Below are 56,638 nucleotides of genomic sequence, written 5' to 3' on the forward strand. Positions count from 1 at the left end.
CCTGCTTCCGTATGTCCGCGTCGCTCCCGGACACCACCCTCTTTTGCGATCAACGGGAAGATATGACCCGGTCGTTTGAAACGTTCCGGTCCATCCGTCAGCATCCGCTGAATCGTTAGCGACCGTTCCTCGGCACTGATGCCGGTCTTTGCCTCTTCATGATCGATGCTGAGCGTGAATGCCGTCCCATGCGGGTCCGTATTATTCGCTGTCATCGGAGCAAGTTCGAGTCGCTGTGCGATCCGCGGACTGACTGGTACACAGACGAGTCCTTTTCCATGTGTAATCATGAAGTTGATGTTTTCCGGTGTCGCGTGTTCCGCGAGCATGACGAGATCGCCTTCATTCTCACGATCCTCGTCATCACAGACGATGATCGGTCGTCCGTTTTTCAAATCTTCTATTGCGTCTTCAATCAAGTCGAATCCGTTCATTACATGTCGCCTCCTAAGAATGCTGCCCAGTCCGTCTGCTTCTCATGCTGCGTGAAATGATAGAGATGTTTCGCCATCATGTCACACTCGATATTGACGACTGCACCGCTTGCCAATCGATCAAACGTCGTCAGTTGACGGGAGTGCGGAATCAATGAAATCGAGATCGTTTCCGGTGTGACGCGTTGCAACGTCAGGCTCGTGCCGTTGATTGCGATCGAGCCTTTCGGAATACAATACTTTTGCCACGCTCCGACATCAAACGTATAGACCATCGCTTCTCCATCCGGTCGCCGACTGATCAGTCGGGCTGTTCCGTCGATATGTCCACTAACGAAATGTCCACCGAAGCGACCGTCTGCCGGCATCGCCCGCTCAAGTTGCAAGGGACTTCCGACTCGGTACGTACCGAGTGCTGTTGAACGGATCGTGTCATGGACGGCATCTGCCGTGAAACCGGTTGGACTCATCGACGTGACCGTCAAACAAATCCCGTCGACGGCGATGCTATCACCGATCTTCGTTCCTTCGAGTACCCGGTGCGCCTCAATTTCAAGCGCTAACCCGTTCGGTCGCGGGATCTTTCGTTTTAAGGTTCCGACTTCTTCAATCAATCCGGTGAACATGTCGTCTCCTCCTTTCGGATGTACGTCAGATGGAGATCCGGTCCGACCGTCTCAACCTGGTCGATTTGAAAACGATCTTCGATATCGTGTTGACCATTCCACGCATCGCCTTCAAAAATCGATGGGGCTTGGTAGACTTCGATTCGGTCAACGAGATCTGCCTCAAGGAAAGCGGCTTGAATCGTTGGTCCGCCTTCAATCAAGACACTACGGATGTCTTGTTCGTATAAGCGTTTCAAAATCGCTTCCGGCGTCTCATATTCACCAACGAGGACCGTCACCTGATCGTGACTAATCCGAGGAACACTCGTCAGCCAGTAGGTTGGATTTTTACCATCGCGGAAGACTTGCGCCGTCTCCGGAATCCGCCCCCGGCGATCAACGATTACTCGAATCGGCTCGATGCCTGACGATGCGCGTAACGTCAGTGCCGGATCATCGACGAGCACCGTCTCACTTCCGACGAGGATGGCATCGTGGCGTCCACGCAGGGCACGACCGTTCGCGCGTGCTTCTTCTGACGTGATCCAGCGCTGTTCACCTGTCGCCGCGATCCCGTTCATCGTCTGAGCGATTTTGACGGTCACGGTCGGACGTTTTCGTTCGATCGTCTTCCAGAATACCGTGTAAAGGGCTTCTGCCTCATGCCGTAACAAGCCGACATCGACTTCGATTCCCGCGTCCTGTAGCCGTTTGATTCCGGAACCAGCGACAATCGCATGTTTGTCTTCCGTTGCAACGAAGACTCGTTTGATTCCTGCTTGTAGAATTGCTTCCGTGCATGGTGGCGTCTTGCCGTGATGGTTGCATGGCTCGAGCGTCACGTAGAGATCGGCACCACGGGCGGCTTCTCCTGCCATCCGTAAGGCTTCGACTTCTGCGTGCGGCCCACCGGCAAACCGGTGTGCACCGAAGCCGATGATGCGTCCTTGTTTGACGATGACACAGCCGACACTTGGATTCGGACTTGTTTGTCCGTGTAACATTTGTGCTAATTGCATGGCATAACTCATCATCTGTGACATCGCGTTCACTCCTTTCAAATGAAAAAAGACGCCCCTTGAAAAAGGGGCGTCTGTATAGAAGGGTTCACGAAATACACGGTTCGCTTCCTGCATTTTTTCATGCAGAAAGAGACCGTCTCCTGAAAACATTTTTTCAGAAAACAGCTTGAATCGCGTCGTTTCGTTCTTCTCCCATCCGGACTTTACCGTCGGCCCTGGAATCTCACCAAGTCAGCCATGATGCGTACATCATGGGTCGCGGGCTCGTCGATCGATTGATCGCATCACCGCCGGTTGGGATTTTCACCCTACCCCGAAGAACTGGATTATTGAGTTATACAACTTTAGCCTAGCATATCTTTTTCAAGAAAACAAAGCGCAAATGCTTCTGTCTTGTCTCTTTTTTGATTTCGTTCCACTTCTGTCACCCGTCCCCAATTCGTAATCGACTGCATCTCAAAAACGACCGGAGCACTTGATAGCAGTGCGTCCAGTCGTTATTTTCCACTTACAAATAACCATTCTTCCGGTCATGGAATTCTTGCGCAATCGCCCCGCGCGTCCGTTCATCAGCGAGGACGCGAAGCGCTGTCCGGGCGAGGATTTTTGCTCCTGTGATCAATGCTTCATCTCCAGCTTCTGAACGGGCCGCTTCTTTGAATGCTTCCGTATGGGCGACGAGATCATCTGGTCCAATCTTGATATACGGATGGATCGTCGGGATGACTTGACTGATGTTACCGGCGTCCGTTGAACCAAGACCCGGTCGTTCGTCCAAGTGAACGATTTCGCCGAGCGCCTCTGCTTCTTCTTGGAACAGACGGTCGAACGTCCGGTTGAAGACGAGGTTATCGACTTCATTTTGGAAGGCGATGACATCGAGCGTCGCCCCAGTCGCGAGTGCCGCGCCTTGGGCGACGGCTTTGACTTTTTCCGTGACGGCATTCAATCGTTCCCGTGTCGTTGCCCGGATGAAGAAACGTGCTTTTGCGTATTCCGGGATGATGTTCGGCGCATCGCCTCCATGCGTGATGATCCCGTGGATCCGGACATCGTCTGGTAACTGCTGACGTAAGGCATTGATTCCATTGAAGAGTTGAATGACAGCGTCGAGGGCGTTGATGCCTTCTTCCGGTGACGCCGCTGCGTGCGCCGGACGACCCGTAAAGGCAAAGTCGAGTGGATCGACCGCAAGGGAAGAACCCGTGATCCGTGTTTGTCCCGACGGATGGACCATCAAGGCTGCATCGATTCCTTCGAGTAACTGATGTTTGACGAAACTGCCTTTCGCACTGCCGTTCGGTCCACCTTCCTCGGCTGGTGTTCCAAGGACAACGACACTCCCGCCGACTTCATCGAGCACTTTACTGAGCGCGATCGCCGCTGCGACGCTCGTCGTGCCGATAATATTATGACCGCACGCGTGACCAATACTCGGCAACGCATCGTATTCAGCAAGAAAGGCAATCGTTGCGCCTGGTCGGTCGCTCGATTTCTTCGCGAAGAACGCGGTATCATGCCCCGCGACGCCGAGTTCTACTGTAAAACCTTCCGCCGTTAGACGCTCCGCATGGAGCCGCGAAGCAAAGAATTCCTCGTTCCCGATTTCCGGCGTTGCATGAATCCGGTGACTTGTCTCAAGATACGATTCCCGTTTTTGTTCGATATCCTGTTCAATCGTCTCTACCCATGTCGTGCGTACTGGTGTCGTCATACTGTCCACTCTCCTTTTGAAATTATTCGCCGATGTCGCTCAGTGGAACGAACGTCGGGATCGTACTGCCTTTGTATTCTTTTTTGATGAAGGCCGCGACATCTTTTTGTTGATACAGCGATGCGATTTTTTTCAGTTCTTTTTTGTTCTTGTCTTCCGTCCGTGTCGCGATGATGTTGATGTATGGTTTTGCTGTCTCGTTCTCATGAACGATCGAGTCCTTGATCGGGTTGAAGCCAGCGTCAACCGCGATGCCATTGTTGATGATAGACGCCGCGACGTCCGGTAAGACGCGTGGCGTTTGTCCGGCGACGATCGGAACGATTTTCAGCTTCTTCGGATTCTCGACGATCTTATCGACCGAACCGTTACCATCGAAGTCGTCCGGTAGCTTGATCAGACCTGCTTCTTGCAGTAACAAGAGGGCGCGTCCCATGTTCGTCGCTTCGTTCGGAACAGCGATTTTTCCGCCATTTGGAATATCTTTGACATCCTTGTATTTATCCGAGTAGATCCCCATCGGTGCGATGACAGTCGTCGCAATCGGCGATAGCTTCAAGTTATGTTCTTTCTTGAAAGCGTTGAAGTAGGAAATCGTCTGGAAGGCATTGGCGTCGATCTCACCCTCAGCCAGTGCCATGTTCGGCTGGACATAATCGGAGAACTTGACGAGTTCGATTTTGATGCCTTCCTTCTCTGCTTTTTTGGCGACATAATCCCAAACTTGTGTGTCTGAACCGCTGACACCGAGCTTGATCGTCTTTTCGTCTTCTCCTGATGCTGCGCACCCGGCAAATAAAATCGTCGTGAGTGTTGCTCCAATTGCTACTGCTTTTTTCATGGCTGAATCGCTCCCTTGATTAATGTCTTCTGATTTTTCGTGCGACGATGTTGCCTGTCGTCTGTAAGCCTTGGACTAAGATGACGAGAATCCCGACCGTGATGATCATGACTTTCGTATCAAACCGTTGATAGCCGTAAGTAATTGCTAAGTCACCCAAACCGCCACCACCGATGGCGCCTGCCATCGCCGATGCCCCGATCAAGCCGACCGTCGCGATCGTTAAGTTCAGGATGAGTGAACCGAGTGCTTCCGGTAGGAGGAAGCGGAAAATCGTTTGAAACGGTGTCGCGCCCATCGCTTCTGCTGCTTCAAGAACGCCTTTATCGACTTCGAGTAAAGAACTCTCGATCAGACGCGCCATGTACGGTGCAGCGTAAAAGACGAGCGGAACGATTGCGGCTTCTGTTCCGATCGATGTCTGAACGATCAAGCGCGTCAACGGGATGATCGCGACGAGTAAGATGATGAACGGAATCGAGCGGAAAATATTGACGATACTGTTGAAGAACGTGAACAACGGAACATTTTCAAGTAACGCTCCTTTTCGCGTGACGACAAGCAGGATACCGAGTGGTAAGCCGATCAAGGTCGAGAACAAGAGCGAAACGGATACCATCGTCATCGTCTGCAAAAATGCTGTCCAAATATCACTGTAGTTAACTAGCATCAGCGAGCACCTCCTCAACGGTTACCTGTGCCTGATCGATGTAGTGTAAGGCACGTTTCACTTCTGTCGTCTCACCGATCAGTTCAACGAGTAATGTGCCGAACGGCGTCTCCTGCAACTCCGTGATGCTACCGTGCAGGATATTGACATCGACGTCGAAGCGTTTTGCGACTTGCGACAAGAGTGGTTGTCCGGTGTGATGTCCAAGGAAGTGAATCTTATAGATTGGATGCGCATTTCGCGACTCGATCAACTGACGAATCGACGCTGGAATCTCGTCATGCATGACGGACCGTACAAAGTTCCGTGCCGTCTCGGTCTGCGGATTTGAAAAGACATCAAAGACCGTTCCTGACTCGATTAGCTTCCCAGCTTCGATGACGGCTACACGATCGCAAATCTCCCGGATGACGCCCATCTCGTGGGTAATCAAAAGAATCGTGATCCCGTACTCTGCATTGATCCGTTTTAATAACTGAAGAATATGATGTGTCGTCTGGGGATCAAGTGCTGACGTCGCTTCGTCACATAAAAGGACGGAAGGTTGCGTCGCGAGTGCCCGGGCGATACCAACGCGCTGTTTCTGCCCACCCGACAATTGATCTGGATAATGATCCGCCTTGTCCGCGAGATCGACGAATTCGAGCAACTCCGTCACCCGACGGCGAATCTCATCTTTCTTGACGCCTGCGAGAACGAGTGGTTTTGCAACGTTCGTAAAGACCGTGTTCGCATTCAATAGATTGAAGTGCTGAAAGATCATTCCAATCCGTTGTTTTGCTTGGCGTAATTTTTTCGGAGACAGTTGCGTTAAATCTTCCCCATCGACCGTCACCGTTCCTGACGTCGGTCGTTCTAACAGATTGACACAGCGGAGCAGTGAACTTTTCCCGGCACCGCTAAAGCCGATGACACCAAAGATTTCGCCTTTCTCGATCGTCAGGTCGACACCGTCGAGCGCTGCAATCGTCTGATCTTTCGTGACGTACGTTTTTTTGACTTGATGAAATGCAATCATTCCGTTTTCCCCCTTCATTCAACAAAAAAGGTCCCTTCTTGAGAAACAAGAAGAGACCTGGATCCGCACAGTGGCAGAATCCACTCCACTCATCTCTCAGACATCTGTCTGATGGAATTGGCACAGTGCTCATAATGAGTCTGTTGCCGAGGTTTCGTAGGGCCAGTCCCTCCACCTCTCTGGATAAGTATTGCGGTATGAAATTCGTATGTGTGTTGTTGCGTTGTTGCTTATGTCGTAAAACTAATTTTTACATTACGGGTCGAAACTTTAAAAGTCAACCAACTTTGCAAAAATAATCCATTTGGCGCATATCGATGGATTTACAAGTTATGAATTAGCTTAATGAACGGATCACGATTCGTCAAGAAAGATTTGACAAGTCATTTTTGGTCGTGCTACCATCGTTTCAATGATTATTCCGACAATTCCAATATGATATTTATCAAGAGTGAACGAGAGACCTGGCTCTATGACTTCACGGCAACCTGCAATTTGTAAGGTGCTCCGACCAGCAAAGCGCGGCTTTGGATGATACGGTGAAAAACTCGTGGGCGTCCAAGCAGTGACGTCGACGAGTTTTTTTCATGAATGGAGGAAAAATAGTAATGATGAACTATCCTGTATTGACTGGTGCTGAAGCGTTTTATTTTCAAGGTGGATCGATCGGCATTCTAATCTGTCATGGTTTTAACGCCACTCCGCAAAGTGTCCGGGACGTCGGTGAGGCATTCGCTGCTGAAGGTTTTACCGTCTATGCCCCGCGCTTACGTGGACATGGAACGAACGTCCGCGAGTTCGAACAATCGACTGCTCGATGTTGGAAGCAAAGCCTGCAAGACGGCTATGAACGTTTACAAGAAACATGCGATCAAGTCTTCGTCATCGGTCAATCGATGGGTGCGACGCTTGCGCTGTCGCTCGCCGCTGACGGGATTCCGTTTGCCGGCATCATTACGATCAATGCCGCACTCTCCGTTCCATCCTATGAATCACTTTCGTTCGAGGACGGTCCAGAGTATTTACCGGAAGGCGCACCGGACATTAAGCGAGCAGCCTTTGAAATCATCTATGATCTTGTTCCGAGCCGTTGTGCGTTCGAACTTGTTCGCCTAATGGATGAAACAAAAGGACGCCTTGGATCGATCCTTCTACCGACATTGATTCTTTACTCAGCGACCGATCACGTCGTTCCACCTTCGAGCTCGGATTATCTGCACCAGCACATCGGAACAAATGATAAACGAAGCTACTGTTTACTGAACTCGTATCACGTTGCGACACTCGATCATGATCAGGATTTGATTGTTCGTGAGACGATTCGCTTTATCGAACAATCGTGTCAGTTTTCGCAAGAAACAGGCTGAATCAAAAAAACAGCTATTCGTTTCCATATGGAAGCAAATAGCTGCTACATCAAAGGACGACCATCATCGGTACGTCTTTTTTTAATTTTCTTGGTGCTGCACCGATTGGAGCGGCTTCGGTTTTCCAGGTACCTCATGGCAATGACGGCAACGTGGCTCATACGATTCCGACGCTCCGACTAGGATGATCGGATCATCATAGTTGGCTGGTTTCCCATCAATCAAACGTTGTGTCCGGGAAGCCGGATCCCCACACGAAAGACAGATGGCTTGTAGTTTCGTCACGAATTCTGCGCGCGCCAGTAATTCAGGCATTTTCCCAAATGGCTCTGCCCGGAAATCTTGATCAAGGCCTGCACAAATGACGCGTTTTCCGTCTTGTGCGAGTGCTTCGATGACTTGTACGATCTCATCATCAAAGAATTGAACTTCATCGATCCCGACGATTTGTGTTTCTTCTGCTACTGCCGCATAAAGATCACGACTCGTCGCCATCGGAATCGCTACGACAGAGTTGCCAACGTGAGAGACAACATGCTCTTCATGGTACCGGTCGTCGATTGCCGGCTTGAATACTTGCACGGGCAGTTTGCCGTACTGCGCCCGTCTGACACGACGAATCAACTCTTCCGATTTCCCGGAAAACATACTGCCACAAATTACTTCGATCCAGCCGTACTGATTTATTACATGCATCATCGTCCGACACCGTCCTCTAAAAATAGTCACTTTAACGAGTATAGCCCGAAACGGTATCGAGAAAAAGGGTTGACTTCCGGAAATCAAAATTCATTTTTTCTTTCCCTAGAATTTTTGTCCTTTCATTCCAACTGCCCCCTATTTCCTGTACACTGAAGAAGAAGATTCTCACGAAAGAAGGTGTCCCCGATTCATCATCTCTTACATGACATCCTGCACCAATATGGTGCCCTTGGTCTCTCCGTCCTTCTCGCAGGTGGTATCGTGGGATTGCCGGTTCCTGATGAGACCCTGCTCGTTTTGTCCGGATTTTGGATGCATCAAGGCAATCTACCACTCGTCGGTACGATTCTCGCCGCTTACGCCGGCAGTTGCATCGGGATGACGATCAGCTATTTACTCGGATTAAAACTCGGTATGCCACTACTACACCGCGTTGGACCGAAAATGCGTATCTCAGAAAAACATATTCTTTCCGCTGAAGCCGGTTTTCGTCGTTACGGAAAATCGGTCTTGATCATCGGTTACTACATACCTGGTCTCCGCCAACTCTCTGCCTTTTTTGCAGGCGTCTCAAAAATGCCGTTTCGCGTTTTTGCGAGTTATGCGTATACAGGTGCCTTGATTTGGATCAGCGTGTTCTTAGGTGCCGGTTACTTCGTCGGCCGCCATCTCTCGTTCCATAAAGTCATGGACTATGTCTTGGCACATCCGGAAGTCATGCCCTATTTAATCGGGATTGCTGGCGGAATCGCCTTCTCGTTCGTCTTGAAGACGTATCTCACTTATCGTTCACAATTCAGTCTATACAAAAACAGCCTGCTTCCGTAATGGAGGCAGGCTGTTTTTTTAAGAACCAACAAGTAATTACTTGCGGCCGTATTTTTTGTTGAAGCGATCGACACGACCATCTGCCGCGTTGAACTTTTGACGACCTGTGTAGAATGGGTGCGAGTCTGAAGACACATCCACACGGATGAGTGGGTACTCGTTACCATCTTCCCAAGTGATCGTTTCGTTCGAAGAACGAGTAGAACCGCTTAAGAATTTGTACTCAGTCGTTGAATCCATAAATACTACTTTGTTGTAGTTAGGGTGAATTCCTTGTTTCATGGTTGATTTCTCTCCTTCCGCCCTGGTTCATTTGCTGAGCCAGAGTAAGTTACCTTCCTATACTAAACGATTTTTTTATGCGTCGCAATAGTTATTTTTCTGTCGTCGTTTCCTTCTTGACGGTACGTGGTTTAGCTGGCGCGCGTCGGACCGCCTTCTTCTGTTCTTTCTCAAGTACGACGAAAAATTCTTCATTATTTTTCGTATCACGAATCTTACGCAGGAACGTATCGACGAACTCGTTCGACTCATTCATCGTCCGGCGAATCGCCCAAAGCGCATCAAGCTGCTCTTTCGGAAGCAACAGTTCTTCCTTCCGTGTACCGGACTTCCGAATGTCAATCGCTGGGAAGATTCGACGCTCTGACAACTTACGATCGAGATGCAGTTCCATGTTGCCGGTTCCTTTGAATTCCTCATAGATGACGTCATCCATGCGCGATCCTGTCTCGACGAGTGCTGTCGCAAGAATCGTCAAACTACCACCGTGTTCGATGTTTCGCGCTGCACCAAAGAACCGTTTCGGCTTATGGAACGCAGCCGGATCAATTCCGCCCGAGAGCGTCCGACCACTTTGCGGTACCGTTAAGTTATAGGCCCGTGTTAGACGCGTGATCGAATCCATCAAGATGACGACATCCTTCTTGTGTTCGACGAGCCGCATCGCCCGCTCGAGGACCAGTTCAGAAATTCGGACGTGGTTGTCCGGTGTTTCGTCAAACGTCGAGCTGACGACGTCTGCTCCTGGAACCGAACGCTCAATGTCCGTTACTTCCTCAGGTCGCTCATCAATCAAGAGAATGATTAGTTCGACATCCGGATGATTCTCCTGAATCGAGTTTGCGATTTCTTTGAGGAGTGACGTCTTCCCTGCTTTTGGCGGTGCGACGATCAAACCACGTTGACCAAATCCAACCGGTGCGATCATATCCATGACACGAACGGATAGATGGCGTGGTTCTGTCTCAAGTCGCATCAATCGGTCCGGATAAATTGGTGTCAGTGCCGGGAAGAATAAACGGTTACGGGCAGTATCCGGTGCTTCACCGTTAACGGCTTCCACGCTAAGTAACCCTTGGAACCGTTCGTTTTCCTTCGGTGGACGGACTTTACCTGTGACGACATCACCATTACGTAGATTAAAGCGTCGGATTTGAGATGCTGCGATATAAATATCTTCAGAGGATTGGGAATAATTGATAGGACGAAGGAAGCCAAAGCCACCATCGTTTTGCATTTGTGGATTGCCAGGGATGACTTCGAGTACCCCTTCGAGGAAATAAAGACCAGTCGATTCAGCCTGTGCTTTTAAAATCTTGAACATCAACTCGCGTTTACGGGCTTCCCGGTATTGTGGGACATTTTTCGTCTTTGCGATTTCATAAAGTTCTTTTAATGTCAGTTGGCTCAATTGAGCCAGTGTATAGGAACGTTCTGGTTTATCTTTTTTATCAGTTGTTGGCATGTTCTTCACCTATTCTTTATAAATTCAACTGCATTCAGCATACTTCCATACATACATCAGGAGGTATGTAATTTTATTCGTGAACTAAAGGTATCATATTTTTTTGAATTCGTCGTCAACAATCCTTTGCGTTTCTTACTTTGTAATATTCAAGGATATTATTTCAGTTATGTTACAAAAACATCTGTTTTGTCTTCTAACTGAAAAAACGTTTTCAAGTGTGCGCATGCTAAGATATTCCTGCAGACAAAATTCTTACACAGTTGTAAGGTTCACTGCTTAACCAAACACTTAATGATTTCATCATATAACTTACGGACGCAACACACTACATTAAACGGAGGAATTCTTAACATGAAACGTTTTCTAGCATCGATCGCGACAGCAGCCTTAGTGGTTTCAGGTTTTACATCAGTGGGTACAGGTAAAGTTGAAGCAGCAACAGTCACGAAAGTCAAGATCACGGACAACGGTCTTCGTGTTCGGACAGCACCTTCTACGAAAGCAAGCATCGTCGGGAAAGTCAACGCTGGTCAAGTCTTTACATATAAAGGCAAGTCAGGCAGCTGGACAAAAATCTCATACGGCGGCAAAACACGTTATGTCTTCTCACAATACACAAAGACATACAAATCATCTTCAAGCGCTAAAAAAACAACGAGCACATCTTCTAAACGGACTAAAATCCTAAGCGAAGCAGCAAAACATAAAGGTACACCATATGTATGGGGCGGAACGACGACTCGTGGATTCGACTGCTCTGGTTTCACAAGCTACGTCTACAAGAAAGCGGCTGGTAAAACATTACCACGTACGTCTTCTTCACAATATTCTTCTTCTAAGAAAGTCAGCGTTTCTAAAGTACAGCCAGGAGATCTTGTCTTCTTCTCACACGGTAGCGGCATTCAACACGTTGGGATCGCAACAAGCAAGTCAAGCATGGTCAACTCAGAAACAGGTGGCGTTAAATACTCAAGCTTCAAATCAGGGTACTGGGGTTCACGCCTTGTCGGCGCAGGATCTTACCTATAATTCATCATCTCAAAGCGGTTGAGCATTGGCTCGATCGCTTTTTTTCATCGAATCGATTACAGGAGGAGGAAATCGGATGCATGTCTTAATCACAGGTGCTTCAAGAGGTCTTGGTCGTGAATTTGCTTATCTGCATGCCAAGCAAGGGGATCACGTCTTGCTCGTCGGACGCGATGCGACAGCACTCTTCGAAACGAAGTTCCATGTCGAGCGACTCGGGGGAACGGCAACCGTCTTTCCGTATGACTTAACGCAGCCGACGCATCGTCTCGCACTATTTCGGGCAACGGAACAGATTCCGGTCGACTGCGTCATCAACAACGCCGGGATCGGCGTCTTTGGTTCTTTCCTTGAGACCTCGTTCGAAGACGAGTCCCGGATGATTGCCTTGAATATCGAAGCATTAACACACGTGACGAAGGTCTATGCCTCTCGCATGAAAGCACAGGGAATCAAAGGACGTATCGTCCATCTCGCATCAACGGCTGCGTTTGAAGGGGGTCCATGGCTGAGTGTTTATTACGCAACAAAGGCCTACGTCCTTCATTTCTCGGAAGGATTGACGGAAGAACTCGCACAAGACGGTATCCAAGTTAGCGTTGTCTGTCCAGGCGCGACCCATACCGGCTTCGAATCAGCAGCAAACCTTGAACAGTCGCGTTTGTTCTTGCGACCTGGTGTCATGGATGCTCCGACGGTTGCGCGCATCGCCTACCGCGGCTATATGAAGGGGAAAACGTTCATCGTGCCTGGCTTCGGCAATGCCTGGTATATCTTTTCGACGCGTTTTCTACCGCGTCGGTACGTCACCCGACAAGCAGGAGAAGTTCAGCGTCCGCGGTAATCGTCAAATAACGATTCATTTATCACTCAACGTTCATATCCTCACTTTCCTCAGGCGGGAGGTAAGCCGCGACATCTCGCAGCTTATGCGAAATGCCGGGTCTTCCCTTACCCTGACGGAAACGTTAGCAAGTTTCCTTTTCCTGCAGGAGTTGAGGATGAACGTCTTGATTCCTAGAAACATATCACAAAAAGAGTTGGCATTCCGGAGATCATCCGTAACGCCAACTCTTTTTATGTGGATTCAGACGTCCTTTTTGAGGAGTCAGTCTGTTTTACTTAATGACAAGCTTCGGTTTCTTCTTGAACGAGTGAATACCTTCGACGAAACGCACCGTTCCGGATTTTGCACGCATGACGACAGAGTGTGTCTGACCGCCTTGTGCCGTGAACTGAACACCTTTCATCAACTCACTGTCCGTGACGCCTGTCGCAGCAAAGATACAATCGTCTCCTGAAACGAGATCATCCATCATAAGGATCTTCGATGGATCTTCAATGCCCATCTTCTTGCAACGCTCGACCTCGGCATCGTCTGCTGGTAACAAGCGTCCTTGGAGCTCACCACCGAGGCATTTCAAGGCAACGGCAGCAAGAACGCCTTCCGGTGCACCACCTGAACCGAGCAGGATATCAATCCCCGTATGCGGGAACGCCGTGTTGATCGCAGCAGCGACGTCACCGTCACCGATCAAGCGAATCCGCGCCCCTGTTGCCCGAATCCGTTGAATGATTTCTTCATGACGTTCGCGATCCAGAATCGAGACGACGACGTCTTCGATTTCTTTGTTCTTCGCCTTCGCTACGGCTGCGATGTTTTCTTCGATCGTCGCATCCAGACTGATGTGTCCTGCCGCTTCCGGGCCGACTGCGATCTTATCCATGTACATGTCCGGTGCATGAAGTAAATCTCCTGCATCCGCGACCGCGAGAACAGCAAGTGCGCCCCATGTTCCTTTTGCGACGATGTTCGTTCCTTCCAGCGGATCGACGGCGACGTCGAGTCGTGGTCCATACCCATTTCCTAGCTTTTCTCCAATGTAAAGCATCGGTGCTTCATCCATCTCGCCTTCCCCGATGACGACGGTTCCTTTCATCGGAATCGTATCGAAGACATCACGCATCGCGCTTGTTGCCGCATCATCCGCTTCATTCTTCAATCCTTTTCCCATCCAGCGTGCAGAGGCGAGTGCTGCTGCCTCCGTGACGCGTACCAGTTCCATTGATAGACTTCTCTCCATGTGTATGTCCCCTCTCCCTTGTTACAAATCGGTCAAATCGTTTCACGCCATACGAGGGCGCCAAGTTCCTTCAACTTCTGATCAAATCGTTCGTAACTCTGGTCAAGCACTTCTGCATGGTGCAGCGTCGTCTCCCCTGAAGCGAGAAGTCCCGCCAAGACAAGTGCTGCGCCACCGCGTGGGTCCGGTGCCTCGATTTCCGTACCAAGTAAGGATTCGCCACCACGAATGATGATTGAGGCGTCTTCATGCGTGATTCGAGCATTCAAGCGTCGTAACTCCTGCACATGCCGGAAACGCTGCGGATACAACTTATCGACGACGATACTCGCTCCTTTTGCTTGCAGCAACGCTGCCGAGATGACAGGCTGTAAGTCGCTCGGGAATCCACCGTAGTGGAAGACACGAATATCGACCGGCTTCGTCTCCTGAAACGTCGCCGTGACGGAATCATCCGTTGCTTCGATCAACGCACCGTACCGCTCGAGTTTTTGGATGACGCTCTCGAGATGAAGCGGAATGACGTTATCGACGGTGACGCGTCCAAGTGCCGCCCCCATCGTCAAGAACGTTCCTGCCTCCATTCGGTCCGGAATCAAGGTATGCCGGCAACCACTTAGTTGCGATACGCCCTTGATTCGAATCTCGTCCGTTCCTGCCCCTTTGACGCTTGCCCCCATGTTCGTCAACATCGTACTGACGTCGATGACTTCCGGGTCGTAGGCGGCGTTTTCGATGACAGTCGTTCCTTCAGCGAAGACAGCGACGAGTAAGGCACTGATCGTCGCTCCGAAAGACGGGAGATCGAGGTAAATTCGGTTACCGACGAGACGATCGACGCGCATGTAATGGACGCCTTGCTCGTTACGTACAGAAACACCTAGACGCTCTAGTGCTTTGATGTGTAAATCGATCGGTCGTGGTCCGATGGCATAACCTCCAGGAAGACCGACGACTCCTTGTTTGAATCTGGCTGCCAGAACGCTCATGAGGTAGATCGATCCGCGTAACTTGCGCGTCTCCGCACCAGTCAACGGCATCGATTCGACCCGGCTTGGATCAATCGTCACCATATCGCCTTGACGTGTCACGACCGCGCCGAGCGTCTCCAAAATCTCGATCATCGTCGCGACGTCGCCAATCTCCGGCACGCCTTCAAGAACGACCGTTTGATCCGTCAGGAGGGCTGCAGCAAGACACGGGATGGCGCTTTGCTTCGAACCACTGATTGATACGGTTCCTTCTAGGCGTTGTTGCCCTACGATATGCAAAATGTCCACGTTCCATCAACCTTTCTCTTCGCTACGATTATTGCTGCGTTTTTTCCCAGTCCGCGAGGAACTTTTCGATCCCTTGCGTCGTGAGTGGGTGGTGTGTGAGTGACTCGATGACCGAGAACGGAATCGTCGCGATGTCTGCGCCCGCAAGAGCAGCGTTCGTGACGTGAACCGGGTTCCGGACCGATGCCGCGATGATCTGTGTCGGAATATCATGTACGACGAAAATTTGAGCAATCGTCTCGACGAGCCCCATTCCATCTTGGCCGATGTCATCTAGACGACCGAGGAATGGTGATACGTATGTCGCACCAGCACGGGCTGCGAGTAACGCTTGGTTCGGATTGAAGATCAATGTGACGTTCGTCGTGATCTTCTCTTTTGAAAGGGCTGCGACTGCTTCGAGTCCGGCCGGAGTCATTGGAACCTTAACCGTAATGTTCGGTGCAATTTGGGCAAGTTCCTTCCCTTCACGAATCATTCCTTCTGCATCGAGCGCGATGACTTCAGCGCTAACAGAGACGTCCCCGACGATTTCACAGATTTCACGAAGTCGTGTATGGAAATCGACGCCTTCCTTAGCGACGAGCGACGGATTCGTCGTGACACCATCTAAAATCCCCATTTTATGTGCTTTCTTGATGTCTTCTACGTTTGCTGTGTCAATGAAAAATCTCATCTTTCTCGTTCCCCTTTCATCCCTTGAAATCGCTTACGACTCTATTATAGGTTTTTTTCACGAGAAGTCCTACTGTTTTCCATTGAATATATGTTCACATGATATGAAAAAAGCACGGTAGACCGAAGTCTACCGCACTTTAAAGAGGAGTCGATTAAGCTTTGTTGCTTGAACCGAACTCACGCATCTTACCGATGACAGTTTGTTTGATTGCTTCACGACCTGGTGCGATGAATACGCGTGGGTCATATGCTTCTGGTTTCTCAGCTAACACTTCACGAACGACTTTCGCGAATGAGATTTGGTTCTCTGTGTTAACGTTGATTTTTGAAGTTCCGAGTGAGATCGCTTTTTCGATATCGTGTGTCGGAATTCCAGTTCCACCGTGAAGAACGAGTGGGAGGTTTGTCGCATCACGGATTTCTTCCATCTCTTTGAATCCGAGGTTTGGTTCACCTTTGTATGGTCCGTGAACAGAACCGAGTGCAGGAGCAAGCGTGTCGATTCCAGTTTCTTTGACGATGCGTACACACTCGTCAAGTTTCGCGTACATGACATCACCGATGACGTCGTCTTCTTGTCCGCCAACTGTGCCAACTTCCGCTTCTACTGAAACGCCTTTAGAGTGAGCGTATTCAACAACTGCTTTTGTTGTTTCGATGTTTGTGTCGATCGGGCTGTGCGAATCATCGATCATGACAGATGTAAATCCAGCGTCGATCGCTTCTTTACATTTCTCAACGCTCGAACCGTGGTCGAGGTGGATTGCAACTGGAACTGTGATTTTCATGTCGTGTACAAGACCTTCAACCATTTTCACGACAGTGTAGAATCCGCCCATGTGGCGTGCTGCACCTTCAGATACTCCAAGGATGACTGGTGACTGCTCTTCTTGAGCCGCACCGAGAATCGCTTGTGTCCACTCGAGGTTGTTGATGTTGAATTGACCTACTGCATACTTACCTTCGAGAGCTTTGTTTAACATGTCTGTCATAGATACTAATGGCATAATGACATCCTCCTCTGTTTTGATCGCTGCTTACACGAACTCGTGCAATTTCAGACTGATTATAACATACTGATTCATCGGAACGTACAGCATTTCGCTCGGTTTTTTGGTTTGTGACGGCGACGTGAAAGATTAACCGCTTACATCGTGAGAAATTTGCACAGTCACTTCTTTTTTTAATTCAAAGATGTCAAATGGCTTTCCGAAGAAGGCGACAACCCCTAATCGTTTCGCTTCTTCCATCGCTTCTTTTTCACCGAGTGCCGTCATTAAAATCGTCCGGACGCGTCGTCCAATCCGGTCCTGATGACGCAACACTTCGATCCCAGTCCGCCCCGGCATGTTGACATCCATCAACAATAGATCGTACGCTTTTTCCTGTAAGTAGACGATCGCTTCCTCTCCATCGACGGCGACGTCCGTTTCATACCCTTCTGCCCGGAACAATTGCGCAAGCAAATTCCGGATTCCCGGCTCATCCTCGACGATCAACAATCTGCCTTTCATCTCTGCCACTCCCCCTCTAGTTATTTCCATTCTACACTAAAGCAAAACTTGCTTTATACTGTCCTTGAGAGAAACATAGAAAGGATGAAGAAAAATGATGAAAATCTTAGCTACACAATTCAACGGAAAATTGCAAACGCTCGCAAAACAGGAAGACGAACTATTCGATGTCGTCCGTCTACTCGCACAAGCGCTCGTCGGGGAAGGCACGGTCTACGTCGACGCCTACGGCGAATGTGAAGGACTCTATCCGATGCTCTCAGAAGGACCAGACCAGATGAAACGCGTTACGAAGATCAAGGATCGAAAGACCCTGCACGCTGTCGATCGTATCTTGATCTTCACGCCGGATACGGAACGTTCGGATCTCCTCGCTTCTCTTGCCCGTTACGATGCATGGCATACGCCTTATGCGATCGTCACACTCAGTGACGTGACGGAGACGCTCGAGCGTTCGATTGCTCCGCTTGCATTGAAGTTCAATAAAGGACTGCTTCCGGCAGAGGACGGTTCACGCCACGGACTGCCGAGTCTTGCCCTTTGTGCGTTCCTCTTGACGCATATCTTGACGCAATTACAAGAGATGACGGAAGAGTGGGATTGACGTTTTTCTTCTATAATATAAAGCTCACTGGATACGTGTCTGCGTCTGACTAAGTTTACGATTTTCATTGAATCAAAGCGAAACCGTCAATGACTGTTATACAAAAAGGAAGCGCCATTCGCGCTTCCTTTTTTGATCATGCCGAAGCATGTTCTTCTTGTGCTTTTAGTTCTTCGCCGTAAGACAGCTGATCCTGCATCCGAACGAACGGTAGATAGATTGCGACCGACATCGCAATCGTCGCCAGCTGGAGCAAGGCACCCTGCCAGCCGCTGATCAAGAAGCCAGAGATGACGGGTGGTGTCGTCCATGGTACTTGAAGCGCATTAAATGGTTCGACCCAACCCCAGAGGATCGAGAAGTAGACCATGAAGGATGCAATCGCTGGTACGATGACGAACGGAACGAACATGATCGGGTTGAAGACGATCGGCATCCCGAAGATGACCGGTTCGTTGATGTTGAACAAACTTGGCGCAAGTGATAGCTTCCCGAGTTGCTTCAAGTGAGCCGAGCGAGCAACGATCAATGTCGCGATGATGAATCCGACCGTAATCCCTGTTCCACCGAGCTTCGTAAAGACATCGAGGAACTGAATCGTAACGATCTTCGCGTTGTCACCGACGACAAGTTCTTTTCCGGAGTCGATGATCGCTTGGTTTTGTAAAGCGTTCGCTGTCAGCAACGGTCCCATGATTCCCATGATGATCGCTGCGCCGTGAATCCCGCACCACCACATGACAGACATCAAGATCATGATCAAGACTGCTCCTGCGAGCGTATCCGTCAAATTCTGAATCGGTGCTTGCAAGACGTCGTAGACGACTTCCGTGAACGTCCGGTCAGCGAATGCTTGGAAGACAGCAAACGTGACGACAGACAATGTAATGATCGCGAGTCCCGGAATGAGTGCCGAGAACGAGTTTGAAACGCCCGGCGGTACACCGTCTGGCATCTTAATTCGGATGCCCCGCTTGATGAACTGCGAGTAGATGAAACCAACGACGAGTCCGACGACGATCGAGGCAAGGACCCCTTGTCCGCCCGTCCATACTTTCGGTACGACACCCGTGACGACTTCCCCTGACTTCGACAGAACGGATGATTGTGTGATGATCAAGAAAGCGATGATTCCAAGAATCCCGGCTGGAACCCCTTCGATCTTCTCGTTTTTTACATAGGAGTAGGCAATACCGAAGACACCAATCAATGCGAGGATATCAAACGTCGCACCGACGACCTGCGTCAGTGGTAATGTCCAGTCGGCACCGAATAGGCCCGTCATGAACTTCTCCCAGCCTGGGATTGGTAACGCAAGAATCAGTAGGAATAACGAGCCGATGATCGTCATCGGCATCGTTAAGATGAAGCCGTCCTTGATCGCAAGGACAGGCTTGGCGTTCGCGAATCGTGCGAAGGCAGGAGTGACTTTTTCAAATACGGTTTCTAATCGGTTCATTCCGACTCCTCCTTATAGTTCAGCAGCACGTGTCGCGATGATTTCCTGATACCAATGGAACGACTGTTTCTTCTTCCGTGCCAGACCATTCGCATGATCGACATAGATGAATCCGTACTGCTTTTTATATCCGTTCAACCAGCTGAGTAGATCGATGACGGACCATGCATAATAACCAGAGACATTGATGCCCTCTTCGACAGCACGCTTGACGGCGCGAAGATGACTTTCGATGTACTCGATTCGTGGTGTATCCATGATTTCTTCGCCGACGATCGGATCCTCGTCACCGAGACCGTTCTCCGTGATGTAGATTTTGATATCGCCGTATCGTGCTTGGAGCATCCGCATTCCTTCAAGGAAGGCATCCGGTGCGATTTCCCAGCCCCACTTCGTGTAGACTTTATCGTCCATCAAGACTGTCTTATAGACGCCATCGAACGATGGGTTCCCAGGACGTCCGGTTGAGTTTTCACGGCCACCTGCCATGACGAGCGCCGAATCATTCTTCATGACACGTTGTGGACAATAGTAGTTCAGTCCGATGAAGTCGTTCAGCGGTGCTGTCCGTTTTAAGAGATCGAGCTCTTCTTCTGTCCATTCCGGCAACAAGCCCTGCTTTTCTAAATCCTTCACGACATACGCTGGGTACTCACCTTTTAGAATCGGATCATAGAACCAGTGTGTCGCGTATTCATTCGCATGTACTTCGGCTTGTTTGTTCTCTAGCGCTTCATCGATGCTGAATGCCGGGTTGAAGACGTGGGTGATCCCGATTTCTCCTTCATATCCCGCTTCCTTGAACGCTTCGACTGCGCGAGCGTGAGCGACGAAGACGTTGTGCGTCGTTTGGAAGTACGCTTTTGCATCGCCTGTGATGCCGGGTGGGTGTGCGCCCGTCAAGTAGCCGAGTGAACAGAAAATGACCGTCTCGTTGAAGGTAATCCAGTTGCGAACACGATCGCCGAACGCTTCGAAACAAGTCTTCGCAAAACGCACGAAGGCATCTGCTGTTTCAGGACTACGCCAGCCACCTTGTTCTTCAAGGACTTGTGGTAAATCCCAGTGATAGAGTGTCACGAACGGGACGATCCCGTGCTTAAGGCACTCATCGATCACGTTGTTATAGAACTCAAGTCCTTTTTCATTCACTTCACCTGTGCCGTTCGGGAAGATGCGTGGCCATGAGATCGAGAAGCGATACGATTCAAGACCCATCTCTGCCATCAGACCGATATCTTCTTTGTAACGGTGGTAATGATCGATTGCGACATCCCCGTTCGTCGCTTCAAACGTCTTTCCAGGAATCTTCGAGAAGACATCCCAGTTCGAGACGCCTTTTCCGTCTACGTTCCAAGCACCCTCTACTTGATAAGAAGCAGAAGCAGCGCCGAATAGAAAATCTTTTGGCATTTTCATCGTCTTCACCTCTTATTTGTTTGCGAGTTTGATTGCTTGGTCGAGTACTTTCGTTCCGTTCATCATGCCGTAATCAATCGTGTTGATGACATCGATCGGCACACCTTTTGGTTCACAGATCTGTTTTCCTTTTGCGAGAAGGTATTTCACCTGTGGTCCGAGGAGAGCAACGTCGAGTTCGTTGACGTACGTTTCCATCTCTGATTCCGGGTATGCTGCGATGTCCGCTTCTAAGCCGCGCTCTGAGGCAACCGCTTTCATTTTTTCTACTAACATACTCGTCGACATACCTGCCGCACAAAAGAGTCCGATTTTCATCATTTTTGACCCATTCCCTTCAATTGGTTGATTTCGTTTTGCATGTTCATCATATATCCGAGCATTTCCTTGACGAGGATCGTGTTCATGAGGTGATCCTGCGCGTGTACCATCAGGACGCCAACCGTCGCTGTCTTACCTTGTGCTTCAAGTGTGACGAACTTCGTCTGAATGCTATGCGCATCCTTGAGTGTCGCGTCACCTGCTGCAACAGCCGCTTGTGCCTCTTCGACTTTACCTTCTTGCATCAGTAACATCGCTTGGTGGTAGCTTGCTTTGGCGTCGCCCGACAAGGCGATCAATCCAAAAATATCTTCCGGGGTAATTTCAATCGTTTCAGAAGTCATGCTGTCTCTCCTTTGTTGTATGGATAACTCAAATTCATAGGTACAAATTCTACAGTTCGATAATAGCATGCGCTTTCATAACGTGTAAACCCTTTCTTTTTAAAAAATTTAAATAAAAAAAACACACGAAATTCGCTTCGTGTGTTTCCTTCTTATTTAATATTCGAGACTTTCAGCATCTTCACGTGGCGAAAATGATGCGTCGCCCGCGAGACGTCGAAGATTTTCCCATTCGTCAAATAGACCGTATTATCGACGAGTAAGGATGGATCGTTCTCTTTTAATCCAAGCAACTCGGCGTCACTGCTATTCAAGTAATCTGCATAGATGACGCGATCCGCAAATCCGATCGATAGATTTTGATCGTTGCGTAAATACGTATAGATCGATTTTTGAACGATGTTCTCATCGAGATACATGACGAGATTTTTTCGGAAATAAGACGCTTCGATCGAAAACGGGTGATCATCGACGAGACGCAGTCGTTTGACGTAATAGACCGGTGTACCGACCGGACATTTCATGCGTTCCGCGACTTCTTCGTCTGCCTTCGTCTGTTCGAAAGCGAGAACGCGCGTCTCGACCTTCCGTCCACTGAAGTCGCTCGTCAATCCTTGTAGCTTTTCGAGATTCACGTAATCGCTCTTATAATGATCGCGGACGAAGACACCGCTCCCTTGCACTTGGTAAACGTATCCTTTATTGACAAGAATCTCGATCGCCTTCCGGATCGTGTTCCGGCTGACATCGAATTTTTGGGCGTATTCGTCTTCCGTCAACAGTTTGTTCGTATGTTGATAGACGTGCTCATTGATCTCGATCTCGATTTGTTCAGCGACATGTTTATACTTCGGAATCAATGATATTCCCCCCTCTATCTAAAATTTGTAGGAATGAATCCGCTACCATTATAGCAGATATGTATTTTGACGATAGGAATAAATGAAAATAAACCCGTCTTCTTGAAGAAGACAGGTCTATTTGAAGATGACTTATTCACCAAGTGAAGCTTGGATGAAGTCATGGAAAAGTGCTTGTGGACGTTCTGGACGCGAGATCAATTCTGGGTGGAATTGACACGCGACGAACCATTTGTGTTCTGGAATTTCGATGATCTCAACGAGACGACCGTCTGGGCTCGTTCCTGAGAAGACCATGCCGTTTGCTTCGAACTGCTCGCGGAATTCGTTGCCGAACTCATAACGGTGACGGTGACGTTCGTAGACGAGCTCGCTTGAGTACGCAGCACGTGCTTTCGTTCCATCTTCGAGTTTACATGGGTAGAGTCCGAGACGGAGTGTACCACCGAGGTCCTCGATGTCTTTTTGTTCTGGCAACAAGTCGATGATCGGGTATGGTGTCGCTGGGTCGATTTCCGCTGAGTGTGCGCCTTCAAGGTTGAGGACGTTACGTGCGAATTCGACTGTCGCGAGTTGCATCCCGAGACAGATACCGAAGAACGGTACGTTGTTCTCACGTGCGAAACGTGTCGCTTCGATTTTCCCTTCGATACCGCGTTCTCCGAATCCACCAGGAACGAGGATTCCGTCTGCTGAACCAAGTAATTCGTTGACGTTTTCGCGTGTCACGTCTTCTGCGTTGATCCAGTCGATTTCGATGTCACTGTTGAAGGCGAATCCAGCGTGTTTCAATGCTTCCGCGACCGAAATGTACGCATCGCGCAATTCGACGTATTTTCCGACGAGTGCAATCTTCGTCGTCTTCTCGAGGTGCGTCACTGTGTGAACGAGTTGTTTCCAAGCCGTCATGTCAGCAGCTGGCGTATCGAACTTGAAGTAGTCACAGACGAGTTGGTCCATGCCTTGGCGTTGTAAGTTGAGTGGTACTTCATAGAGTGTCGATGCATCTTGTGCTTCGATGACTGCTTCCGGACGTGTGTCACAGAAGAGAGCGATTTTATCTTTCATCTCTTGTGGGACTGGGTGCTCCGCACGTAAGACGATGATGTCTGGTTGAATACCGTAGCTACGGAGTTCTTTGACACTGTGTTGTGTCGGTTTCGTCTTGAGCTCACCTGCCGCTGCAAGATACGGAACGAGCGTACAGTGAACGTACATGACGTTTTCTTTCCCGATATCGTTTTTCACCTGACGAATGGCTTCGATGAACGGAAGCGATTCGATATCCCCTACTGTTCCACCAATCTCTGTGATGACGACGTCAGCGCCCGTTTCTTTTCCAGCACGGAAGACGCGATCCTTGATTTCGTTCGTGATGTGCGGAATGACTTGGACCGTTCCACCGTTGTAGTCGCCACGGCGTTCCTTCTTGAGGATCGTCGAGTAGATACGTCCAGACGTGACGTTCGCGTTCTGGCTCAAGTTGATGTCGATGAAACGCTCGTAGTGACCAAGGTCAAGGTCTGTCTCCGCGCCATCATCCGTGACGAACACTTCCCCGTGTTGATACGGGCTCATCGTACCTGGGTCGATGTTGATGTACGGATCGAATTTTTGGATCGTGACATTGAGGCCACGGTTTTTCAAGAGACGAGCGAGCGATGCAGCGGTGATCCCTTTACCGAGTGACGATACGACGCCACCTGTTACGAAAATATACTTTGTCATGTTAAATATTGCTCCCTTCTCTAATTCACATCTCAACAATACAGAGGTGGTAAAAACAAAAAAGCAAAAGTGCCCCCATTGGAATAGGAGACACTTTTGCTGAAATAAGCACGTTGCTTAAAGAAGCCCATGACTAACTTACGTCATTCGGAAAACTTCGTCAAGCCTAATTTTTCAAAGAAAAATTTCCGTGCTCGTTCGTCAGCCGTCAACGAAAAAACTGCCATTTCTATAGGGAAATAGCAGCTGTACAGTTGTGGTTAATCGTGCTTAGACTTCCTCTTCTTCTTCGAAGTCTTCTAAGTCTTCTTCGTCGAGATCGTCATCGAGATCATCGATGGCTGCGACTTTTTTGAACGTATCGTCGTCTTCGCTGTCGTCAGCTGAATCATAGTCCGCTGTCTTCGCGAATGTATCGAGATCGTCTTCGATCGTCTCGAACTCGTCTTCTTCTGCATCATAGTTGAACTCTTCTTCAAACTCATCGAGTTCTCCACGTTGACGCGCTTCGATGACGAGATCCTCATCCGACTTATCGAACGGATACCAAGCGCGGAGTGACCAACGGTTTGCTCCGACGTTGACGAAGTTTCCGTCGATGTTCATGTCTGTATAGAGTTGAGCAAGTTTCTCGAACTTGTCTTCTTCATCTGTAAACGTATGGTACTTTTCGATTTCTGACGTGATGTCATCGAACGTGATTGGCTGTTCGCCAGCTTCTTGCAACATTTCGTTGACGAATTCGATCAGCGAAAGATCAGTAATCTCTTCTTTACTTAAACGGCTGAGGCTCATTGTGACGGCCACTTCCTTTCATTTGCGTTCAATCCATTACTTCTCATTATACGCAAAACGGCTTTTAAAAATCCAGTCTCTATTTAAAAAAAGCTCGAATTGATTCTCGATTCGTGTTTTTCCCACTCCCGAAAAAGGAATATCCAAGGGAGAAGAAGGAGGAATGACAGATGGAGATGACAATCGAACGGGTCAACGATTTTGATGACTTCAACTGGTTACCAATCTTATCAAAGAGTACACAGGAAGGCTATCCCTTCATCGAACGGATGCTACGTGAACGCCGAAATGAAACGTATCGAGAAGACGGAGAAGCAATGTTCGTCGTTTTGTCGCTCTCCGGTCACGTCATTGCGTGCGGGGGTTATATGAAACAAACCGACGCGATCGACGTCGGTCGGATTCGTCATGTCTACGTCTTACCGGAAATGCGACATCACGGTGTCGGTACGCAACTGCTTGAGAAAATCATCCCAGAAGCGCTGTTGACGTATTCCGAGCTCTGGCTCTATACGGACGATGCCAGTACATTTTATGAACGATTTGGTTTTGAGCCGTATACGGCAACCAAAGTGACACATCGACTTTTAAAGCATGCATTCGTCCAACCTTAAGTGTCTTGGATTGACATATCGAGAATCATCGATTAGTTTAAGCGTATGACAAATCAAGTGGATCTATTCAAGGCATTATCAAACGAGGTACGTCTTGATATCTTACGCTGGCTCAAGGATCCCGAGACTCATTTCAATAAGCCGACGGCCCATCTCGCGACGAATCTGTCGGACAAGGGAGGCATCTGCGTCGGAGATATCCAAGAGAAGGCGAACTTATCTCAATCGACCGTCTCCCAATATCTTGCGATGTTGCAAAAAGTCGGATTGCTCGAATCCGAACGTCACGGCAAATGGACGTATTACCGGCGAAATGAAGAAAAAATCCAGGAGCTCGCAGCGTACCTCAAAGGAGAACTTTGATCCCTTCTCCTCGCCTTACATATCGACATTTCTCGATATTTAGATTCGTGAAAGGATGAATTCTGTTGAAAATCGTGTATTACGTACTCGCGTTACTTGCGGGTATCGCTTTAAGTGTCGAAGGGGCCATCTATGGTGAACTCGGGAACTTCGTCGGAAAACTCGAAAGTAGCTTTTATAATTTCTTCGCCGGTACGATCATCATCGGACTGATCGTCCTCTTCTTCGGAAAAGGTTCACTAGGCTATACATTCCGTGCACCGAAATGGACCTTGCTCGGTGGTCTGCTCGGTAGCATCTACTTGACGATCCTGATCATCAGCATCCCGCTCGTCGGTGTCGGTCTCGCCATGATCAGTGTCATCATCGGACAGATGATTGCCAGCATGGTCATCGAACATTACGGCTGGCTCGGTAGTCCGAAACGTCCGATCAATCGTGACAAGCTGACGGCTTCTGCTTTGATGCTCGTCGCTCTATTTCTCATCTTTTAAGGAGGTTCGCTCGTGAATATTCTATTACTCGGTTTTACATTACTCGGCGGCGTGATGCTGAGCGCCCAGTCCTCGATCAACGGTGCCTTCAGTCAAAAGGCAGGGGCTCTCGAAAGTACGTTCCTGACTTTTTTCACCGGAATGCTGATTCTCGCACTCGCCATCTTGTTCTTTGGTCAAGGGAACGTCTTGCTCTTGCTTGAAGCACCACGTTGGCAACTCAGTGCCGTCTTGTTCGGCGTCAGTTATCTCTTCCTGACGATTCTTGCTGTCCCGCAAATCGGTGTCACGGCAGCTAGTATCGCGACCGTCATCGGTCAACTCGCAGCAGGGATGGTCATTGATCACATCGGTGCGTTCGGTGGCGTCGTCGTGCCGCTCGACGGAAAACGTCTGCTTGGTCTAGTTGCGATGCTTGCTGCGCTTTACTTCGTCTATCGCGGGAACACACGCAAAGACGTGTCCGCTTCATCTGATTCGATGGCATCGTGACGATTGTCCTCACGATTCGTTCACGCGCTTTCCTCAGGCGAGACACAAGCCAGTCTCGGCTGTCAGTGACAGCCGACACGGGTCTTGTTTGTCTCTGACAGCGCAATATCTTGCGCTTTTTCCTGTAGGAGTCGCGTGAACAACGTGAGTCCGACTGTTTCTCATGATCTGTCAAATAGAACATAAAAAAACCGAAATGCTGAAGTGGATCTACTTCAGCATTTCGGTTTTTTCGTGTCGAACGATCCGTTGATGAACGTGCAAGACGAAGACTCCTGCGGGAAAAACGGAATGGGTGAGACCCCGTAGGCGCGAATGCGGCGAGGAGGCTCGCCTTCCGCCCGCGGAAAGCGAAGTCTTGCACGAGAATCAACACTTGTGTTTTATAAATACCTTATTGCCCCAGCTGTTGTCTCTTAAGTAAGCGCAACGCTTCCGTCGCGAGGCGATGATCCGCTTCCTGCGATAAACCGGAAACGGTGATCGTACCGACGACACCGACTCCTTCGATCCGAATCGGGAACGATCCACCGGCATCGGCATAATCAGCTGGCGAAACGGCATACATCGAGTGGTACGAGCGATGTTTACTTTCATTATACCGACGCATGTAGAGCGAGCTATAGCCATGCCGCAAGACGACGTTCGATTTCCGGCGGATCCACTCTTCCTGATCCGGTGCCGTACCGTCGAGCGCCGCGTAATATAAACGCTGTCCATTCCGTTTGATTTCAACGGCGATCGATAAGTTCTCCTTCATCGCCCGTCCGATCAATTCATGTCCCATCCCGATCGCTTCCGTATTCGTCAAGGACGTCAAGACGAGTTCGTCCTCTTCCGCTAACAACACCTTCAATTCTTCCATGCATCCCATTCCTTTCGTAAGAGGCGTCGTCCTTCATCACTGCTGATGCGCACTGCTTCAATCAAACGCATCGTTTTTTCAGCGTCGCGTAAATCGACAGGTACTCGTCCCCCGCGAAGTCCTTCCGCCAACTGTTCATAAAACGTCGCATAACTGCCTGGAAGTGTCGCGAGACGCTCGACTGGCTGATCGGCGATTTGAAGGTAGCCGTAGGAATCTACTTCATCTTCACCAAGCTGTTCGTCAACACGATGACCTTTCGCAAGCCGCCCTTCTTGCGGATCCATTCCATACTTGACGTAACTACCGCGTGTCGCATGAAACTCGAAACGAGGTGTTGGTCCTTGAATGAAGGACGTCGAACGGAGAATGACACGACGCGTCCCGTAGTGCAACGTGATATGGAAACCATCATCGACGACAGCACCGTCACGTTGCAGGTAGACGTCGCCCGTCAGTGCATCCGGTTCTCCGAACAAGGCAAGTGCTTGATCGAGTAAGTGTGAGCCGAGATCAAACAGGATGCCGGCGCCACTTCCCGCTTGTTCCCGCCAGCGTTCCCGAACGACCGGGCGATAGCGATCAAAGCGTGATTCGATGACTTGCCAGTCGCCGATCTCGTTCATTTCCATCAATTGTTCAAGTGTCAGGAAGTCACCGTCAAAGCGACGATTTTGATAGACGGCGACTTGAACGCCGTGTTGTTTCGCTAACGTTTGCAGCGCCAGTGCTTCTTCGATCGTTACGACAGCCGGCTTTTCGAGTAAGACGTGCTTTTTTGCTTCAATCGCTTGTTTTGCCATTTCGAAATGGAGTGCCGTTGGTGTCGTGATGATGACGAGCTCCGTGTTCTCATCCTGTAAGGCTTCAGCAAGTGTCGCGACGACCGTCGCCTCACTGAAATAGCGCGCTACCTGTTCCGGTCGACTGGAGACGACTTGTGTCACTTCAAATGCCGGTAATGCCTGTAAGAACGGAACGTGGAACGTCACCGCTGAAAAGCCGAATCCGACGAGCGTTGTTTGAATCGGGTTCATGTTGTTTCCTCCTCTGTCACGTCGAGATTGACATGATAATGATCTAGTCGTTCTTGCCACGTTGCATCTGGAACTTGATCGGTAACGAGCACATCGATTTGCTCCCAGTCACAGACCTTATGCAAAAAACGCTTATTGAATTTCGTATGGTCTGCGAGGACGATGACACGGGTCGCACTTCGAATCATCGCTTTCTTTACGACCGCTTCTTCGAGTTGTTCCGCAAAAAGTCCTTCTTCCGTCAATCCACATGCTCCAAGAAAAACACAATCAACTTGATAATTCAGGATGTCGTCTGCCGTCTTGATCCCACTCAAGCTACGCGCATGCCGGTCGAAACGTCCTCCCGTGACGTACAGCTCAATATCCGTGCGAGCTCCGACATAGTCTGCGATATCGAGGGAGTTCGTGATGACTTGTAGTGGATATGGCGGAAGTGCTCGTGCCATCTCAGATACCGTCGTTGCAGCATCGAGCAATAAGCGATCGTTCGCTTGGACGTGACGCGCTGCACGCTGTCCGATCCGCCGTTTTTCCGGTTTCTCTGTCCGCTGTTCATATGCAAGCGTTCCACCAGCACGAACTAATCCATTCTTAACGCGAATAATCTCCCCTTCTTGTTCGAGGACGATGACGTCACGACGTGCAGTATCTCGTGAAATCTGATACTCCTGCATCAATTGATCGAGCGAAATTTCAGGACTCGTCTTGATCCATTCCCGCATCTGTTGCAACCGTTCGATTTGCCCCATCGATTCCTGCCTCCTTTTTCTTTATATTAAGTTTTTTCATTAAAATATGCAATTTTAATGCAAATAGTTCAACGATAATTCGGGTAAATAATAGAAGACAACTATTTTCAGAACGGAGGAATTGATATGCAAACGATGTTGATCACGGGTGCTTCTTCCGGTATCGGTCTTGCGACGGCGCGGCGATTCGCAGACGCCGGATGGTTCGTCTACGCTGGTGTCCGGAGTCCAGACGAAATGACCGTGTCATTACCGACGCTCACCTTCTTGCCGCTCGATGTGACGGATGAAACAAGCGTGAAAGCAGCCGTTCGTCAAATTGAACAAGAAGTCGATCATCTCGACGTCGTGTTCTGTAATGCCGGTCATGGTTTGCTGCGCGCACTCGGTCAAGCGACGAGTTATGAAATCAAGCAACTCTTCGAAACGAACGTCTTCGGTGTCATCCGAACGATCGAAGCTTGTCTCCCCTTACTCAAACAAGCACCGGACGGTAGTCACTTACTCGCGACTTCAAGCGTCAGTGGTCTCGTCGGTCAACCGATGAATGAACTGTATTGTGCCAGTAAGTTCGCGATCGAGGGGCTGTTCGAAAGTCTTGCGACCTACTATAAACCGTACTTCAATATCGACGTCACCCTGATTGAACCAGCCGCCGTCGAGACGAACTTTACCGCAACCGTGCTCGATCAACTCGAACGGACGGGCGGCTTACACGAAGACGACTTCAAACCGATCATCACGGCCTATTTGCAGACGTATCGGACGCGACATGCCGATCGCCAATCGGCAGAAGCTCTGGCTGAGGTGATCTTCGAGGTCGTCCACCGTGACGAACGTCCGTTACGGATCCGGACGACGGAAGCCGATGAACATTTCGTCGCCCATAAGACACATCATGATCCGTCAGGTCTCGAAGGGATCGCCAAAATACGACGACTGACATTAAATCTCGACTGATTTCCCTTTTTTTGAAATTTCAATCCGCCTAAGCAATCTTCGCCCACTATACTGAGACTATCTACCTAAAAATTATCTAGAAGGGCGGAACGCCATGCCATCCTTGTTTCTTTTTACGATCGTCTATCTGATTCCGACCTTCATCATGTTCTACATGTCGATTGATATATTTTTACGCAATCCATCACGTCCGCAACACCGACTGCTTAGCTTATTCACGTTCGCTTACGGGATGTTGTTCCTTGGTGAATTTTTCCGGAATGCCTCCCCGATCGAGTTTAGTCCGGCATTCGTGACCTACTGGTTCGGAAATGCTGGTCTGATCGTCTTCAGTACATCGCTCCACTTCATCTTTCGCGTCTCGAATTTGTGGAAACGAATGCCACGTTTACTGTACCCATGGATCTTCTATCTTCCGATGGGCGTCGTGCTGACGACATACGTATTCCAGACGAACGTCATCAACAGTCAGCAATTCACACAGGTCGGACAGTTCATCTATCCTGAATTCAACACACAATATCTAGTGACGATGACGATCGGGAACATCTTCCATCTCCTCGTCATCGGTCTGCTCGTGTACGCACGGACACACTTGAAAGATGCGCGTCGTGGCATTATCAACGTCTTACTCAGTGTCGCGATTCTCGTTCTCGCGTGGGATATCGTCTTCGGCTACTGGTCGTTCTACGGCATCATGCCACCGTATGCCTATATGTATGGCGGTTTGTTCTGGGCAGGAGCACTGGCAATCGCAATGCGCCGATTCGATTATCTCGCGTCCTATCAGAAGCGTTTCGCGACGCTCTACAATTTGAATCCTTCGGCAATCCTGCTGCTCGACCGGGATGGACGAATCGAGAGTGCCAACCCAGCCGCTCATCGGCTGTTTGAGACCGATGACTTAACGGCATGTACGTTTTCGACCTACTTGCCGGATAAAAAACAAGCCGATTGGTCGCTGCATTATATGACGCACTTTTTATCGCAACGTAAGTTCAATGAATTCGAGACGAAGATTTTGACAGCACAACAACAAGAACGCTACGTCGTCATGGATGCCGATTTCGTCTTCATCGAACAAGAGCTGCACGGGATGCTGTTGATTCGTGATATCCAGTCCTTCAAGGAAGCGGAGCAGACGATTCGTTTCTTCGCCTACCACGATCCGTTGACGAAGATTGCGAATCGCCGGAGCTTTTATGAACGTGCAGCGCAAGAGTTACTCGAACTTGATCATATCGCGATCATCGTCGTCGACCTCGATGGTTTCAAAGCGATCAACGATACGTATGGACATCAAATCGGTGACGCCTTCTTGATTCATATCGCTCGCCTACTAGAACACCATGCGGAACAGAATGGATTCGCTGCCCGTGTCGGTGGCGACGAATTCTTCTTACTCTATCGTCATCCGTCTGTCGCTACGCTCCATACTTATGCCGCAGACCTGTTGACGTACTTGCAAGACAACCCTTACCGGTTCGCTGAAGAAACCATTGAAATCCGAACGAGCATCGGACTCAGTTACTCACCCAATCATGGCGTCGATCTCGACACGCTGATTCAGCATGCTGACCAAGCGATGTATCGTGTCAAACATGCCGGAAAGAACGATTATTTCATTCATGATACGATGGACTCGACGCAACGATCCTAAAGGAGAGATTCCATGATTTCTGTACTGACGATTTTTTCACGCTTATTCAAGGGATTGCGCCGCGCCTTTCACTTATCTTACTTTCGTGGTCTATTGATTCTCTGCCTGTTGACACTCGTTTCCGGTACGATCTTCTATAGCACGGAAGAAAACCTGTCGATAGTGGATGCACTTTACTTTTGTATCACGACATTAAGTACGGTTGGGCATCCAACGTTCGTTCCGACGACGACGCTCGGTAAGGTCTTTACGATGGCATACATCACGATTGGCTGCGGGCTGTTCTTAACACTGATTGCCACGTTATCGTATGTCCTGATTAAACAACCGGAGGATGAATAAGGGGGAATGATCCATGCGCCAAGCTGCCATCCAAAATAATTTCGATTGGTGTCGCCTCGTCTGTGAATCAGCCGGTTGCCGGGTGACAGAAACTGATTCGACCTGGCTCGCTCAAGGAAACGTACCAAGCTATTATCCGGAACTTATGGTCCGGCTTCCCCATCAGCGAATTGGTGTCACGGATGCCTACAGTATCAAGGACTGCACGGCAAGCTATGATTTCTCGAGTGCCGGTCTCAGTCATCTGTTCACAGCGGAATGGATGACCCGCCCTGCCATACTCGATCGCCGTGCTCTTCCCGTCGATTGGTCCGTCGTGACGGATCTCGATCAGTTCGCTCGCTTCCAGTCGATCCAGGCAACACCGGAGTTGCCCACAACGTTATGGCAACATCCCGCTGTCCGATTCTTCTATTCGGAGGCGCAACAAGCAAGTTGCATCGCCTACTCGAATCAAGTGACGACCGGACTGACGTACGTCAATTCCGATTACCTCGACGAACGCTTATGGGATGATATCGCACGTTTGAGTTCAGCACATTTTCCCGGTCAATCGCTCGTCGGTTACGAGTATGGCGATCACCTGATCACAGCGCTTGAAGCCGGCTTTGACGACGTTGGTCCACTCGCGATCTGGATTCGCACGACGAATGATCACACATGAAAAAACCGAACCGATTCCCTTCCTCTTGACGAAGATGAATCGGTTCGGTTTTTTTACATCAAGCGGCTAATGAATGCCGTTGCAATCCCGAAGTAGACGAGGAGCGATAAGATATCGTTCAACGTCGTGATCAATGGTCCGGATGCAATCGCCGGGTCAATCTTTAAACGATGTAAGATGAGCGGAATGATTGTTCCAGCAAGCGTCCCAAAGATCAACGTGATGACGAGCGAACTGCCGACGACAAGACCCAAGACGGCACTCCCTTGCCAGACGTAGGCAATGATGGCGATCAAGATACCACAAATGACACCAATGATTAAACCAACCCAGAGCTCCCGTAGGATCAACCGAGTCGCGACCCGCTTATCGACTTCACGCGTGATCAATCCGCGGACGACAACCGCGAGCGATTGGGTACCGGTATTTCCGGTCATACCAGCAATCATCGGCATGAAGAAGGCGAGCGCGACGACTTTTGAGAGCGTCTCTTCGAACTGACTGATGATTGATCCAGAGACGAGCCCGATGAACAGTAGCAAGACGAGCCACGGTAAACGACGGGTCGCAGCAATCCACGGCTTCGTCTCGAAATCAATCGATTTACCGGATGCCGAGAGTTTCTCGATGTCTTCGTTTGCTTCTTCCCGTAAGACGTCAAGCGCATCATCGACCGTGATCAATCCAACGAGAATGTCGCCCTCGACGACGGGTAACGAGACGAGATCATAGCGTTCGAACAATTGCGCGACTTCTTCCTGGTCGGTCTCTGCCGCTACCCGAATCACCTTCGTCTCCATGACGTCACTAATCCGTTCCGTATTTTCAGCTAAGATGACATCCCGGTATGAGATGACACCGACGAGTTCACTGAGTTGATTGACGACGTAGACATAGTTGATCGTCTCCGAATATTCGATGTAGTCGCGCATCTTCTCGACTGTCTCACCGACCGTGAAATCCTCTCCGACCCAGATGAACCGGTTCGTCATCAAGCGCCCTGCCGTTTCCGGTGGATACGTCAAGAGATTGCGGACGATCAGAGCCTCGTCCGTCCGCATGCTTCCAAGCAAGCGGTCGGTCTCTTCCGGTCCAAGTTCCTCGAGTAAATCCGCGACGTCATCGTTCTCCATTAAATCGAGGACGTGCCCGGCACGCTCGACGTCTAAACGACGTAAGACGGCGAGACGTTGCTCCCCTTCGAGCTCCTCGAGGACATCCGCCAATCGCTCGTGATCCAGATAGTCGAGGAGTCGTGCCTGATCGTCTTCGCCCAACTCTTCATACACTTGCGCGATATCATACGGATAGACCTCTTCGATGACTTGCTGTGCTTGCTCCCGCTTTTCCTTCGCGAGCGCATCGAGCAATAACCACTTCCATTGTTGTTCTGCTGTCTGACGCAATCTCCTCACCCCCTGTATTCTGCCTTTTCATCTTAGCACGAGTTGATTCGCGATCGATATCGAAAAACAGTTGACATCTGTTTCCTATGGCTTTAAAGTTTGCCTTAAGGAAACATTATTTGTAGACCGAATCTTTTTCCAGTGATTGGAGTTAAAATTTTTACCCTATTTTTTGCCCTAAGGAAACTTTCCTTCTATATACCACAAAACCAAAGGAGTGATCATTCATGTACGCCCTTGACGTTGATCGTCTCACCGTCTCTTATTTTGATACCCATGCACTCGACGGAGTGTCCGTTCGCCTCCCGGTCGCTTCGTTGATTGGCATCATCGGACCGAACGGTGCTGGTAAATCCACATTCTTAAAAGCCGTCCTCGGTCTGATCCCGGCTCGTATCGAGCAGTTACGCGTGCTCGACCAATCACTCGAAGACGTCCGGTCACGCGTCGCTTATGTTCCACAACGAAGTGCAATTGATTGGGATTTCCCGGTTCGTGTGCAGGACGTCGTGTTGATGGGCTGTTATCCGAAGCTCGGCTTATTCAAACGACCATCGAAAGCACAAAAAGCGTTCGCCATGGATTGTCTCGAACGCGTCGGTATGTCCGATCATGCTGAACGCCAAATCGGTGAACTGTCAGGCGGACAGCAACAACGGGTCTTTCTGGCGCGTGCCCTTGCCCAAGAAGCAGAGCTACTATTGCTGGACGAACCGTTCGTCGGCATCGATGTCGCGAGTGAGCAGATGATCATCGAGCTCTTACGGACACTCCGAGCCGAAGGGCGGACGATTGTCGTCGTCCACCATGATTTGCATAAAGCAGAAGACTACTTCGACACATTGATGCTGTTGAACAAACAACTGATCGCTGTCGGTCCACCGTCTGATATCTTGACACCGGAATGGCTCGAACCAGCGTATGGCTTACCGCTATTCGAACGACGCAAGGAGGGACAAGCATGACGTTCATCGAGGCATTACTTCAGTATGAGTTCTTACAAAAAGCGATGATCACCGCCGTCATGGTCGGCATCATCTGTGGTGTGATCGGCTGTTTCATCATCCTTCGCGGAATGTCGTTGATGGGGGATGCAATCTCGCACGCCGTTTTACCTGGTGTTGCGATTTCCTACCTACTCGGGATCAACTTCCTGATCGGCGCCGTTGTCACAGGACTCGTGACCGCACTCGGAATCGGCTTCGTTAGCCAGAACAGTCGCATCAAGAACGATACGGCAATCGGAATCATGTTCACATCCGCCTTCGCCCTCGGGATCATCCTGATTTCGTTCTTGCGTAGCAGTAGCGATCTCTATCACATTCTGTTTGGTAACGTCCTCGCGGTCCGTCCGAGCGACATGTGGATGACCGTCATCATCGGATTGATCGTCCTCGGTGGAATCTTCTTGTTCTACAAAGAGTTGCTGATCAGCTCGTTTGATCCGACGATGGCGCAAGCCTATGGACTATCGACGCGTTGGATTCATTACGGACTGATGACGTTACTAACACTCGTCACCGTCGCTTCACTTCAGACCGTCGGCATCATCCTCGTCGTCGCGATGCTGATCACACCGGCAGCGACCGCGTATTTACTGACGAACCGCCTCTCACGGATGCTGTTCCTAGCGGGAGGCTTCGGTACGTTGTCCGCCATCATCGGACTGTATTTCAGCTTCACCTATAATCTATCTTCCGGTGCGTCGATCGTCCTCGTCGCGACGACGTTGTTCGCCCTCGTCTTCGTCTTCTCACCACGTCACGGTCTGATGCGTCACCGGAAAAGAAAGGAGTCTACTGTATGAAATTAAAACTTTTTCTGTTCGTCCTCCTCAGCACGGTCTTGCTTGCTGCTTGTTCGACACCTGCAGAAGATAACGGGAAGCTGAAGGTCGTTGCGACATATTCGATTCTCGCTGACCTCGCACGTGAGGTCGGTGGTGAACATGTCGATGTCCACAGCATGGTCAAGATTGGGGCAAACCCGCACGAGTATGATCCACTTCCAGCAGACGTACAAGCGATGGCAGATGCTGACGTCGTCTTCTACAACGGGTTGAACCTGGAAGCCGGCGGTGCGTGGTTCGATAAACTCCGGGCAACGACTGGCAAAGACGCGTCTGACGCACCAGTCTATCGTTTAAGCAAAGGCGTCGAACCGAAATACCTGACGACGAAGGGCAAAGAATCGGAGACTGATCCGCATGCATGGCTCGATATAAGCAATGGGATTCGCTACGTCGAAAACGTCAAGCAGGCATTAATCAAGGAAGATCCGAAGCACAAAGCCGACTACGAAAAAAATGCCGATGCCTATATTAAAAAATTGCAGACGCTTGATCAGGAAGCGAAAAAGCAGTTTGCCGCTATTCCGAAAGCAGAACGTCATCTCGTCACGAGCGAAGGAGCCTTCAAATACTTCGGAACTGCCTATGACGTCAAAGCGGATTATATTTGGGAGATCAACTCAGATAATCAAGGAACTCCGGCTCAAGTCCGCCGGATCGTCGATACGATCAAGGAGCAAGATATCCCTGTCCTGTTCGTCGAAACGAGCGTCGATCGGCGGAGCATGGAAACCGTCTCAAGGGAGACTGGTGTTCCGATCGGTGGTACTCTCTTCACCGACTCACTCGGTGCACCGGGTAAGGATGGCGACACCTACTACAGCATGATGCAAGCAAACATCGAGACGATCACGGAAGCACTCGCCAAGTAAGCGTCAACAAATCGTCACGCCTTCTCGATACGTCTTTCCTTATAATGAAGGCAAGACGATGAAAGAGAGGCACATTATGCAAACAGGACTATATCGTTACGCCTTTCCCCTTAGTATCAGCCTGTTGCTCGCTGCATGCGGAACAGCTGATCAAACGGGTGCTCCAAAAACAGAACAGACGAATCACGGAGATCATGCGGACCATGCCAGCCACGGTGCTGGTGATCAACTCGAGAAGACCGCGGGACCAGACACGTTACCCGCTTTTCTGAACGAACAGGATGAGTCGATCCAGACGATTTACCGCTCCGTCGCTAAACATCCCGATCTCTTGAAAAAAATGCCGTGTTATTGCGGTTGTGGTGAATCTGCTGGTCATACAAGCAACTATGACTGCTTCATCGAAGAGCAGACTGCTAGTTCCACGACCTGGACGACGCACGGCATTACGTGCGGCACCTGTCTCGATATCGCAGCGCAGTCGATCGTCGCTTATCAAAAAGGTAGCTCCGTCAAAGAAATCCGGACTGCCATCGATCAAGCTTATAAGAAGACCGGTGTCACACCGACGCCAACTCCGGCACTTTAAAAAACAGTCCGCCCTCCTCGCGATGAATGTCAGGAAAGGCGGACTGCTTTTTCATGTTCTGTTTTTCTGTCTCATGTGGAGCGCTCTTGACTTCTAGCTCGCAAGACGAGCGGCCGACCCGACAACAGCTCATCCAGTTGATAGTACGTATGCGCCCGAATCGGTCGATCCGTTCGTGGTAGATGACGGAGTTCATACGCTACTTCCAGTAAGTAAAATTTGTATTCCTCCCCTTCATCAAAACCGAAGCTCGCGCGACGTTCTTCGATATACGCAAGGACACGCTCCTGTTGTGAGAACGAGAGCCGCTGGACTTGTGGGGCAAGTGCCTCGTGCGGAGAGAGCACGATTTCCCGCTCCGTGCGATACAGTCGATGCATGACGCCACCACTTTGACGCAAGGCAATCAAACGCGCGGGTCGATACGGACGTGGGTGCGGATGCGCATGGACGAGGTAACGTTCAATCGTGACTTGAGTCGGTCCTGCCGGTAGAGAGATGACGTCATACATACAAAATCGCTCCTTCTCAAAAGTTGATAGCTACTCTCATATGCTACCATATCTATCCAGCATTCTTACGTTGACGACAGAAGGGGAATCGGTTTTCAAAGTTTCGCAATTGGTTTTAAGACCGAGCGGGGGTGGAACAGATGGAGAGAAACGATTCCTATCTGGAAAGGATGATTGTCGATGTCGAACATGTCCGCTGTCGGTTTCCACCGACACTTACCACTAACGGAACAAGAGAGTCTGATTGATTTAGAACTGCCACGCCCGGAAGCAACCGGACACGATTTATTGGTTGAGATCAAAGCCGTATCGGTTAACCCGGTCGATACGAAAGTCCGTGCTCACGGGAAAGACGAAGACGCCCCGAAGGTCATCGGTTACGATGCAGCCGGAGTCGTCATTGAAGTCGGCGATGATGCCTCCCTCTTCCAAGTCGGTGATGAAGTCTATTATGCCGGTGCGATTCAGCGCCCTGGGTCAAACAGTGACTTCCAACTCGTTGATGAACGGATCGTCGCCAAAAAGCCGGAACGGTTGACGTTCAGTGAAGCCGCTGCTCTCCCGTTGACGACGCTGACAGCTTATGAAGCATTGACCGATCGTCTCGGATTGACGTTTGACGCTAAGTCGAATCTCGAGAAGACGATTCTCATCATTGGAGCTGCTGGTGGTGTCGGTTCAATCGCAACACAACTCGCGAATCACGCTGGGCTGACCGTCATCGGAACGGCGTCGCGTGACGAGACGATTGATTGGGCGAAGGAACACGGTGCACATCATACGATCAATCACCACGAGGCATTACGTCCTCAGCTGGAAGCCCTCGGCTACAAATACGTCGACTATATCTTCTGTCTCAATGCGACGGACCAACATTTTGAGACGATGGTCGATGTAATTGCACCGCAAGGGAAAATCTGTAGCATCGTCGAGACAGATCAAAAACTCGATTTAAGTGCGCTCCAACAAAAGAGTGCGACGTTCGTTTGGGAGTTCATGTTCACGCGTCCGCTGTTCGAGACAGAGGACATGATCCGCCAACATGAGATTCTGACGCAAGTCGCAGCATGGATCGAAGAGCATACACTCGAGACGACGGTCACACAGACGCTAATCGGCATGAATGCCGACAACCTAAAAGAAGCACATCGTCTTGTCGAAAGCGGAAAAACGATTGGGAAGATTGTCGTCGAACATCATTAATGGGCATCGGAGCAGGATGGGAGTAAAATCCCGTTCTGCTTTTTTTATCGTTCTTTGTTTTCTTTGTGAACCTGAATCTCTTACTTTGAAGATAATTTAAGCATTATGACTATATTTATTCGTCTAAAAAATGTACGATTACGGTAACAAATATTCCAATGTAATACATCTAATCGACGCTTGATACACATAGACAAAGGAGCATCCATAATCCATATGCGAAAATGGTTCAATCAAAAGATCAGCCGACAGATCATGTCGTCGTTTTATCTCATTCTTATCACACTATCGATCTCTTCCCTGGCTGCTTATTTTTACACGAACCACCAAGTCACGGATGCGAAACAGGAGCTCGATGCGATCAGCTTACGTGAAGATCGAGCGACGAAACTTTGGGACGATTGGCAGTCCCTTCAATACGAGATGCGGGGCTATATCGTCTTCGGTGACGATGCCGTGCTCGACGTGATTGATGAAAAAAAAGCCTCACTTGAACAACAGACCGCTTGGTTTGAGAAAAATCGTCTCTACAAAGCGGATCAAATCTATGCGTCTGATATCCGGTCGCTCTATAACTCGTATACGAACTTCGTCATGCCAAGCTTGATTAAATATGTTCAAGCGAAGCAGTCAGGCACGATCGACGAACGTTTCTTGCAGATGCCAAGTCTGAAGGCGATGATGCCACAAGTACCACGGGACCCGAACCGGAAATTCAAAATGAATGCCTCGAATAGTGAGACGATGCGTAAAAGCGTCAACACGATGGAGAGCACATTCACAAACTATCGGAGTAGTCTCCGTGCGAAAGAACTCGGTGCAAAAGAACAACTCGTCACCCAGACAAAGTACGCTGAGTGGATTTGGCTCGTCAATCTGCTCGTCCTATTCCTTGTTATCTTGCTGATTGTCCGCCCGTTCATCGAACGGACGACACGACAAATCCATCTCTTGAGTAAAGAAAGTAAGCTTCTTGCGAGCGGTGAGCATACGCTACCACTTATTCCACTCAACCGTGCTGACGAGATCGGTGAATTGAGTAAATCGTTCCATCAGATGGCGACAGCCTTGATTGAAAATAAACACCAATTGATGTCGACGAACGTCAATCTCGAAGATGCCTTAAAACTGACGCAACGAAACGAATCTCATTTGCGCCTACGAAACCAATTGACCGAAACACTGGCATCGCGCGATAGCATCAGTGCTTATCCTTCTGTCATCCAAAAGATGGTTGAGATCACGCAGTCTGATCAAGGCGCACTGATCTTTAAAGAAGGAACAAAAGTCATCGATATTGTCTTTTATCCACAGACACCGCTCACAGTCGAGGATTGGATGCCAACGATTGAGCCGTTATTGCGTGAATCGCGACAAGATAAACGACCGCATACACAGTTCGAGGACGAAGTCGCACGCGCTGTCACACCGGTTCTTGACCCGAGTCAAAATGAGATCATCGCCTATATCTTCTTGTCCCGCGATCAGGATCGGTTTGATCGTTACGAGCAGGAAGAACTAGCCGCCTTCGCGCGCCAGCTGGCATTGTCACTCTTGCGGATGCGGACGTTCGACGAGATTGAACGTGAGCGGGAAAAAACGGCGCGACTATTGAACTCGATTCGTGAATCGATCGTCTATATCGAACCCGAAGGCGATATTCAATTGATCAACCGACCATTGCTCGATCTGTTTGACCATCCGGTTGATGACAGTATCGATGAGAACGGACTGATGAACATCACTCCGTCTGTCGTCCAACTTAAGCATCGCGTCGACCAACTACCGGAATTCGAACGTTACTTGAAAAAGACGTTCGTTCAGCGTGAAATCGGTGAAGGAATCACCTTCTCAATCGATCACGAGCGACGCTTCATCAAGACGTATTCCGAGAGCATTCATTATGGTGGACAGTTCCGCGGGATTCTACTCGTCTTACGTGACGTGACGAACGAAGTCGAGATTGACCGGATCAAAAACGAACTCGTCTCGACGATCTCGCACGAACTGCGGACACCACTCTCGTCGATCTATGGCTTTACTGAGCTGATGATTCAGCGTGACCTGCCACCGAAGCGACAGAAGAAGTATCTCGAAGCGGTCCATTCGGAAACAGAACGTCTTTCGCTGTTGATCAATGACTTCCTCGACCTGCAACGGATGGAAGCAAACCGTCAGGAATATGAGATGGCACCGTTTGATATCGTCGCGATGATTCGGGATTTGAAACAGTTGCATAGCCTGTCGTCGTCTTCCCACGCGATTGAAATATTCCGAAACGTCGAACCGCTGATCGTCGAAGGGGATGCGAAGAAGATTCGCCAATTGTTCAGTAACCTGATCAACAATGCGATCAAATACTCACCAGCTGGTGGAACGATCGATATCCAACTGACGCGACACGCGTCACGTGTCACCGTCGCGATTCAAGATGAGGGTATCGGGATTCCTGCTTCTGCGATGAGTAACTTGTTCCAAAAATTCTATCGTGTCGACAATTCGGACACCCGTCAAATCGGCGGTACTGGTCTTGGGCTCTCAATCTGTCGCGAAATTGCGCGTGGGCATGATGGAGAAATCCATGTCGAGTCGATCGAAGGACAAGGTTCGACGTTCACAGTCGAACTTCCGTTGACGCAAAATACATGATGCATATGAAAAAGCGCCAGAATGCGAATCAGCATTCCGGCGCTTTTTGAATTAGGTAATGTTATGAGTTGAGACGGCTTGCCACTTCAACCGTCCGTTTCGCTTGATGGCGCACGGCTGGTTCGACCGATTCGACCATGTTGCCGTCTTGGTCGACAGTGACCGATGTACCATATGGATTTCCGCCCGCTGCGAACAAGACAGGATCCGAATAACCTGGTGCTGCAACGATTGCACCCCAGTGGAACATCGTCGTATAAACTGCGAGAACAGTTGCTTCCTGACCGCCATGCGGATTCTGTGCCGACGACATCGCACTGACGACTTTATTAACGAGTTTGCCTTGTGCCCACAGTCCGCCTGTCGTGTCGAGGAACTGTTGGAATTGTCCTGGGACATGACCGTAACGTGTCGGGACGCTAAAGATAATCGCATCTGCCCAGTCGAGTAGATCCGGTGTCGCTTCTTCGATATCACGTGTGGCATCCGCATGCTTTTGCCACAATGGGTTCGAAGCAATCGCTTCTGCTGGGGCTGTCTCCTTGATTTTCGCAAGGCGGACTTCTGCTCCTGCCGCTTCTCCCGCTTCTTTTGCCCATGAGGCAAGTTGATGGTTCGTTCCGGTTGCGCTGTAATAGATGACCGCTAGTTTCACGTTTGACATGACTTCGCTCCTTTTTTAAAAGACAGTGACGGACGATGGACGTACACGCTTTCTATTCCCGCTTTCTGCGCAAATTAACGTCAATTGTTTGAATTCAAGAGGAAATATAGACCAATTTTTCGACTACATCATGGAACAAGCGAACATGGCTGTCCACATCTGGGCGTTCCACCATTAAACGTTTAGGGTAAAGAACGTGTGACGACACACGTAAGGAGTACTGACCATGGCGATTCGCTACACCCTTTATCTGTTACTCGGCATGCTGAAGTTCATGCTGTTTAGTTACTTTACAAAGACCGATCTTTCGCTCCATTTAACACTCATGAACCTGGCCGGGATGCTGATCCTGTCGAGCTGGACGTTACTGATTCCGTGGAATAAACGCCGCTGGGTCTGGCTCGGTCTACTGCTCGCGCACAGTTTTCTACTGGCTTCCGACATGTGGTACTACCGTTACTTCGAGGACTTTCTCTCCGTCTCGCTCCTCTCACAGATGACGCAGATGAGTGACGTCAGTAGCGGCTTCACCGCCTTGATCGTACTGCAAGATTTCCTTTTGTTCGCTGATAGTTTGATTTTCGTACTACTGCTTTTCGTCTTCCGCAAGCGACCGGAAGTGACGACGAAGCAAACACGACGCCGGACGGCGGGAATCCTTGCAGTCAGTGGTATCGTCTTGTCTGCTTCGCTACTGACGTACCGGATGCTAACGGAAGAGCGTCAACCGACGGCAACGATCTCCGATATGCGTGACTACTACCTGTTTGGCTTTTGGGGTTATCATGGATGGGATGTGTTTAAAGGCGTGACTGGACGACCCGGCGACGGACTGACGGCACAGGAACAACAGCGCATCAATCAAAAGGAGCAGACGAATCCAACGGGTCCGAAGCAGACGCCAAATATCATTCTGGTGCAGCTCGAGTCGTTCCAGGCTTCAGTCATCGACCAGACCATCAACGGTGAAGAAGTGACGCCGAACCTGAATCAATTGAAGAAGGAATCACTCTACTTCTCGTCGTTCTACCACCAGACGCATGAAGGACGAACTTCGGACGCTGAGTTCATCACGAACACGTCACTTTATCCATTAAAATCAGGCTCTGTCTATACGCGATATCCGACGAATGAATTCGAGCCGCTCCCTGCATTACTTGAGAAAAATGGATACGATACGGCAGCGATGCATGCCTACGAAAAAGGCTTCTGGAATCGTGACGATGTCTACAAGAACATCGGTTTTAAGCACTTCTTCAGCCAAAAGGATTATTCAAAAGAGAAGAAAATCGGCATGGCACTGAACGATCAACAGTTCTTCCTCGAATCGATTGATCACATGGAGACGTTGCAAGAACCGTTCTTCTCGTTTTTAGTCGCGCTGACGAGTCATACACCGTATGAAATTGACAAGGAAGACCAGACGCTTGATCTATCTGGTTATGAGGATCCAATGCTGAAACGGTATTATCAGACCGTCCATTACGTCGATACCGGTGTCGGAAAGATGATCGACGAGTTGAAACAACGCGATCTTTGGGATCAGTCTCTCGTCATCTTTTATGGCGATCACGATAGTGGACTTGTCAATGAAGACAGCGAGATGCGCAAAAAAGCGGATATCTCGTCCCCGATTGCTGCCTTTGAACTCGAGCGCCGCATCCCACTCTTCATCAAAAAACCCGACCAGCAAACCGGTCGGGTCATGAAAGAGAATGGCGGACAGATCGATATCGCACCAACAATCATTGATCTATTGAATCTTAAGACGTCCTATATGATGGGACAATCCCTCGTCGATGATCAACCGAATCTGACCGGCTTCCGTGATGGTTCGTTTCGCTACAAGGACTATTACTATGAAGCGGATTTGACGAAAGCATCCGGTGAAGGCACCTGCTATGACGTCTCGACAAAAAAGAAAGTTGAGCTGAAGTTCTGTCGAAATCAAGTCAAGGATGTGAGTAAGCAGTTAAAGCTGTCGGATAAGATTATTGAGGAGAATGAACTGGAGTAATCAAAGGACATCTGATTTTCTTAAAATAAACAAGCCTGACTTCTCACTAGACGTGAAGAAGGTCAGGTTTGTTTATTGATTGTTATCTCCACCTATCCTCGAGCCCATCAATAGCAAGTAAAATGGTCTTCGATCCATTGCCATTCTTCGTCAAACAAGACTTCTCTTTTTGTTTGAATGATCCAATGAAACAGTTTAGGAATCGCCTGATGGGAATGCTGGTATCGATGTAAAAATCGAAGAGCGATTAGGACTTCATCTGTTTTTATTTGTCGCATTCGCTTCAATAATGTTTGTACACGTTTGATCACCGGTTCAATCGCTGCTTCATCACCATGTCGCTCAATTGCGACTAACGCATACTCTCTCACCTTGCTAGATCGATCTTTTAGTCCATGCAAAAATATTGAAAGATTTGATCCATTTCCAAGTTCACTTAGCGCAGCTAGAGCCGAATGCCTCGCGTCTCCTCGAGAATGATCCAATAAAGGAATCAGATAAGGAACGGCTCGTTCTGTTCCAATCGTGGCTAAAACAAAATTAGCACTCATGATATCAAAAGAGTTACTTGATGTCGTAATCAAACGAATTAGCGCACCTTCTGCTATCTCATCTCGACAGGCTCGCAATGCTCGAATCGCAGCTTCTCGAACAGACGACCGAGAATCGTCTATATATTTCACAATTCGTTCTGTATCAGGAATGCATTGTTGTTTTGCTAGTTCTTCCAAAATGCTTTCGAGAAGACTCGGCTTTGTCTCTTGCTCCAGTTTTTCAAGCAATAACATCCCTGCACGAACATCTCCCGAATTCACACCAATCGTTCCAATCATAAAATAAAGATGTTTTTTTTGTTCTGCTTGTTTCACTTTGTCGAGTAAAGTTTTCAATATCGGAAGCATATTCGCGTCCCTAAAATGATGGACTCTTTCATAAGCCAAGTCGGATGGTGAGCCTTCGTTCGTATAGCACTTCACTTCTTCATGATAGAGGTATTCTTCATCAGACATCTGTTCAACTAAATATAAAATCTCATCGTCCTTCATATCTTGTAGTTGCTCCTTAACCCTTTAAATATCTTTTTAACTTTGTTCTAGAGCAAACTGAATTAATTGATACGATAGCCAGAACATTAAGCATCCTATTCCAAAATCCAGTACTTTCCACGCTTTTGGTTGTTTAAACACAGGAATGAGCCATCTCGATCCATATCCTAATCCAAAAAACCAGACAAATGAGGCAATCAAGGCTCCGATCAAGAAATTGACTTTTTGATCAAACGTCAAAGTCCCAGCAATACCACCGATGACGACCACCGTATCTAAGTAGACATGTGGATTTAAAAGTGTGATTGCTAATGTGAGTAAGATCGTTTTGTGAATGGGCATGATTTTAGAATCTGTTGAAACATCCATTGTATGTGATGACGAAAATGCACTACGAAAAGATTTAAATCCATACAAGAGAAGAAATAGTCCTCCGACAATCGCAAGACCAACATTTGCAAACGTATTATTCTTAATGACGGTACCAACTCCCAGTACGCCCGTACACATCAATAACACATCGCATAAGAAACATACTAGCGCTACCCAAAAAATATTGTTTTTCATTAAACCCTGTTTAAGAACGAACGCATTTTGAGCGCCGATTGCGACGATGAGCGTACCCGACGTTACTATACCTTTTAAAATTTCATTCACTTGACGTCTCCTCTCTCGTTATCTTTATTTCTAAAATGACGAGTACTGTTTATGTAATTCTTTCAACTATTAAGTATACTATCGCAAACAAAAAGTACCGAACCCTACTTACTAGGATTCGGTACTTTTAGGTGAAATGTCTTACATCATTCCGCCCATTCCACCCATGCCGCCCATATCAGGCATTGCAGGAGCAGATCCGGCTGGTTCTGGTTTATCGGCGATGACGGCTTCCGTCGTCAAGAACATCGCTGAAACGGACGCTGCGTTTTGAAGTGCTGAACGCGTTACTTTCGCTGGATCGACGATTCCTGTCTCGATCATGTCGACATACTCGTCCGTTGCCGCATTGTAGCCCATTCCTGGCGCTTCATGCTTGAGACGCTCGACGATGACCGAACCTTCTTGACCTGCGTTTTCCGCGATTTGACGAAGCGGTGCTTCAAGTGCGCGAAGCACGATGTTGACACCTGTTGCTTCGTCACCTGTTGAGACCGACAGAATCGATTCGACGGCTTTCGTAACGTGAATGAGAGCTGTTCCCCCACCTGCTACAATACCTTCTTCGACCGCTGCGCGTGTCGCGTTAAGTGCATCTTCAATCCGGAGCTTGCGTTCTTTGAGTTCTGTCTCGGTTGCTGCCCCGACTTTGACGACTGCTACGCCGCCTGCGAGTTTCGCCAGACGCTCTTGTAATTTCTCACGATCGAAGTCACTTGTCGTCTCTTCGATTTGCGCACGGATCGTACCGACACGTGCTTCGATCGAATCCCCGTGTCCGTGACCTTCGACGATTGTCGTGTTGTCTTTTGAGACGACGACTTTCGACGCGCGACCGAGTTGCGTGATTTGTGTTTCTTTCAGATCAAGACCGAGGTCTTCTGTGATCAATTCTGCGCCTGTGACAATTGAAATGTCCTCAAGCATTGCTTTCCGGCGGTCACCAAAGCCTGGTGCTTTGACTGCTACCGCGTTGAACGTACCACGGAGTTTGTTGACGACGAGTGTCGCCAGTGCTTCGCCTTCAACGTCTTCTGCGATAATAAGGAGTGGTTTGTTTTGTTGAACGACTTGCTCGAGGACTGGAAGAATCTCTTGGATGTTCGAGATCTTTTTGTCCGTGACGAGGATGTACGGGTTCTCAAGGACCGCTTCCATCTTATCTGAATCCGTAATCATGTATGGTGACGCGTAACCACGATCGAACTGCATGCCTTCGACGACGTCGAGTTCTGTCGTGAAGCCGCGTGATTCTTCGATCGTGATGACACCATCTTGACCGACACGTTCCATAGCTTCTGCAATCAATTGACCAACTTCTTCGTCTGCTGCTGAGATTGCTGCGACTTGGGCGATTGCTTCTTTACCTTCGATTGGTTTTGCGATCGTGTGCAACTCTTCGACAGCGCGACGGACCGCTTTTTCGATTCCTTTACGGATGACCATCGGGTTTGCGCCCGCTGTAACGTTTTTAAGACCTTCACGAATCATCGCTTGTGCGAGGACTGTCGCTGTTGTCGTACCATCCCCTGCGATCTCATTCGTTTTTGAGGCAACTTCTGCAACGAGTTTTGCACCCATGTTCTCGAAATGATCTTCGAGTTCGATTTCTTTTGCGATCGTCACACCATCATTCGTGATGAGTGGTGAACCGAACTTCCGCTCGAGGACGACGTTGCGTCCTTTTGGTCCGATCGTGACTTTGACTGCATCCGCTAATGCGTCGACCCCGCGGAGCATTGCTCGACGTGCTTCTTCACTGAATAAAATGTCTTTTGCCATGACTGAAATCCCCCTTTAGATGATTGACTGAATTACTCGGCTACTGCCAAAATATCGCTTTCGCGTAAAATTAAGTATTCATTGCCGTCGACTTTGACCTCTGAACCGGCATATTGTGCATAGATGACGTGATCTCCGACACTCACTTCAAGTGGTACACGTACGCCTTGCTCTGTCACACGGCCTGTACCGACAGCGACGACTTTACCCTCTTGTGGTTTTTCTTTCGCTGACCCAGGAAGAACGATTCCTCCGAGTGTTGTTTCTTCTTTTTTAACGACTTCGATCACGATGCGATCACCAAGTGGTTTTAACATGCGAAACATCCTCCTTGAAAATGACTGTTTTTTAGCACTCACTTTAGTTGAGTGCTAACATATTTTTATCTTATACGCTTTCTCTTCTGAATTCAAGCCTGAACCTTTATCCGTTTTCCCGAAATCTACACCTTTGAATCATCGTCAATCGTGCGCCAAGACCGTTTGTTTGTTACAATCGGGACAGTACCTTCATTACAAAGGAGTTGTGTCCTGTACGATGAAAAATCCAATCAGTCTGCCTTTCGTGATGGCGGAGAAGTGGCAAAAGCGTCACGTCATTCCGATCATCATCTATCTGATCGTCCAATTGGTTCCGGGTTCGTTCCAGTATTTCCTTCCGAAAAACGTCATTGCTGACGTCGCCGGTTGGTGGCTTGCGATCGGCTTCACGGTCGCCGTCATCGTCTCCTACTACTGCCTGCGTCCCGATTGGCAGAAGTGGAAGGCAGAGGGACGTCAAACCGATCCGATGGATACGTTGAAATGGATCGGAATCGGGATCGTGCTCCTGTATGCGCTCTTGATCAGCGTCAACTTGATCGATGCCTGGATGGCAGGCGGGATCGAGAATGTCGCGAAATCGCAAAATACGGATCAGATCATCCAAGCGATCCAAGTCATCCCACTCCTTCAAGTCATGGTCGTCCTGCTCGGACCGATCATGGAAGAGTTCTTGTTCCGGCATATCCTGTTCGGGAATCTCTCCTCGAAGCTCGGTTTCTTCTTCAGCTTCATCTTGACGGGTGCCTTGTTCGGACTGATTCACCAAGACAACAAATTTTTAATCTATGTCGCGATGAGTTTTGTCTTCTCGCTCGTCTTCGTCAAGACGCGCCGGATCATTGCTCCGATCGCCATCCATGTCTTTAACAACGGAATCGTCGTACTCGCCATCTACGCGATGTCTTAATTTACGAAAGGTCGTGTTTTCATGCGTCAAAGCTCGAACTTCATGGCAGTATTCTATGCCATATTCGGTATTCTCTTCATGTTCCTCGCCTACAACAACTCGGTCGAAGCAGGAACGGTCTTTAACTTCTGGACGATCCTGCTGACGTTGTTTGCCGCGATCGACTTCTACCGTCTCTACTTGATCTTCCGCTTCCGCGCAGCAGCAAAGAAGATGATCAAGAAGGAACAGGACAAAAAGAACGACAAACAATAAAAAAACGAGATTTCCGTCAGACGGGAATCTCGTTTTTTGGTTTATTCTTTCGCTTGACCCTTGCGGTAGGAATCGATGATCGTCTTCGCCACATCGAGACTCAACCGTTCATCTAAGACCAAGTTCTTGATCATATTGACGAACTCGACATCCTCTTGCTGCACCGAATCAATCCGCTCGATCAACTGGTTCAACTTCGCCCGGACGGTCGGGTAGGATACTTGATAGGCAGTTGCCATATCCTTTAATGAACCAGAGCTCAAGACGAACTTGCGGATGAACTCGAGATGCTCCTGTTCGAGTGCCAGTACCCAAGCGGGCACGTCTTGTCGTTCCATCGTGTTCCCTCACTTCTCTTACAAATCTTGAATCTCCATTCGTTCTTTTTCACGCTTCAGTTGCTTGCGACGTGAGTTAACTCCCATCTCGGCCATTGAGATCATGAGTGATAAACAGGCAAACGTTCCCATCCGAATCACTGACTCCCGATCCGACGTGTGTGGTCCTGTTCCGAAATACCAGTAAATTCCGAGCCCGATGATGATCGCTGGAATGATGAGGCTCCAGACTCTTCCTCGCCGTGCTAAGTAAAATTGTACGATACAGACTGTGACAATACCAATGACGATTCCTACCGTTTCCATCCTATCGCCTCTCCCCTATGATTATATCAATAATATTAACTTTATAATTAATAATATTCAACATAATTTTAACTATAATCAAAAATAAGGGATTTTATTTAAAAACAATCGACTTTAATCTATTTTCAAGGACGAAAAAAAGAAGGACTGACGATTCAGTCCTTCCTTATATTTACGACAATCACGCACTGCGGACGTCGTCTTTTTTACCTTCTGTCGACATGAACGTCTCGAGTTGGTCTTCGTCAAGGACACCTTCCCACTTCGCGATGACGAGTGAAGCGAGCGTGTTTCCTGTGACGTTGACGACCGAGCGCATCATATCCATGATTCGGTCAATCCCCGCGATGAAGGCAAGTCCTTCTGCCGGGATACCGACCGTACCGAGTGTTGCGAGTAAAACGACGAATGAGACGCCAGGAACGGCAGCCATCCCTTTTGATGTCAGCATTAAGACGAAGACAAGCGTCAGCTGTGTTCCAATCGAGAGATCAATCCCGTACATCTGTGCGATGAACAAGGCTGCGAGCGCTTGATAAAGCGCAGATCCATCAAGGTTAAACGAATAACCCGTCGGTACGACGAAACTGACGATTGATTTCGGAACACCCATCTTCTCGAGTTTTTCCATGATCCGTGGCAGTACCGTCTCAGACGACGCCGTCGAATACGTCAGCAATAACTCGTCTTTGAAGATGCGTGTGAAATCAGATACCCGAATACCAACCCACTTCATGATGGCACCGAAGACGACGACCATGAAGAGAAGCGCTGTGACGTATAACGTCGCAATCAATTTAAACAATGAACCGAGCGATTCAATCCCGAACGTCGAGACCGTGACACCGATTAAAGCGAAGACACCAATCGGCGCAAATTTCATGACGATATTGACGAGATTGAACATCGCTGCTGCGACGCCTTCAAAGAAACGAACGACCGGTTGGCCCTTCTCTCCTGCAAAACCGACACCGAGTCCGAATAAGACCGAGAAGAAAATGATGGCAAGCATATCACCGCGGACCATCGCGTCCAAGATGTTCGTCGGAACGATGTTGACGATCTTATCGACGAGTCCTGCGTCTTGTGTCGTCTCTTCCGTCTCGACATATGTCGAAATGTCCGTTTTATCGAGTGTCGACATGTTAATACCAGCACCCGGTTCAACGAGATTGGCTGCGAACAGCCCCGTGAAGATGGCGATCATCGTCACGATCGTGAAGTAACCGAGCGTTTTGACGCCAAGACGTCCGAGACTTTTCGGACTACCGACTGATGAGACACCGAGGACGATCGTCGTGAAGACAATCGGAACGACAATCATTTTCATCATCCGGATAAAGATGTCACCGATTGGCTTGAGCCACTCCGCGACATGGGGATTCCCATAAAATACACCACCGACTGTGATCCCGAGAATCAAGCCGATTAAAATTTGCCAGGCAAGACCAATTGGCTTACGTTTCGTAGTTGTCATACTCTTCCTCCTTATACATCCGTCTTACTTGTATCCTACATGTAGTGGAACATAAGTAGAATTTTGTCCTAAATACAGTACGTTGTCAAATCGTTCTGTTATAGTACAAAACTAGATTCTGTATAAAAAAACGTCCAAAATCCGCTTGTTTCCAAGCATTTTGGACGTTTGAACATTATTCAAGATTGTTGATTGACGCGTTCCTCAATCAACGCACGATTGCGTTTTTTAAAGACTTCGTTATGTGACGAGACCATCGCCACTTTTGGCGCTTCCGGCTCAATGAAGCGTTTTGCCCGGTTGACGGCATTCGCCGCATCTTGAAAGGCACCTGAGATCAAATGGACCTTCCCGTCGTGTGAAAGAATATCTCCGGCAGCATATAGTCCCGGTACACTCGACTCGCTCGCTGCGTTACCCGCGATATAGAAGTCATCGACCCGTGCGATATCGAGATCACAGGCGTCAAGCAGTGCCGCGTCCTGCTCGTAGCCGTGATTGATGATGACTTCATCAATTGGAATCTCAACGATTTCCTCTGTTTGACAGTCGATCAATTCGACTGATGCGATCCGTTGATGATCAGGACTTGCGATCAGCTTGTGAATCGTCGTGTTGAGGAGACAAACAGCCGAACTTTTAACGAGCTGGTCGACTTGCGCCTCGTGCCCCGAGAAACAATCCCGGCGATACGTGACGTAGACTTTTTTCGCGACCGGTTCGAGCTCGTTCGCCCAGTCGATCGCAGAGTTCCCACCACCTGAGACGATGACGGTCTTTCCTTTAAAGCGTTCAATCGATTTGACCGTATAGTTCAAGTTCGACACTTCAAAACGCTCCGCGCCCTCGACTTTTAATTTTTGTGGATTGAGGATGCCGCCGCCGACCGCGACGATGACCGTCTTCGAATAATGGATCCGACCCGATTCTGCTTCTAAGACGAAGTTGCCGAAGACGTCTTTTGCGATCGAGATGATCTTTTCATTCAATTGAACAGTCGGTTGGAACGTCAGTCCTTGTTCGACGAGTTGAGCCATGAGTTTTTCACCAGTGATCGGTGGCTGTCCGCCGACGTCCCAGATCATCTTTTCCGGATAAACGTGCAATTTTCCTCCGAGTTCTGCTTGATACTCAATCAATTTCGTCTTCATGCCCCGAAGACCACTATAGAACGTCGAATATAACCCTGCAGGTCCTCCGCCGATGATCGTTACGTCGAACAACTCCTGTTCCCTCATCTCACTCACTCCTCGTCTTTGATTACGATTGATTATCATTCTCACTCCCTCATGATAACGTGAACATCTCTTGAACACAAGAAAAAATGTTGACAGCGTTTTTATAGGACTGGTATGGTTAATGAGACGATAGTGATAATCATTATCATTGAAAACGGAGAGAACAACAACGAAGGAGTCGTCGCGTATGGTACGTCTAGCAACAGAAGAAATCAATATCGGCTACGGTGATCGTCCCATCGTCAAAGACTTGTCCGTCCAAATTCCCGATCGACAAATCACGACGATCATCGGGGCGAACGGATGTGGCAAATCGACTTTATTGAAAGCGATGACACGGATCATTCCTCATCAATCAGGACGTGCATTGCTCGATGGTCTCGATATCGCCAAGGAAAGCACGAAGCTACTTGCCCGGAAAATGGCTATTCTGCCACAAACTCCAGAGAGCGCAAGTGGTCTGACGGTCGCAGAGCTCGTCTCATACGGTCGTTTCCCGTACCAAAAAGGATTCGGACGCTTGACGAAACACGATTACGAGATCATCGATTGGGCACTCGAAGCAACGGATACGATGGCATTCAAACACCGTCCGGTCGATGCGCTGTCGGGTGGTCAACGTCAACGGGTCTGGATTGCGATGGCACTCGCCCAAGAGACGGACATCATCTTCCTAGATGAACCGACGACTTATCTTGATCTCGCCCACCAACTCGAGGTGCTCGAACTACTCGAGCATCTCAACCGGACCGAAGGACGGACGATCGTCATGGTCCTGCATGATTTGAATCAAGCGGCACGGTTCGCCGACTATATCATCGCCATGAAAAACGGTGAAGTCGTCAAAGCCGGAACGTGTGAGGAAGTCATCGCAAAAGACGTCTTACAAGAAGTATTCCATATCGATGCTGAAATCGGACGCGATCCGCGGACGAACAAGCCGATGTGTATCACCTACAACTTAATCAAGGGAGATTGAATCATGAAGAAACTACTTTTACCGGTTCTACTCATTCTCACGCTCGTCATCGCAGCGTGTGGCAATACGGAGAAAAAAGACGACGCAGCGTCTGGGTCGAAAAACGAGACGATCACGTACAAATCGGAGAACGGTGACATCAAAGTTCCGGCTAATCCAAAACGTGTCGTCGTTCTCGCTGGTTTTGCCGGCAACGTCATGGCACTCGACGTACCTGTCGTTGGTGTCGATTCGTGGTCAAAAGCGAATCCGAAGTTCGACAAGCTCAAAGATGTCACGGAAGTATCGGAAGAGAACGTTGAAAAAATCATCGAACTCGAACCAGATTTGATCATCGGCTACTCAACAACGAAAAACCTCGATAAAATTAAAAAAATTGCTCCGACGGTCACGTACACATACGGAAAAGTCGACTACTTGACGCAACATATCGAAATCGGTAAATTGCTCAACAAAGAGCAAGAAGCACGCGACTGGGTCAAAGACTTTAAAACACGCGCTGCTGCTGCCGGTAAAGACATCAAAGCAAAAATCGGTGAAGATGCTACTGTTTCTGTCATCGAAAGCTTCGATAAACAACTCTACGTCTTCGGCGATAACTGGGGTCGTGGAACAGAGATTCTCTATCAGGAAATGAAATTGAAAATGCCAGATAAAGTCACGAAGATGGCATTAAAAGACGGATACTACGCGTTGTCACCAGAAGTCCTTCCTGAATACGCAGGCGACTACCTCATCTTCAGTAAGAGTGCGGAAGCGGACAACTCATTCACGAAAACGGATACGTTCAAGAACATTCCAGCCGTCAAAAACGATCGTGTCTTCGAAGTCGATTCGAAGGAGTTCTACTTCAACGATCCGCTCACACTCGAACGTCAACTCGAGTTCTTCAAGAAAAGTTTCCTTGGCGCATAATGAATAAGGGAGGGAACCTGCGGGATCCCTCCCTTTTTTTTGCGGCTCACTCACTGAATCAGAAATGGAGGCGACATTCATGTCAGCTGGTCGAATTCCGTTCGGCATTAAAATCACACTCGGTCTCGTCCTCTTTTTCGGGATGTTCTGGATCGCAATGACGTTCGGTGCTGCCGATACGACGACGCGCGAAGTCTGGAACGCTTTGACGTTCGGACCGTTGAATGAAAAAGCAAAAATCGTCCAAGAAATCCGCTTGCCACGGGAACTGGCAGCAATCCTCGTCGGTGCGGCACTCGGTGTCTCAGGTGCCATCATGCAAGCAATGACACGCAATCCCCTCGCAGATCCTGGTCTGCTCGGTCTGACAGCAGGTGCGAATGCGGCACTCGCGCTCGTCATCGTCCTGTTCCCGAAAATTGACTACTTCGGGATCATGATCGCGTGTTTCGTCGGAGCAGCACTCGGGGCAGCACTTGTCTTTGGAATCGGCGCTTCGAAAAAAGGCGGCTTCTCCCCGCTCCGGATCGTCCTTGCTGGTTCTGCGATCTCAGCGTTTCTGTATGCGATTGCAGAAGGCATCGGGATTTACTTCAAGATTGCCCAAGATGTCTCACAATGGACGTCCGGTGGACTCGTCGGGTCGACCTGGGGACAACTGCAAGTCATTGCGCCAGTCATCGCAATTGGAATTTTGATTTCGTTCATTTTCTCACGACAATTGACAATCCTCAGTCTTTCGGAAGAAGTCGCGCTCGGACTCGGACAGAACATCCAGCGGATCAAAGCGGTCCTCTACGTCGTCGTCATCCTGCTTGCCGGTGCTGCCGTAGCCCTCGTCGGTAACATGGCATTCATCGGGCTGATGATTCCGCATATCGTCCGCGCGATCGTCGGGACGGACTATCGGTTCATCCTGCCGATGACCGCGATCTTTGGTGCGACGTTCATGTTGCTTGCTGATACGATTGGACGGACACTATACGCACCCTATGAGACGCCGGTCATCGCGATCGTTTCGATGCTCGGGCTACCATTCTTCCTCTTAATCGTTCGGAAAGGAGGGCGTGCTTTCTCATGATGGAATCTCGTTTACGCCGTCGCCAGCAACTGACGTTTTGGACGTTACTGGCACTATTGATCGCAACACTCGTCGTCAGCATCGGTCTTGGACCTGCTTCCCTGTCGTATGATCGTTTACTGCCGACGTTACTTGGAAACGGATCGTTCAAAGAGGAGTTCGTCCTCTATTCGCTTCGCTTGCCCCGACTGCTCATCACCGTCATGGCGGGAATGGCACTTGCCTTATCCGGTGCAATCCTTCAAGGGATCACACGCAACG

General features: G+C 49.2%; 62 protein-coding genes and 3 riboswitches (2 of these 65 running past the window's edge). Of the genes, 26 read left to right on the forward strand and 36 right to left on the reverse strand.

The features are described from left to right. The 7 genes from U719_RS14490 to U719_RS14520 form a co-directional block, all read right to left on the reverse strand. Positions 1–434, reverse strand: the beginning of a protein-coding gene (locus U719_RS14490) for a bifunctional 3,4-dihydroxy-2-butanone-4-phosphate synthase/GTP cyclohydrolase II (RefSeq protein ID WP_023469536.1). The gene continues 757 nt to the left of window position 1, outside the view; 434 of the gene's 1,191 nt are visible here — the first part of the coding sequence; it begins with the start codon at positions 432–434; the stop codon falls past the left edge of the window. Then, complete coding sequence (ribE, locus tag U719_RS14495) at positions 434–1,060, reverse strand: riboflavin synthase (RefSeq protein WP_023469537.1); 627 nt, start codon at positions 1,058–1,060, stop codon at positions 434–436. The genes U719_RS14490 and ribE overlap by 1 nt, the downstream gene beginning before the upstream one ends. Beyond that, positions 1,045–2,085: a bifunctional diaminohydroxyphosphoribosylaminopyrimidine deaminase/5-amino-6-(5-phosphoribosylamino)uracil reductase RibD gene (gene ribD, locus U719_RS14500; RefSeq protein WP_023469538.1), complete on the reverse strand. Its 1,041-nt coding sequence runs from the start codon at positions 2,083–2,085 to the stop codon at positions 1,045–1,047. Before ribD ends, ribE begins: the two co-directional genes overlap by 16 nt. A 159-nt stretch (positions 2,086–2,244) precedes the next feature. Then, a riboswitch (FMN riboswitch) is annotated at positions 2,245–2,389 on the reverse strand. Positions 2,390–2,572: 183 nt separating this feature from the next. After that, positions 2,573–3,778, reverse strand: a complete 1,206-nt coding sequence (locus U719_RS14505; RefSeq protein ID WP_023469539.1) for a M20 family metallopeptidase — start codon at positions 3,776–3,778, stop codon at positions 2,573–2,575. A 22-nt stretch (positions 3,779–3,800) separates the two neighbouring features. After that, positions 3,801–4,619, reverse strand: coding sequence for a MetQ/NlpA family ABC transporter substrate-binding protein (locus U719_RS14510; RefSeq protein WP_023469540.1), 819 nt, complete (start codon positions 4,617–4,619; stop codon positions 3,801–3,803). Positions 4,620–4,638: 19 nt separating this feature from the next. Continuing rightward, on the reverse strand, positions 4,639–5,289 hold the full coding sequence (locus tag U719_RS14515; RefSeq protein ID WP_023469541.1) for a methionine ABC transporter permease: 651 nt from the start codon (positions 5,287–5,289) through the stop codon (positions 4,639–4,641). Beyond that, on the reverse strand, positions 5,279–6,307 hold the full coding sequence (locus U719_RS14520; RefSeq protein ID WP_023469542.1) for a methionine ABC transporter ATP-binding protein: 1,029 nt from the start codon (positions 6,305–6,307) through the stop codon (positions 5,279–5,281). The genes U719_RS14515 and U719_RS14520 overlap by 11 nt, the downstream gene beginning before the upstream one ends. Positions 6,308–6,393: 86 nt before the next feature. Further along, a riboswitch (SAM riboswitch) is annotated at positions 6,394–6,497 on the reverse strand. A 249-nt stretch (positions 6,498–6,746) separates the two neighbouring features. Further along, a riboswitch (SAM riboswitch) is annotated at positions 6,747–6,848 on the forward strand. Between the two features lie 67 nt (positions 6,849–6,915). Between U719_RS14520 and U719_RS14525 the strand changes: the two genes are divergently transcribed. Next, on the forward strand, positions 6,916–7,674 hold the full coding sequence (locus U719_RS14525; RefSeq protein WP_035395806.1) for a carboxylesterase: 759 nt from the start codon (positions 6,916–6,918) through the stop codon (positions 7,672–7,674). Between the two features lie 81 nt (positions 7,675–7,755). On the opposite strand, the gene U719_RS14530 is transcribed toward U719_RS14525, so the two are convergent. After that, positions 7,756–8,370 carry a thymidine kinase gene (locus U719_RS14530; RefSeq protein ID WP_041255579.1) on the reverse strand — a complete coding sequence of 205 codons (615 nt, stop codon included), beginning with the start codon at positions 8,368–8,370 and terminating at the stop codon, positions 7,756–7,758. 183 nt (positions 8,371–8,553) lie between these two features. Here U719_RS14530 and U719_RS14535 point away from each other — a divergent pair, with 183 nt between their 5' ends. Continuing rightward, a complete protein-coding gene (locus U719_RS14535) occupies positions 8,554–9,204 on the forward strand; it encodes a DedA family protein (RefSeq protein WP_023469545.1) in 651 nt (216 codons plus the stop codon). 36 nt (positions 9,205–9,240) lie between these two features. Here U719_RS14535 and U719_RS14540 read toward each other — a convergent pair whose 3' ends face one another. Both U719_RS14540 and rho read right to left on the reverse strand, forming a co-directional pair. Beyond that, positions 9,241–9,486 carry a type B 50S ribosomal protein L31 gene (locus U719_RS14540; protein WP_023469546.1) on the reverse strand — a complete coding sequence of 82 codons (246 nt, stop codon included), beginning with the start codon at positions 9,484–9,486 and terminating at the stop codon, positions 9,241–9,243. Positions 9,487–9,577: 91 nt separating this feature from the next. Then, positions 9,578–10,951 (reverse strand): transcription termination factor Rho, encoded by a 1,374-nt coding sequence (rho, locus tag U719_RS14545; RefSeq protein ID WP_023469547.1) that lies wholly within the window; start codon positions 10,949–10,951, stop codon positions 9,578–9,580. Between the two features lie 354 nt (positions 10,952–11,305). Here rho and U719_RS14550 point away from each other — a divergent pair, with 354 nt between their 5' ends. Together U719_RS14550 and U719_RS14555 are read left to right on the forward strand one after the other, a co-directional pair. Then, positions 11,306–11,983 (forward strand): C40 family peptidase, encoded by a 678-nt coding sequence (locus tag U719_RS14550; RefSeq protein ID WP_023469548.1) that lies wholly within the window; start codon positions 11,306–11,308, stop codon positions 11,981–11,983. A gap of 76 nt (positions 11,984–12,059) precedes the next feature. Next, complete coding sequence (locus U719_RS14555) at positions 12,060–12,827, forward strand: SDR family oxidoreductase (RefSeq protein ID WP_023469549.1); 768 nt, start codon at positions 12,060–12,062, stop codon at positions 12,825–12,827. A 274-nt stretch (positions 12,828–13,101) separates the two neighbouring features. Here U719_RS14555 and glpX read toward each other — a convergent pair whose 3' ends face one another. The 5 genes from glpX to U719_RS14580 all read right to left on the reverse strand — a co-directional run bounded on the left by glpX (position 13,102) and on the right by U719_RS14580 (position 17,539). Then, positions 13,102–14,067: a class II fructose-bisphosphatase gene (gene glpX / locus U719_RS14560; RefSeq protein ID WP_035395794.1), complete on the reverse strand. Its 966-nt coding sequence runs from the start codon at positions 14,065–14,067 to the stop codon at positions 13,102–13,104. Positions 14,068–14,099: 32 nt separating this feature from the next. Continuing rightward, positions 14,100–15,347, reverse strand: a complete 1,248-nt coding sequence (gene murA / locus U719_RS14565) for a UDP-N-acetylglucosamine 1-carboxyvinyltransferase (protein WP_023469551.1) — start codon at positions 15,345–15,347, stop codon at positions 14,100–14,102. Between the two features lie 28 nt (positions 15,348–15,375). Continuing rightward, positions 15,376–16,023 carry a fructose-6-phosphate aldolase gene (gene fsa, locus U719_RS14570; RefSeq protein WP_023469552.1) on the reverse strand — a complete coding sequence of 216 codons (648 nt, stop codon included), beginning with the start codon at positions 16,021–16,023 and terminating at the stop codon, positions 15,376–15,378. 154 nt (positions 16,024–16,177) lie between these two features. After that, positions 16,178–17,032 carry a class II fructose-1,6-bisphosphate aldolase gene (gene fba, locus U719_RS14575; protein ID WP_023469553.1) on the reverse strand — a complete coding sequence of 285 codons (855 nt, stop codon included), beginning with the start codon at positions 17,030–17,032 and terminating at the stop codon, positions 16,178–16,180. 132 nt (positions 17,033–17,164) lie between these two features. After that, positions 17,165–17,539: a response regulator gene (locus U719_RS14580; RefSeq protein ID WP_023469554.1), complete on the reverse strand. Its 375-nt coding sequence runs from the start codon at positions 17,537–17,539 to the stop codon at positions 17,165–17,167. A gap of 94 nt (positions 17,540–17,633) precedes the next feature. Here U719_RS14580 and U719_RS14585 point away from each other — a divergent pair, with 94 nt between their 5' ends. Further along, the gene (locus U719_RS14585) at positions 17,634–18,143 is read left to right on the forward strand and encodes a DUF2529 family protein (RefSeq protein ID WP_023469555.1); all 510 of its coding nucleotides are present in this window, start codon (positions 17,634–17,636) and stop codon (positions 18,141–18,143) included. Between the two features lie 136 nt (positions 18,144–18,279). On the opposite strand, the gene U719_RS14590 is transcribed toward U719_RS14585, so the two are convergent. The 7 genes from U719_RS14590 to rpoE all read right to left on the reverse strand — a co-directional run bounded on the left by U719_RS14590 (position 18,280) and on the right by rpoE (position 25,069). Beyond that, complete coding sequence (locus U719_RS14590; RefSeq protein ID WP_023469556.1) at positions 18,280–19,602, reverse strand: PTS sugar transporter subunit IIC; 1,323 nt, start codon at positions 19,600–19,602, stop codon at positions 18,280–18,282. Positions 19,603–19,614: 12 nt separating this feature from the next. Continuing rightward, entirely contained in the window at positions 19,615–21,021 is a 1,407-nt protein-coding gene (locus U719_RS14595; RefSeq protein WP_023469557.1) for a GH1 family beta-glucosidase, read from the reverse strand. Between the two features lie 12 nt (positions 21,022–21,033). Further along, positions 21,034–21,342 carry a PTS sugar transporter subunit IIB gene (locus U719_RS14600; protein ID WP_023469558.1) on the reverse strand — a complete coding sequence of 103 codons (309 nt, stop codon included), beginning with the start codon at positions 21,340–21,342 and terminating at the stop codon, positions 21,034–21,036. Next, entirely contained in the window at positions 21,339–21,686 is a 348-nt protein-coding gene (locus U719_RS14605; RefSeq protein ID WP_023469559.1) for a PTS lactose/cellobiose transporter subunit IIA, read from the reverse strand. The genes U719_RS14600 and U719_RS14605 overlap by 4 nt, the downstream gene beginning before the upstream one ends. A gap of 152 nt (positions 21,687–21,838) precedes the next feature. Next, positions 21,839–22,546, reverse strand: coding sequence for a GntR family transcriptional regulator (locus tag U719_RS14610; RefSeq protein WP_023469560.1), 708 nt, complete (start codon positions 22,544–22,546; stop codon positions 21,839–21,841). 132 nt (positions 22,547–22,678) lie between these two features. Beyond that, the gene (locus U719_RS14615) at positions 22,679–24,274 is read right to left on the reverse strand and encodes a CTP synthase (RefSeq protein WP_023469561.1); all 1,596 of its coding nucleotides are present in this window, start codon (positions 24,272–24,274) and stop codon (positions 22,679–22,681) included. Positions 24,275–24,544: 270 nt separating this feature from the next. After that, entirely contained in the window at positions 24,545–25,069 is a 525-nt protein-coding gene (rpoE, locus tag U719_RS14620) for a DNA-directed RNA polymerase subunit delta (RefSeq protein WP_023469562.1), read from the reverse strand. A gap of 170 nt (positions 25,070–25,239) precedes the next feature. Here rpoE and U719_RS14625 point away from each other — a divergent pair, with 170 nt between their 5' ends. The 4 genes from U719_RS14625 to U719_RS14640 all read left to right on the forward strand — a co-directional run bounded on the left by U719_RS14625 (position 25,240) and on the right by U719_RS14640 (position 27,032). Further along, positions 25,240–25,683: a GNAT family N-acetyltransferase gene (locus tag U719_RS14625; protein WP_023469563.1), complete on the forward strand. Its 444-nt coding sequence runs from the start codon at positions 25,240–25,242 to the stop codon at positions 25,681–25,683. Positions 25,684–25,728: 45 nt separating this feature from the next. Next, positions 25,729–26,046: a helix-turn-helix transcriptional regulator gene (locus tag U719_RS14630; RefSeq protein WP_023469564.1), complete on the forward strand. Its 318-nt coding sequence runs from the start codon at positions 25,729–25,731 to the stop codon at positions 26,044–26,046. 65 nt (positions 26,047–26,111) lie between these two features. Beyond that, positions 26,112–26,540, forward strand: a complete 429-nt coding sequence (locus U719_RS14635) for a DMT family transporter (RefSeq protein ID WP_023469565.1) — start codon at positions 26,112–26,114, stop codon at positions 26,538–26,540. A gap of 12 nt (positions 26,541–26,552) precedes the next feature. Then, the gene (locus U719_RS14640; RefSeq protein ID WP_023469566.1) at positions 26,553–27,032 is read left to right on the forward strand and encodes a DMT family transporter; all 480 of its coding nucleotides are present in this window, start codon (positions 26,553–26,555) and stop codon (positions 27,030–27,032) included. Positions 27,033–27,426: 394 nt separating this feature from the next. Here the strand turns inward: U719_RS14640 and U719_RS14645 are convergent, their stop codons facing one another. Genes U719_RS14645 through U719_RS14655 form a run of 3 tightly spaced genes read right to left on the reverse strand, consistent with a single transcriptional unit; the run spans position 27,427 to position 29,686 of the window. Further along, positions 27,427–27,897, reverse strand: coding sequence for a heme-degrading domain-containing protein (locus U719_RS14645; protein ID WP_023469567.1), 471 nt, complete (start codon positions 27,895–27,897; stop codon positions 27,427–27,429). Continuing rightward, on the reverse strand, positions 27,885–28,934 hold the full coding sequence (locus U719_RS14650; RefSeq protein WP_023469568.1) for a Gfo/Idh/MocA family oxidoreductase: 1,050 nt from the start codon (positions 28,932–28,934) through the stop codon (positions 27,885–27,887). The genes U719_RS14645 and U719_RS14650 overlap by 13 nt, the downstream gene beginning before the upstream one ends. After that, on the reverse strand, positions 28,931–29,686 hold the full coding sequence (locus tag U719_RS14655; protein ID WP_023469569.1) for a DeoR/GlpR family DNA-binding transcription regulator: 756 nt from the start codon (positions 29,684–29,686) through the stop codon (positions 28,931–28,933). The genes U719_RS14650 and U719_RS14655 overlap by 4 nt, the downstream gene beginning before the upstream one ends. A 126-nt stretch (positions 29,687–29,812) precedes the next feature. Between U719_RS14655 and U719_RS14660 the strand changes: the two genes are divergently transcribed. The 4 genes from U719_RS14660 (at position 29,813) to U719_RS14675 (ending at position 33,312) form a co-directional block, all read left to right on the forward strand. Next, entirely contained in the window at positions 29,813–30,646 is an 834-nt protein-coding gene (locus U719_RS14660) for an SDR family oxidoreductase (RefSeq protein ID WP_023469570.1), read from the forward strand. Between the two features lie 94 nt (positions 30,647–30,740). Next, entirely contained in the window at positions 30,741–32,306 is a 1,566-nt protein-coding gene (locus U719_RS14665; RefSeq protein WP_023469571.1) for a sensor domain-containing diguanylate cyclase, read from the forward strand. 12 nt (positions 32,307–32,318) lie between these two features. Beyond that, the gene (locus U719_RS14670) at positions 32,319–32,648 is read left to right on the forward strand and encodes a potassium channel family protein (RefSeq protein WP_023469572.1); all 330 of its coding nucleotides are present in this window, start codon (positions 32,319–32,321) and stop codon (positions 32,646–32,648) included. A 13-nt stretch (positions 32,649–32,661) separates the two neighbouring features. Next, the gene (locus U719_RS14675; RefSeq protein ID WP_023469573.1) at positions 32,662–33,312 is read left to right on the forward strand and encodes a hypothetical protein; all 651 of its coding nucleotides are present in this window, start codon (positions 32,662–32,664) and stop codon (positions 33,310–33,312) included. A 53-nt stretch (positions 33,313–33,365) separates the two neighbouring features. Here the strand turns inward: U719_RS14675 and mgtE are convergent, their stop codons facing one another. Next, positions 33,366–34,718, reverse strand: a complete 1,353-nt coding sequence (gene mgtE, locus U719_RS14680; protein ID WP_023469574.1) for a magnesium transporter — start codon at positions 34,716–34,718, stop codon at positions 33,366–33,368. Positions 34,719–34,945: 227 nt separating this feature from the next. On the opposite strand from mgtE, the gene U719_RS14685 reads away from it, so the two are divergent. The 4 genes from U719_RS14685 to U719_RS14700 all read left to right on the forward strand — a co-directional run bounded on the left by U719_RS14685 (position 34,946) and on the right by U719_RS14700 (position 38,028). After that, the gene (locus U719_RS14685; RefSeq protein WP_023469575.1) at positions 34,946–35,683 is read left to right on the forward strand and encodes a metal ABC transporter ATP-binding protein; all 738 of its coding nucleotides are present in this window, start codon (positions 34,946–34,948) and stop codon (positions 35,681–35,683) included. Further along, entirely contained in the window at positions 35,680–36,525 is an 846-nt protein-coding gene (locus U719_RS14690) for a metal ABC transporter permease (RefSeq protein ID WP_023469576.1), read from the forward strand. Before U719_RS14685 ends, U719_RS14690 begins: the two co-directional genes overlap by 4 nt. Then, positions 36,522–37,439 (forward strand): metal ABC transporter substrate-binding protein, encoded by a 918-nt coding sequence (locus tag U719_RS14695; RefSeq protein ID WP_023469577.1) that lies wholly within the window; start codon positions 36,522–36,524, stop codon positions 37,437–37,439. Before U719_RS14690 ends, U719_RS14695 begins: the two co-directional genes overlap by 4 nt. Before the next feature lie 76 nt (positions 37,440–37,515). Continuing rightward, positions 37,516–38,028 (forward strand): PCYCGC motif-containing (lipo)protein, encoded by a 513-nt coding sequence (locus U719_RS14700; protein ID WP_023469578.1) that lies wholly within the window; start codon positions 37,516–37,518, stop codon positions 38,026–38,028. A gap of 71 nt (positions 38,029–38,099) precedes the next feature. Here the strand turns inward: U719_RS14700 and U719_RS14705 are convergent, their stop codons facing one another. After that, positions 38,100–38,540 carry a hypothetical protein gene (locus tag U719_RS14705; protein ID WP_023469579.1) on the reverse strand — a complete coding sequence of 147 codons (441 nt, stop codon included), beginning with the start codon at positions 38,538–38,540 and terminating at the stop codon, positions 38,100–38,102. A 189-nt stretch (positions 38,541–38,729) separates the two neighbouring features. On the opposite strand from U719_RS14705, the gene U719_RS14710 reads away from it, so the two are divergent. Continuing rightward, positions 38,730–39,743, forward strand: coding sequence for a zinc-binding alcohol dehydrogenase family protein (locus U719_RS14710; RefSeq protein WP_041255581.1), 1,014 nt, complete (start codon positions 38,730–38,732; stop codon positions 39,741–39,743). 216 nt (positions 39,744–39,959) lie between these two features. Continuing rightward, positions 39,960–42,392: an ATP-binding protein gene (locus U719_RS14715; RefSeq protein ID WP_023469581.1), complete on the forward strand. Its 2,433-nt coding sequence runs from the start codon at positions 39,960–39,962 to the stop codon at positions 42,390–42,392. A gap of 61 nt (positions 42,393–42,453) precedes the next feature. On the opposite strand, the gene wrbA is transcribed toward U719_RS14715, so the two are convergent. Continuing rightward, a complete protein-coding gene (wrbA, locus tag U719_RS14720; RefSeq protein ID WP_023469582.1) occupies positions 42,454–43,056 on the reverse strand; it encodes an NAD(P)H:quinone oxidoreductase in 603 nt (200 codons plus the stop codon). 226 nt (positions 43,057–43,282) lie between these two features. On the opposite strand from wrbA, the gene U719_RS14725 reads away from it, so the two are divergent. Beyond that, entirely contained in the window at positions 43,283–45,073 is a 1,791-nt protein-coding gene (locus U719_RS14725) for an LTA synthase family protein (protein WP_023469583.1), read from the forward strand. Between the two features lie 107 nt (positions 45,074–45,180). On the opposite strand, the gene U719_RS14730 is transcribed toward U719_RS14725, so the two are convergent. From U719_RS14730 to groES, 4 genes are all read right to left on the reverse strand, one after another. Next, positions 45,181–46,083, reverse strand: a complete 903-nt coding sequence (locus U719_RS14730; RefSeq protein ID WP_158408711.1) for a HEAT repeat domain-containing protein — start codon at positions 46,081–46,083, stop codon at positions 45,181–45,183. A 72-nt stretch (positions 46,084–46,155) separates the two neighbouring features. Then, positions 46,156–46,776 carry a LysE/ArgO family amino acid transporter gene (locus tag U719_RS14735; protein ID WP_023469585.1) on the reverse strand — a complete coding sequence of 207 codons (621 nt, stop codon included), beginning with the start codon at positions 46,774–46,776 and terminating at the stop codon, positions 46,156–46,158. A 141-nt stretch (positions 46,777–46,917) separates the two neighbouring features. Beyond that, positions 46,918–48,558, reverse strand: a complete 1,641-nt coding sequence (gene groL / locus U719_RS14740) for a chaperonin GroEL (protein WP_023469586.1) — start codon at positions 48,556–48,558, stop codon at positions 46,918–46,920. A gap of 32 nt (positions 48,559–48,590) precedes the next feature. Next, entirely contained in the window at positions 48,591–48,875 is a 285-nt protein-coding gene (groES, locus tag U719_RS14745) for a co-chaperone GroES (protein WP_023469587.1), read from the reverse strand. Between the two features lie 220 nt (positions 48,876–49,095). Here groES and U719_RS14750 point away from each other — a divergent pair, with 220 nt between their 5' ends. After that, complete coding sequence (locus tag U719_RS14750) at positions 49,096–49,788, forward strand: CPBP family intramembrane glutamic endopeptidase (protein ID WP_023469588.1); 693 nt, start codon at positions 49,096–49,098, stop codon at positions 49,786–49,788. 42 nt (positions 49,789–49,830) lie between these two features. After that, positions 49,831–50,043, forward strand: coding sequence for a DUF4305 domain-containing protein (locus tag U719_RS14755; RefSeq protein ID WP_230088481.1), 213 nt, complete (start codon positions 49,831–49,833; stop codon positions 50,041–50,043). A 41-nt stretch (positions 50,044–50,084) separates the two neighbouring features. Here U719_RS14755 and U719_RS14760 read toward each other — a convergent pair whose 3' ends face one another. The 4 genes from U719_RS14760 to U719_RS14775 form a co-directional block, all read right to left on the reverse strand. Then, positions 50,085–50,381, reverse strand: a complete 297-nt coding sequence (locus U719_RS14760) for a DUF2089 family protein (RefSeq protein ID WP_023469590.1) — start codon at positions 50,379–50,381, stop codon at positions 50,085–50,087. A gap of 18 nt (positions 50,382–50,399) precedes the next feature. Beyond that, positions 50,400–50,687: a hypothetical protein gene (locus U719_RS14765; RefSeq protein WP_023469591.1), complete on the reverse strand. Its 288-nt coding sequence runs from the start codon at positions 50,685–50,687 to the stop codon at positions 50,400–50,402. Positions 50,688–50,868: 181 nt separating this feature from the next. Next, on the reverse strand, positions 50,869–52,164 hold the full coding sequence (locus U719_RS14770; protein WP_023469592.1) for a cation:dicarboxylate symporter family transporter: 1,296 nt from the start codon (positions 52,162–52,164) through the stop codon (positions 50,869–50,871). A 179-nt stretch (positions 52,165–52,343) separates the two neighbouring features. Next, a complete protein-coding gene (locus U719_RS14775) occupies positions 52,344–53,402 on the reverse strand; it encodes an NAD(P)/FAD-dependent oxidoreductase (RefSeq protein ID WP_023469593.1) in 1,059 nt (352 codons plus the stop codon). A 187-nt stretch (positions 53,403–53,589) separates the two neighbouring features. On the opposite strand from U719_RS14775, the gene U719_RS14780 reads away from it, so the two are divergent. The 4 genes from U719_RS14780 to U719_RS14795 all read left to right on the forward strand — a co-directional run. Next, positions 53,590–54,381, forward strand: coding sequence for an ABC transporter ATP-binding protein (locus U719_RS14780; protein ID WP_023469594.1), 792 nt, complete (start codon positions 53,590–53,592; stop codon positions 54,379–54,381). A gap of 3 nt (positions 54,382–54,384) precedes the next feature. Next, positions 54,385–55,296 (forward strand): iron-hydroxamate ABC transporter substrate-binding protein, encoded by a 912-nt coding sequence (locus U719_RS14785; protein WP_023469595.1) that lies wholly within the window; start codon positions 54,385–54,387, stop codon positions 55,294–55,296. Positions 55,297–55,375: 79 nt separating this feature from the next. Beyond that, positions 55,376–56,377: an iron ABC transporter permease gene (locus U719_RS14790; protein ID WP_023469596.1), complete on the forward strand. Its 1,002-nt coding sequence runs from the start codon at positions 55,376–55,378 to the stop codon at positions 56,375–56,377. Then, positions 56,374–56,638, forward strand: the 5' portion of a protein-coding gene (locus tag U719_RS14795; RefSeq protein ID WP_023469597.1) for an iron ABC transporter permease. Its footprint extends 743 nt past the window's final position; the window shows 265 of its 1,008 coding nt (coding positions 1–265); it begins with the start codon at positions 56,374–56,376; the stop codon falls past the right edge of the window. The genes U719_RS14790 and U719_RS14795 overlap by 4 nt, the downstream gene beginning before the upstream one ends.

The sequence above is a fragment of the Exiguobacterium sp. MH3 genome (assembly GCF_000496635.1).
GTDB lineage: Bacteria > Bacillota > Bacilli > Exiguobacteriales > Exiguobacteriaceae > Exiguobacterium_A > Exiguobacterium_A indicum.

Coding starts and splice junctions, on each gene's coding strand:
- U719_RS14655 (WP_023469569.1), bottom strand. CDS start 29,686: ATGGGGCAAATCGAACGGTTGCAACAGATGCGGGAATGGATCAAGACG.
- U719_RS14505 (WP_023469539.1), bottom strand. CDS start 3,778: ATGACGACACCAGTACGCACGACATGGGTAGAGACGATTGAACAGGAT.
- U719_RS14790 (WP_023469596.1), top strand. CDS start 55,376: ATGTCAGCTGGTCGAATTCCGTTCGGCATTAAAATCACACTCGGTCTC.
- U719_RS14660 (WP_023469570.1), top strand. CDS start 29,813: ATGCAAACGATGTTGATCACGGGTGCTTCTTCCGGTATCGGTCTTGCG.
- U719_RS14605 (WP_023469559.1), bottom strand. CDS start 21,686: ATGACTTCTGAAACGATTGAAATTACCCCGGAAGATATTTTTGGATTG.
- U719_RS14665 (WP_023469571.1), top strand. CDS start 30,741: ATGCCATCCTTGTTTCTTTTTACGATCGTCTATCTGATTCCGACCTTC.
- U719_RS14785 (WP_023469595.1), top strand. CDS start 54,385: ATGAAGAAACTACTTTTACCGGTTCTACTCATTCTCACGCTCGTCATC.
- U719_RS14755 (WP_230088481.1), top strand. CDS start 49,831: ATGGCAGTATTCTATGCCATATTCGGTATTCTCTTCATGTTCCTCGCC.
- U719_RS14690 (WP_023469576.1), top strand. CDS start 35,680: ATGACGTTCATCGAGGCATTACTTCAGTATGAGTTCTTACAAAAAGCG.
- U719_RS14760 (WP_023469590.1), bottom strand. CDS start 50,381: ATGGAACGACAAGACGTGCCCGCTTGGGTACTGGCACTCGAACAGGAG.
- U719_RS14530 (WP_041255579.1), bottom strand. CDS start 8,370: ATGCATGTAATAAATCAGTACGGCTGGATCGAAGTAATTTGTGGCAGT.
- U719_RS14775 (WP_023469593.1), bottom strand. CDS start 53,402: ATGAGGGAACAGGAGTTGTTCGACGTAACGATCATCGGCGGAGGACCT.
- U719_RS14715 (WP_023469581.1), top strand. CDS start 39,960: ATGCGAAAATGGTTCAATCAAAAGATCAGCCGACAGATCATGTCGTCG.
- U719_RS14525 (WP_035395806.1), top strand. CDS start 6,916: ATGATGAACTATCCTGTATTGACTGGTGCTGAAGCGTTTTATTTTCAA.
- rpoE (WP_023469562.1), bottom strand. CDS start 25,069: ATGAGCCTCAGCCGTTTAAGTAAAGAAGAGATTACTGATCTTTCGCTG.
- fba (WP_023469553.1), bottom strand. CDS start 17,032: ATGCCATTAGTATCTATGACAGACATGTTAAACAAAGCTCTCGAAGGT.
- U719_RS14540 (WP_023469546.1), bottom strand. CDS start 9,486: ATGAAACAAGGAATTCACCCTAACTACAACAAAGTAGTATTTATGGAT.
- U719_RS14510 (WP_023469540.1), bottom strand. CDS start 4,619: ATGAAAAAAGCAGTAGCAATTGGAGCAACACTCACGACGATTTTATTT.
- U719_RS14650 (WP_023469568.1), bottom strand. CDS start 28,934: ATGAACCCGATTCAAACAACGCTCGTCGGATTCGGCTTTTCAGCGGTG.
- U719_RS14590 (WP_023469556.1), bottom strand. CDS start 19,602: ATGAACCGATTAGAAACCGTATTTGAAAAAGTCACTCCTGCCTTCGCA.
- U719_RS14555 (WP_023469549.1), top strand. CDS start 12,060: ATGCATGTCTTAATCACAGGTGCTTCAAGAGGTCTTGGTCGTGAATTT.
- rho (WP_023469547.1), bottom strand. CDS start 10,951: ATGCCAACAACTGATAAAAAAGATAAACCAGAACGTTCCTATACACTG.
- U719_RS14550 (WP_023469548.1), top strand. CDS start 11,306: ATGAAACGTTTTCTAGCATCGATCGCGACAGCAGCCTTAGTGGTTTCA.
- U719_RS14750 (WP_023469588.1), top strand. CDS start 49,096: ATGAAAAATCCAATCAGTCTGCCTTTCGTGATGGCGGAGAAGTGGCAA.
- U719_RS14710 (WP_041255581.1), top strand. CDS start 38,730: ATGTCCGCTGTCGGTTTCCACCGACACTTACCACTAACGGAACAAGAG.
- U719_RS14675 (WP_023469573.1), top strand. CDS start 32,662: ATGCGCCAAGCTGCCATCCAAAATAATTTCGATTGGTGTCGCCTCGTC.
- U719_RS14645 (WP_023469567.1), bottom strand. CDS start 27,897: ATGGAAGAATTGAAGGTGTTGTTAGCGGAAGAGGACGAACTCGTCTTG.
- glpX (WP_035395794.1), bottom strand. CDS start 14,067: ATGGAGAGAAGTCTATCAATGGAACTGGTACGCGTCACGGAGGCAGCA.
- ribD (WP_023469538.1), bottom strand. CDS start 2,085: ATGTCACAGATGATGAGTTATGCCATGCAATTAGCACAAATGTTACAC.
- U719_RS14595 (WP_023469557.1), bottom strand. CDS start 21,021: ATGAAAATGCCAAAAGATTTTCTATTCGGCGCTGCTTCTGCTTCTTAT.
- U719_RS14705 (WP_023469579.1), bottom strand. CDS start 38,540: ATGTATGACGTCATCTCTCTACCGGCAGGACCGACTCAAGTCACGATT.
- U719_RS14695 (WP_023469577.1), top strand. CDS start 36,522: ATGAAATTAAAACTTTTTCTGTTCGTCCTCCTCAGCACGGTCTTGCTT.
- U719_RS14625 (WP_023469563.1), top strand. CDS start 25,240: ATGGAGATGACAATCGAACGGGTCAACGATTTTGATGACTTCAACTGG.
- U719_RS14520 (WP_023469542.1), bottom strand. CDS start 6,307: ATGATTGCATTTCATCAAGTCAAAAAAACGTACGTCACGAAAGATCAG.
- U719_RS14780 (WP_023469594.1), top strand. CDS start 53,590: ATGGTACGTCTAGCAACAGAAGAAATCAATATCGGCTACGGTGATCGT.
- groL (WP_023469586.1), bottom strand. CDS start 48,558: ATGGCAAAAGACATTTTATTCAGTGAAGAAGCACGTCGAGCAATGCTC.
- U719_RS14700 (WP_023469578.1), top strand. CDS start 37,516: ATGCAAACAGGACTATATCGTTACGCCTTTCCCCTTAGTATCAGCCTG.
- U719_RS14580 (WP_023469554.1), bottom strand. CDS start 17,539: ATGAAAGGCAGATTGTTGATCGTCGAGGATGAGCCGGGAATCCGGAAT.
- U719_RS14515 (WP_023469541.1), bottom strand. CDS start 5,289: ATGCTAGTTAACTACAGTGATATTTGGACAGCATTTTTGCAGACGATG.
- U719_RS14615 (WP_023469561.1), bottom strand. CDS start 24,274: ATGACAAAGTATATTTTCGTAACAGGTGGCGTCGTATCGTCACTCGGT.
- U719_RS14770 (WP_023469592.1), bottom strand. CDS start 52,164: ATGACAACTACGAAACGTAAGCCAATTGGTCTTGCCTGGCAAATTTTA.
- U719_RS14685 (WP_023469575.1), top strand. CDS start 34,946: ATGTACGCCCTTGACGTTGATCGTCTCACCGTCTCTTATTTTGATACC.
- U719_RS14730 (WP_158408711.1), bottom strand. CDS start 46,083: ATGTCTGATGAAGAATACCTCTATCATGAAGAAGTGAAGTGCTATACG.
- U719_RS14585 (WP_023469555.1), top strand. CDS start 17,634: ATGATGAAAATCTTAGCTACACAATTCAACGGAAAATTGCAAACGCTC.
- wrbA (WP_023469582.1), bottom strand. CDS start 43,056: ATGTCAAACGTGAAACTAGCGGTCATCTATTACAGCGCAACCGGAACG.
- U719_RS14765 (WP_023469591.1), bottom strand. CDS start 50,687: ATGGAAACGGTAGGAATCGTCATTGGTATTGTCACAGTCTGTATCGTA.
- U719_RS14600 (WP_023469558.1), bottom strand. CDS start 21,342: ATGATGAAAATCGGACTCTTTTGTGCGGCAGGTATGTCGACGAGTATG.
- U719_RS14630 (WP_023469564.1), top strand. CDS start 25,729: ATGACAAATCAAGTGGATCTATTCAAGGCATTATCAAACGAGGTACGT.
- fsa (WP_023469552.1), bottom strand. CDS start 16,023: ATGAGATTTTTCATTGACACAGCAAACGTAGAAGACATCAAGAAAGCA.
- U719_RS14670 (WP_023469572.1), top strand. CDS start 32,319: ATGATTTCTGTACTGACGATTTTTTCACGCTTATTCAAGGGATTGCGC.
- ribE (WP_023469537.1), bottom strand. CDS start 1,060: ATGTTCACCGGATTGATTGAAGAAGTCGGAACCTTAAAACGAAAGATC.
- groES (WP_023469587.1), bottom strand. CDS start 48,875: ATGTTAAAACCACTTGGTGATCGCATCGTGATCGAAGTCGTTAAAAAA.
- U719_RS14725 (WP_023469583.1), top strand. CDS start 43,283: ATGGCGATTCGCTACACCCTTTATCTGTTACTCGGCATGCTGAAGTTC.